Here is a 56,386-nt window from a genome sequence, read left to right on the forward strand (position 1 = left end):
GATCGGATCAAGCGCGAGAAGGGCGTTTGGTGGATGCCTTGGCAGTAAGAGGCGATGAAGGACGTGATACTCTGCGATAAGTCCTGGGGAGCTGAGAATAAGCTTTGATCCAGGAATTTCCGAATGGGGCAACCCACCTGAAAGTTCGTTATAATTACCTTCGGTAATTTATAACGTGCTTAAACAGGTACTTTTAACCTGAACACATAGGGTTTTAAGAGCAAACCCGGGGAACTGAAACATCTAAGTACCCGGAGGAAAGGACATCAATAGAGACTCCCCTAGTAGCGGCGAGCGAACGGGGACCAGCCGAGTCCTGAGAGTGAACAGAATGGTCTGGAAAGGCCAACCACAGCGGGTGACAGTCCCGTATGTGAAGCTCGATGGAACGTATTAAGTAGGGCGGGACACGTGAAATCCTGTCTGAAGATCGGGGGACCACCCCCGAAGGCTAAGTACTCCTTACTGACCGATAGCGAACCAGTACCGTGAGGGAAAGGTGAAAAGCACCCCGACGAGGGGAGTGAAACAGTACCTGAAACCGAACGCCTACAATCAGTCGGAGGCTCCTCGAGAGCTGACGGCGTACCTTTTGTATAATGGGTCATCGACTTGGTCTATCTAGCAAGCTTAAGCCGTTAGGTGTAGGCGCAGCGAAAGCGAGTCTTAATAGGGCGTCGAGTTAGATGGATCAGACCCGAAACCGAGTGATCTAGGCATGACCAGGATGAAGGTTAGGTAACACTAACTGGAGGTCCGAACCCACACCTGTTGAAAAAGGTCGGGATGAGTTGTGCCTAGGGGTGAAAGGCCAATCAAACTCGGAGATAGCTGGTTCTCCGCGAAATCTATTTAGGTAGAGCGTCATCCGAATACCCCTGGGGGTAGAGCACTGGATGGGTAATGGGGCCCCACAGGCTTACTGATCCTAACCAAACTCCGAATACCAGGGAGTACTAGATGGCAGACACACTGCGGGTGCTAACGCCCGTAGTGGAGAGGGAAACAACCCTGACCTCCGGCTAAGGCCCCCAATTCATGGCTAAGTGGGAAAGCAGGTGGGACGACCAAAACAACCAGGAGGTTGGCTTAGAAGCAGCCATCCTTTAAAGATAGCGTAACAGCTCACTGGTCTAATTAAGTTGTCCTGCGGCGAAGATGTAACGGGGCTCAAGCCATGAGCCGAAGCCGAGGATGCGCATAGCGCATGGTAGCGGAGCGTAGTGTGACATAGGACTACTCCTCTTCTGCATCCTTCGGGATGTAATGGAGGAGCAAGTCCTTTCTGTGAAGCCGGGCTGTAAGGCATCCGGTGGAGAGATCACTAGCGAGAATGATGACATGAGTAGCGACAAAGAGTGTGAGAGACACTCTCGCCGAAAGTCCAAGGGTTCCTGCTTAAAGCTAATCTGAGCAGGGTAAGCCGGCCCCTAAGGCGAGGCCGAAAGGCGTAGTCGATGGGAACCAGGTCAATATTCCTGGGCCATGTGGTGGTGACGGATTGCAGAGGTCGTTCTTCCTTATCGGATTGGAAGGGCGGCTGAGCGGTTCCTGGAAATAGCCCCACTTTAAGACCGTACCCTAAACCGACACAGGTGGACTGGTAGAGAATACCAAGGCGCTTGAGAGAACGATGTTGAAGGAACTCGGCAAAATACCTCCGTAAGTTCGCGAGAAGGAGGCCCAGTTTCAACGCAAGTTTTGGCTGGGGGCACAAACCAGGGGGTGGCGACTGTTTACTAAAAACACAGGGCTCTGCGAAGTCGCAAGACGACGTATAGGGTCTGACGCCTGCCCGGTGCCTGAAGGTTAAAAGGAGGGGTGAGAGCTCTGAATTGAAGCCCAGGTAAACGGCGGCCGTAACTATAACGGTCCTAAGGTAGCGAAATTCCTTGTCGGGTAAGTTCCGACCTGCACGAATGGCGTAACGACTTCCCCGCTGTCTCCAACATCGACTCAGCGAAATTGAATTGCCTGTCAAGATGCAGGCTTCCCGCGGTTAGACGGAAAGACCCCGTGCACCTTTACTACAGCTTCACACTGGCATCAGGCCATGCATGTGCAGGATAGGTGGTAGGCTTCGAAGCGGACACGCCAGTGTCCGTGGAGCCTCCCTTGAGATACCACCCTTGCATTGCTTGATGTCTAACCGCGATCCCTTATCGGGTTCCGGGACCCTGTGTGGCGGGTAGTTTGACTGGGGCGGTCGCCTCCTAAAGCGTAACGGAGGCGCGCGAAGGTTGGCTCAGAGCGGTCGGAAATCGCTCGTTGAGTGCAATGGCAGAAGCCAGCCTGACTGCAAGACTGACAAGTCGAGCAGAGTTGAAAGACGGCCATAGTGATCCGGTGGTCCCAAGTGGGAGGGCCATCGCTCAACGGATAAAAGGTACGCCGGGGATAACAGGCTGATACTGCCCAAGAGTCCATATCGACGGCAGTGTTTGGCACCTCGATGTCGGCTCATCTCATCCTGGGGCTGGAGCAGGTCCCAAGGGTATGGCTGTTCGCCATTTAAAGAGGTACGTGAGCTGGGTTTAGAACGTCGTGAGACAGTTCGGTCCCTATCTGCCGTGGGTGTAGGATACTTGAGAGGAGTTGCCCCTAGTACGAGAGGACCGGGGTGAACGATCCACTGGTGGACCAGTTGTCGTGCCAACGGCAGTGCTGGGTAGCTATGATCGGACAGGATAACCGCTGAAGGCATCTAAGCGGGAAGCCCCCCTCAAAACAAGGTATCCCTGAGGGCCGTGGAAGACCACCACGTCGATAGGCCGGAGGTGTAAGTGCAGCAATGCATTCAGCTGACCGGTACTAATGGCCCGATAGGCTTGATCCGATCCAGGAACAGCAAGGCTGTTCCAAGATCAATCGAAGCATACAACCCCTACACAATACTTGACTTGGTATCTGTCGCTCCCAGCATTCCGGGGGTGTCGGCCCGCAACCTGCTACCGCAGGTCGCTTCCGCCGACCCGCCGCGCTGCGCGCGACGTTGTGGGTTTTTCTTGGTTTGGTGGTCATAGCGCAAGCAAAACACCCGGCTCCATTCCGAACCCGGCCGTTAAGTGCTGCCGCGCCAATGGTACTGCGTCTCAAGACGTGGGAGAGTAGGTCACCGCCAAACCTAGTAAAACCCACAAACACCAAACAAAACGTATCTCTCAAAACGATCCTCAGCCACACATTCCTATCCTGCAGCGCCAAGTGCCCGCCACGCGACCCACCTAGGTCGCGCTATGCGTGTTTGTGCGGGCGATATCCACTGCCCGCGAACGCCCATGCACAGAGGCTGCGCCGTGGCAAACAGCGCCGCCGCTTGCGGGGGTTGGGGTGGAATGACTAGCTATGCTCCAAGCGGGATCGACGCCGGGGTCATCGCCCCGGGCTCGCAGCCCGAGGAGTATCGCTATGAAAAACATCGGCTTTTTGTCTTTCGGCCATTGGTCGCCGCAGCGCGGGTCGGCCACGCGCACAGCCTCTGACGCTTTGCTGCAGGCCATCGAGCTTGCGGTGGCGGCAGAAGAGCTTGGGCTCGATGGGGCCTACTATCGGGTGCATCACTTCGCGCGCCAGCACGCCAGCCCCTTTCCGCTGCTCGCGGCGGTCGGGGCGCGGACCTCGAAGATCGAGATTGGCACCGGCGTCATCGACATGCGCTATGAGAACCCGCTTTATATGGCCGAGGATGCCGGCGCTGCCGATCTGATCAGCCAGGGCCGCCTGCAGCTGGGGATCAGCCGCGGCAGCCCCGAGCAGGTGATCGACGGCTGGCGCTACTTTGGCTATGCCCCCGCTGAGGATGAGACCGACGCGGACATGGGGCGCCGTCACGCGCAGGTCTTCCTGCAGATGCTCGAGGGGCAGGGCTTTGCCGAGCCGAACCCGCGCCCGATGTTCCCCAACCCGCCGGGAAAGCTGCGGATCGAGCCCTTCTCGGAGGGGCTGAAGGACCGCATCTGGTGGGGCGCCGGGTCGAACAAGACCGCCGAATGGGCCGCCATGCTGGGCATGAACCTGCAAAGCTCGACGCTCAAGGACGATGAGACCGGCGAGCCCTTCCACATCCAGCAGGCCAGGCAGATCCGCGCCTATCGTGAGGCTTGGAAAGCGGCGGGGCACAGCCGGAAACCCCGGGTGTCGGTAAGCCGCTCGATCTTTGCTCTGATGAACGATCAGGACCGGATGTATTTCGGCAATGGCGGCAAGGGGGACAACTCCGTGGGCTTCATCGAACAGCAGCGCTCGATCTTCGGGCGTTCCTATGCCGACGAGCCCGACCGGCTGATCGAGCAACTGAAAGGCGACGAGGCGATTGCCGAGGCCGATACGCTGCTGCTGACGGTGCCGAACTCGCTGGGGGTCGATTACAACACCCATGTGATCGAGAGCATCCTCAGCCATGTGGCACCCTCTCTTGGCTGGCGCTGAGCGATAAGGACCATGCCCGGCCTTGTGGCCGGGCATTTTTTTGCCCCTCAGGGGTGTCTCAGGAAACGATGGTCAGCTCGCCGCTGCGGTCCTTGAGGCCAATGCCGGTGGTGGACAGCCGCCGCGCCTCGGTGATCAGCCAGGCCAGGCGTTCGGCGGCGCGCGGCGGCGTCAGGCCGCCGGAGGTATGGATGTTCGACACGCAGTTTCGCGCGCTGTCGCGGGTGCCGCTGCGCGGTGCCCAAGTGAGATAGGCGCCAAGGCTGTGCGAGACCGTGAGCCCAGGACGCTCGCCGATCAGCACAAGCACCATTTGCGCGCCAAGCCGCTCGGCGATCTGGTCGCCAAGCGCCACCCGCGCCTGCTCGGCAAAGCAGACGGGAGCCTCGGTGAGATCGGGCAAAAGCGCGCGCAGGTGCCGGACGACCGCTGCGGCATGGGCGGTGACGGCAGGCGGCGACAGGCCATCGGCAATCACGATCGCCAGATCCGGCTCGATGAGCGGAAGCTCGGTGCCCGGCGCGAGTTGGCGCCCGAGGTCCGGGCGCTTGAGGTAGTCCGCGCGGCTCCGGGCCCGGCTGGAGACCTGCGCCAGCGGGCGCAACTCGCGGCGCAGGCCGTCCCAATCGGGCGTCTCAAAGATGGCGTCCTTGGCGGCGGCATGGTCCTCTTGAAAGGCCAGCAGCCGCGACAGCGGCAGCGGGCTCGCGCTGGCGTCGAGCCGCACGCGAGAGGGGGTCATGCGGCCAAGCTGGGCCAGTTTGCTGCTGATATCGCTCATGCCACCAGTCCCATGTTGCGCAGGATCATGTCGGGGTCCGGCAGCGCGCCGCGCTGACCGCCAAGTCCCGCTGTCTTGAGCCACGCGTCAAACTCGGGCGCGGGTGTCAGGCCGGATATTTCGCGCAGATAGGCGATGTCTTCGAAGCCAAGGCTCTGGTATCCGAGCATTGCGTCATCGGCGCCCGGCACGGTGATCAGGAAGGTGACGCCCGCCGCGACGAGCAGCGTGGCCAGCACGTCCATGTCATCCTGATCGGCCTGCACATGGTTGGTGTAGCACGCGTCGACGCCCATCGGCAGGCCGAGCAGCTTGCCGCAGAAGTGATCCTCCAGCCCGGCGCGGATGATCTGCTTGCCGTCATAGAGATATTCCGGCCCGATGAAGCCGACCACCGTGTTGACAATCATCGGCTCGAAGGCGCGGGCGACGCCATAGGCGCGGGCCTCGAGCGTCTGCTGATCGACGCCGTGGTGGCCATCGGCCGACAGCGCGGCACCCTGTCCGGTTTCGAAATACATGGTGTTCTGACCCACCGTGCCGCGCCCGGCGGCGCGTCCGGCGTCATTGGCCTCGCGCAGCACATCGAGCGTAACCCCAAAGCCGTCGTTCGCCGCCTGCGTGCCCGCGATCGACTGGAAGATCAGATCGACCGGCGCCCCGGCGTCGAGCAGGTCGAGCGCATTGGTCACATGGGTCAGCACGCAGGACTGCGCGGGCATGTCAAAGCGGGTGCGGATGTCGTCGAGCGCGACCAGAAGGTCGTGGCAGTTGCCGATATTGTCGGAGGCGGGGTTGATCCCGATCACCGCGTCGCCCGCGCCGAAGAACAGACCGTCGAGCATGGCCACGGCAATGCCGCGCGGGTCATCGGCGGGGTGGTTGGGCTGCAGCCGGGTCGACAGGGTGCCGCGTTTGCCCAGCGTGGTGCGAAAGGCGGTGATCACCTCGGTCTTGCGCGCAACGCGGATCAGGTCCTGATTGCGCATCAGCTTGCTGACAGCGGCGATCATCTCGGGGGTGAACCCCGGCGCGGCGGCGCTGAGCGCGGCGGTATGCGCCGCTGGTGAGAGCAGCCAATCGCGCAGATCGCCGACGGTCATCGACGCGAAAGGCGCAAAGGCCGCTGCGTCATGGCTGTCGATGATCAGCCGCGTCACCTCGTCGGCCTCATAGGGCACAACCGCTTCGGTGAGGAAGGTCTTCAGCGGCAGGTCGAGCAGGGCGCGGCGCGCGGCCACGCGCTCAAGCGCCGAGCTTGCGGCGATGCCCGCCAGTTGGTCGCCGGATTTCTCGGGCGTGGCGGCGCTCAGAAGATGCGCAAGCGAGCGGAACACGAACTGTTCGCCGCGCGCGGTGGCACGATAGGTCGGCATTACAATCTCCGCAGGTGAGTAGCCCAGTCGGGCGCTTCCATGATCGAACGGGCGCGCATCTTCTTCCACATGCCGTATTTGTGGAAATCGAAGTCGAGCCGCGACACCTCGAGTTGCACCATCGACCACAGCGACCATTTCACATCGGCCAGAGCCTTGTGCACGGTGACGCGGCTGACGATCTCGGGGCGGACCTCGCCGAAATAGGCCTCGATAAGTTCCAGCTCGCGCTCGGGGGTAAAGAACATCTCGCCGAACCAGATCCCCAGATCATAGCAGCGGTCGTTCATCGAGGCGTATTCATAGTCGATCAACATGATCGAGCCATCCTCGCCGATCATGAAATTGCCCGGCATCGGATCGTTGAACGAGGCGACGAGGTCGACGCCCGAGGCATCGATCGCCTCGCGCGCCAATTGGGTGTTGAGCCGCAGCCAGGCGTCCTCGCGATACTTGCGCCCGCCAAGCTCGGCGACCTGCTGGGCGTGTTCTTCGATCATGTCAAAGACGGTCTTGGTCAGCCCGAGCGCCGGAAGCCCATGCATCGTGCGATAGGCGGCGATGGCGGCGCGGCATTTTTCGATGTCGGCGAAATCGCTGTGGGTCGAGGCGCGGCGGTCGGGCAGGAAGTCGTTGATCTCGACGCCCCGGTGCGCGAGGTCATCATGCACCCGCGGCCCCAGTCCCGCCGCAGCGGCCTTGCGCGAGGCGTCCATGGCGGCGTCGCGATCGATGAACATCTCGGTGCCATTGCCGGGCACTTTGACGAACCAATCGCCGCTGCCGTCCTTGCGCTTCACCCGCCAGTTCTCGTTCGAGATGCCGCCCGAAACCGGGCCATAGACCATATCGCGCCCGCCTTCGAACAGCGGCGCATCGCGGATCACTGTCTCGATGGTCTCTTCCATGGCATGCGCGGCGCTGCCGAGAGGTTTCATCATCATGCGGCCTCTCCCGTGATGCGGATCTTCTCTTCGAAAGAGGGATGGCGCAGCATCATGCGCAGCCGCAGCAGCCGCCATTCCCCGTATTTCAGCCATTCCACCGCGCCGCGCTCCGACAGGTGCGACATCAGCCGCGCCCAAAGCGCATGCAGCAGATCGTCCACATGCGACCACAGCCGTGCGCGCGCAAAGCCAGCGGCGTCGAAACTGCCGGCATAGGCGGTGTAGGCGGCTTCCATGTCGGTCTCGATGTCGGTCATCTCGGCCAGCAGACAGCCGACGTCATAGAGCGGGTCGTTCATCCCGGCGCGGTCGTAGTCCACCAGCAGCGCCTCGCCGTCGGGGCCGATCAGGATATTGGACGACGCGCCGTCATTGCGGCAGGGCGCGAGCGCGCCATCAAGCAGCGACTCGGCCTGCGCCACGAGACGGCGCAGCCACAGGATGTCATCGGGCAAGGCGATGCCCTGCGCGCCATGGGCCTCAATCACCCGGTCAATCTCGGCAAAGGGATCGAAGCGGCACGGCAGCGCGGGACCGGCGTGCAGCTTGCGCAGCGCGGCCATGATGGTGCCCACGGTCTGCGCATCCTGCAGGTGGTGCTGGCGCGCGGTGACCCAGCCTTCGGCGCAGGCGGTCATGGCAATGGCGCCAGTGGCCTCGTCGGACCAGAGCACCTTTGGCCCGGCCCCGGTGTCACCCGCGGCGCGGGCCCCGGCGATGGCAGCGGGCAGGTCGAACCAATGCATCATCTCGGGGTGCATACGTTTGACGAAGGTCCCGCCCGCCAGAGCCGACCGGCTCTCCAGCGCCTTGTAGCTGGGCGAGGCCAGTGCCGCCGGGCCGGGCGTCGCCGCAGCGGGATCGAGCCCCGCCGCCGCCAGCGTCTCGGCCATCATGTCATCGGTGACGAGCTGGCTCATGCGCTGGCTCCTGCGGCCTTGTCGAGGTTGCCGCCCGCGCGGTCGATGCGGCGGATCATCTCGACCAGCACATCGCCGCCCGCGTTGAGGTCCTCGGGCGAGGTGTATTCGTCATTGCGGTGAATGACGCCATTGACCGAGGGCACCGCGACCACGATCGACGGCAGGATCGCGTTCACCGCCACCGCGTCATGGCCGCCGATGGTGTCGATGGCGATGCGCGGATAGCCGAAGTCATCCGCCGCGCTTTCGGCCAGTGCCACCAGCCGTGCATCGAAGCGGCCCGCAGGGCGGCGGTCGACCGAGACGATCTGTGCCGAAACGGCGGCCTTTTCGGCCAGAGCCGGCAGTGCGGCGCGCAGTTCGGCTTCGGACCATTCCAGCATCGCAGGCTCGGGCGCGCGCAATTCGGCAAAGAGAATGGCCTTGCCCGGCACGATATTGGGCGAGTTGGGCGAGATATCGACCCGCGCCACCGAGGTGAACAGCGTGTCGCTGGCGGTGTCGGCCAGCTCGCGCACCTTGGCGATGATGTAAGCGGCGCCAAGCACCGCGTCGTGACGGTCTTCCATCGGGGTCGGGCCGGTGTGGTTTTGCTCGCCGGTGACCTCGATCCGCACCTTGAGGGCGCCCCAGTGACGGACGAAGGGCGCGATCCGCGCGCCAGCCTTCTCCATCTTGTCGTCCCCTTCGATGTGGATCTCGAGGTAGATGTCGGGCTGCGGGGCGGGATCGCTGCCCATGTAGCCGGTGCGGTTCAGTTCCGCCTCGACGCTGAGCCCATCGCGGTCGGTGCGGGCGAGGGCGAACTCGCGGGTCAGCCCACCCGCAAACACCGAAGAGCCCAGCAGCGAGGGCTGGAAGCGCGCCCCTTCCTCGTTCATCCAGTCGGCGATCACATAGTTGCAGCTGGGGGTCTCGCCCCGTGCCTTCGCCTCGTTGCGCCATGTCTCGATCGCGGCCAATGCGGCGACAACGCCATACGCGCCATCGAAGCGGCCCCCGCGCGGCTGGCTGTCGAGATGCGAGCCGATCATCACCAGCGGCGCATCGGGGCCCGCCAGATCGATCCGGCCAAAGAGGTTGCCGATGTTGTCGACCAGCACGTCATAGCCCCGCTCCGCAAGCTCCGCCCGGAACCAGTCGCGGGCGGCCTTGTGGTTGTCGGTGAGAACGGGGCGGTCGATGCCGCCGTCCCCGGTGCTGCCGAACTCGGCCTGTTTCTCCATCAACGCTTGCAGCAGCGCCGCGTCGATCCGGGCAAGATCCAGCGTTTCGGTCATTGGGGCTCTCCTTGGGGGTGGTCTTCATTCAGGAAGCAGGCGGCGAGCGCCTGATTGCCGCGTGAGGTGAGGCGCGGGTTCTCGACCCGGCAGCGGTCAAAGGCATGCGGGCAGCGACCGGCAAAGGCGCAGCCCTGAGGCAGGTTGATGGGCGAGGGCGGCTCGCCCTCCATGAGGCAATCCTCGGGCCGATAGCGCCGCTCTTCGAGCGTCGGCGCCGCCGACAGAAGCGCGCGGCTGTAGGGGTGGCCGGGATCGAAGAACAGCCGTTCGTTGGGCGCGACTTCCACGGTTTCGCCCAGATACATCACCGCGATCCGCGAGCAGACCTGCCGCACCATGGTCAGATCGTGCGAGATGAAGATATAGGTGAACCCGTGCTGCGCCTGCAGCCGCTCGAAGAGGTTGAGCAGTTTGCCCTGCTCGGTCTGGTCGAGCGCCGAAAGCGTCTCGTCCATGATCAGAAGGCGCGGCTCCAGAACCATGGCGCGGGCGACGTTGAGCCGTTGACGCTGACCGGCCGAGAGGCCCGTGGGCAGGCTGTCGTAAAGGCTTTCGTGCAGGCCGACCTCACTCATGGCGGCGCGCGCGCGGTCGCGGCGCTCGGCGCGATTGCCAAGCTTGTGGATCTTCAGCGGCTCTTCGAGGATGGCGCCAATGGAGCTTTGCGGCGGCAGCGAGCCATAGGGATCCTGCAGCACCAGCTGGAACTTGCGGCGCAACTCGCGCAGGCGCTTGGGACTGGCCTGACCGACGTTCTCGTCTTCGAAGAAGATCGAGCCTGCGTCGGGACGTTCAAGCCCGGTCAGCAGCCGCATCAGAGAGGATTTGCCGCAGCCGGACTTGCCAACGATGCCGAAGTTGTCGCCGGGAAAGACGTCGAACTCGACGTTGCGCACCGCCTGCACCAGCGCCTTGCCGCTTTTGCTGCGGGTCTCATAGTGCTTGGCGACGCCGCGCACCGACATGATCGCCTGCTGGTCGCGGTCCTGCGGGCGCGAAACCTCTTTGCGCCCCTCGGCCCAGAGCGTCGGCAGCTCTTCGATCAGCCCGCGGGTGTAATTGTGCTCGGGCCCGCTGACCAGCGCCTGCGGCGCCTGCCGTTCGACAACCCGGCCCGCGTGCAGCACCATCACCTCGTCCGCCGCGTCGCAGGCGACGGGCAGCGAGGAGCAGATGAACAAAACCGCGGTCGAGAAATCCTCGTTCAGCTCGCGCATCAGCTTGAGGATCTGCGCCGCCACCGTCACGTCGAGCGGCTGGGTGATGTTGTCGGCGATCAGCAGCGCCGGGTCCGAGATCAGCGCATCGACGATCATCGCGCGCTGCATCATGCCGCCCGAGTACTGGAAGGGATACTCGTGAAAGCGCCGTTCGGCGGCGGGGATTTTCACCGCCTCCAGCAGGCGGATGGCTTTTTCCTGCGCGTCGCGCGACGAGATGTCGGGCCGCACCGCGCGCAGCTTTTCGACCAGCTGCGCGCCCACGGTCATCGTCGGGTCGAGCGCGCCAGCGGGGTTGCCGCCGACATAGGCGATCTCGCGCCCCGCAAGGCTGCGGGCATGGGACGGGTCGCGGATCAGATCGCGGCCCTCGAAAAGGATCTCGCCCGAGGTGATCTTGAGCGGGGCCGAGAGCCAGCTTGCCAGCGCGCGGGCCAGCACGGTCTTGCCCGAGCCGCTTTCGCCGATGACCGACAGGATGCGGCGCGGTGCAAGATCGAAGCTGACGCCATCCAGAACGGTGCGGTCTGCGCCTTGCCCTTCGACCACGACGCTCAGGTTGCGCACCGAAAGAAGAGATTGGGTCTGTGCCATGTCGAGCGACATCTCAGGCGCCTCCGTAGATCTTGTTGCGTGCCCGTTCCAGAGCGGCGCCCATCAGGTTGACCGAGGTCAGCGTCAGCACGAGGAAGACACCGGGCATGGTGGCGATCCACCACGCGTTCATCAGGTATTTGCGCCCGTCGGCGATGATGTTGCCGAAGGTGGGGGTGGGCGGCTGCACGCCGAGGCCGAGAAAGCCCAGCACCGATTCAAAGATCATCATGCGCGCGATATCCAGCACCGCGACGAAGGCCACGGGCGGCAGCACCAGAGGCAGCAGCAGGGTGAACATGATGCGCCAGTCCGTCGCCCCCAGCACCATGGCGCCGCGCACGAATTCCTTCTTGCGCTCTGACATCACGGTCGAGCGCATGACCCGGGCGTAGACCGGCCAGCCCGCCAGCCCCAGCACGAGGATGATCGACGGGATCGTGGGGCGCGAGACGCCGAGGATGGTGATCGCGAGGATGATCATCGGGATCGACAGCTGCGCGTCGGTGAGGCGCATGAGCACGGTGTCGGTCTTGCCGCCGAAGTAGCCCGAGAAAAGCCCCACCAGCGCGCCCACGGCCAGCATCAGAACGGTGGTCGAGATGCCGATCAGCAGCGAATAGCGCAGCCCGACCAGCGAGCGGGCCAGCATGTCGCGGCCCAGCTGGTCGGTGCCCAGTGGGTTTGCCCAGCTCCAGCCTTCGCCCATGAAAACGGGCGGGCTGAGCTTGGCGCGGATGTTCATCTTGGTCGGGTCGATGCCCGACAGCCACGGGTAAAGGATCGCCGCCGCAAGCAGCACGAGGAAGACGGCCAGCCCGATGCGGAACTCGATGGAGGAGAAGGCCTCTGACCAGATGCGGGCAGAGATTCTGCGGCCCTTGGGGGCGGGCAGCGCCTCGGGGGAGATGTCGATGGAGCTCATCAGTATTCCAGTCTCGGGTCGATGGCCGTCGCGCAGAGATCGACGACGATGTTGATCAGGACGAATGCGGCGGCGGTGACGATGGCGATGCCTTGGATCAGCGGGAAGTCACGCTGCATCACCGCGTTGATCGTCAGCAGGCCGAGCCCCGGGTAGTCGAAGATGAATTCGATCACGAGAACCCCGCCGAGCAACATCGAGAACTGCACGCCAAGTAGGTTCAGCAGCGGCACCGAGGAGTTTTTCAGCGCGTGGCGAAAGATGATCTGGTTTCGCGTCAGTCCGCGCACCGCCGCGATGTCGATGAACGACTGCCCCATGACGCCCGCCACGGAAACGGTCAGCGTGCGGATGATGAAGGGCGCGATCTCGATCGCCAGAACGAAGGCGGGCAGGATGGTATAGGCAAAGCCGTTGTAGCCGATGGCGGGAACCAGTTGCAGCTTTACCGACAGCAGCAGCGCCAGCACGATGCCAAGCCAGAAGTTCGGCAGGCTGACGAAGAGGGATGAGGTGTAGAGCGCCAGCCGGTCGGGGAAGCGCCCCGGCCTGAGCCCGCCCCAGACCCCGATGGGAATGGCGATGATCAGCGCAAAGACCATGGCCAGAAGCGCAAGCTGCAGCGTCATCGGGGCGGTCTCGGCGATCAGCGACCAGACCTCGGCCCGCTCGCTGCGGGTGCTGTCGTTGAAGCTGGCCCCGCCGACCGCCGCGCCATTGGCCGGGCGCACGAAGCTTTGACCAAGGTCGCCGTGAAGGATGCCGCCGACATAGCGGCCGAACTGCACGTAGATGGGATCGCGCAGACCCATGTTCGTGGCGATCTCCTCGATCAGCGCCTCGGGGGCCATGCCGCCAGCCATCAGGCGCACGGGATCGCCCGGCACCACGCGCAGCAGGGTGAAGATCAGGGCGGAGACGAGGAAGACGATCAGCGCCCCCTGTGCGAGCCGTCGGGCGAGGAATCTTGCGATGAACATCGGCAGCTCCTGTCGGGTGTCTTGTTGGGAGGAGGGGCCGGAGCCCGAAGGCTCCGGCCGTCACGTGCCTGACAGGATCAGGAGAGGGTGGTTTCCGACGCGTCCGACATGCCGTCGGGATAGATGAAAAGGTCTTCCACATCCGCGCGCATGCCGTGGATCAGCACCGAGGTGAACAGGCTCAGCGCGGGCACCTTCTCGGCCAGCATCGGCATCAGGTTGGTCTGCAGGCTCTCGCGGCGCTCATCCAGCGAGGAGGCGTTGCGCTCGGCGTCGAGCGCGGCGTCGATCTCGGGGTCTTCGATGCCGCAGATCCGCTTCGAGGTGGAGTGGAAATGCGTGCGCAGCACCAGATCGGGTTCGGGCGAGCCGGTGGACCAGCCGCAGTCGACCATATGGCCGGGGCCGCCGCCCGGACGGTCGTAGAGGCGCTCGTTCCATGCCGCCACTTCCATCACGTTCAGCGTCACCGGGAAGCCCTGCTCCTGCAGCAGCGCGGTGATCACCTCGCCGTATTCCTTGGTCTTGGGGTAGAAACCGGTGGAGGTGATATACTCCAGCTCCGGCAGCCCCTCGCCGCCCGGATAGCCCGCTTCGGCCAGCAGGCGCTGACATTCGTCGGGATCGTATTCGGGGTAGTTCTCCAGATCGGTGTAGCCGAACTTGATGGGCGAGACGAAGTTGCTCGAGGCCTCACCGGCGGTGCCCATGATCTCGAGGATGATCGAGCGGTCGATGGCATGTGCGGCGGCCTTGCGCAGCAGCGGGTTGTCGAACGGCGGCTTGGAGCAGCGGAACCACAGGTATTTATTCTCGACCGAGACGAGGCGCGAAAGCTTGATGTCCTCGTTGCCTTCCAGCGTCTGCACCTGCTCGGGCTCGAGCCGTTCGATGACATCGGCTTGACCGTTCATCAGCGACAGCATGCGGGTGGTGGCGTCGCCGACGAAGGAGAAGGTCACTCCGGGGATCTTGGGCGCGCCGCGGAAATAGTCGGCATAGGCTTCCATCACCGTGTCGTTCCCGCGCTGCTCGACGAATTTGAACGGGCCGGTGCCGTTGAGGCGCTGGCTGAGCGGGCCGTTGGGTCCAGCGGCGACATCCTTGGCCGAGAGCATCGGCAGGTAGGAGGCAAGGAAGATGAACAGCGAGGCGCCATAGCCGCCCTTGGTGGTGTCGACCACGACGGTGTAATCGTCGGGTGTGGTGACTTCGAACGTGTCGGTCGGGCCGGGATAAACCTGCTTGGGGCGGTCAAGCTGCGCGCCGTATTCGAAGGTGGCTTTCACGTCCTTGGCGGTGAAGGGCTCGCCGTCGTGGAATGTCACGCCTTCGCGCAGTTTGATCTCGAGGCGGTGGGCGTCGAGTTCGTTGATCTCAGTCGCCAGCTCGTAGATCACCTCGTCGGGGTTGTCCGGGCGCATCGGGGCACGGGTCAGGAAGCCCATGACAAAGCCCTCAATGTTGGTTTGCGAGAGGGTGGTGTGCGCGGTCGGGTCCCAGTTGCCGGTGATGTTCTCTGCCGACAGGAACACAAGCGGCTTGGACTCTTGCGCATGTGCCGAGCTGAAGAGGAAGTCAGGGTTCAGGCGAAGGGCGCCCGCGGCGGCCCCGGCCATCGCGCCGTAGCGCAGGAAGTTGCGTCTGTCCATGTCGTTCTCCTGTTGGATTATCTTTGGTTATTCGGTCTTTATGCCGCTTCGGTCGCACGCAGGCGGGCCAGTTCGTCCAGCATTTGCGCGTGAAGTTCAGGGGTGGCGCTGGCCAGCACCTCGCCGCTCGATCCGGTGCCGAGCGGGTTGCCGTTCCAGTCGGTGATGACGCCGCCAGCGCCGCGGATCACCTGCACCACCGGAAGGTAGTCATAGGGCTCCAGCCCGCATTCCAGCACCAGATCGCAGTGACCCGAGGCGAGCAGGGCGTAGTTGTAACAATCGCCGCCGAAGCGCAGCAGGCGGCAGCCCTCGCGCAGCATCTCGAAGGCCGGGGCGCGGCTGCCGGTGAACAGCATCGGGTCGGTGGTATAGGCGAAGGCCTGCGACAGCTCGCGGCAATCGCTGGTCTGCACAGGGGCACCGTTCAGCGTGGTCTGCTGGCCTTCGATGCCGCACCAGCGCTCGCCAATGGCCGGCATGTCGATCTGACCCAGCTTCGGGGCGCCGTCCTCTAGCAGCGCCATCAGGCCGCCAAACAGCGGATGGCCGGTGACAAAGCTCTTGGTGCCGTCGATCGGATCCACCACCCACACGTGCTTGCGGTCTAGGTTCTCAACCCCATGCTCTTCGCCGAAGATGCCGTGATCGGGATAGGCCTCGGCAATCCGCGCGCGCAGCATGGTCTCGATGGAGCGGTCGGCGATGGTGACCGGGCTGTCGTCGACCTTGTGCTCGACGCTGAGCGCCTTGCGGAAATGCTTGCGCGCGAGTTGGCCTGCTTCGTCGGCGGATGCGTTGGCGAAGGCGAGGGCCTGAGGAAGGTCGAACATGCAGTCTCTTTCAATCTGGTCGGCGGGCTGACTGGCTGGCGGGTCATCTGCCCGGTGCTGTTGCCTCACGCTCACATTCAAACGGGCAAAGGTGCACATTCTTTTTGTGGATTCAGCAGGTAAAAACACAAAATGCCGCATAAATGGGCGGCAATTGCGCCTAATTTTGTGATTTATGGACTGTGGATTTACGAATCGGCCATAAATCCACATTACGTGAGGATACTTGTGGATTTGCTGGGCCGTCTTGCTAAGGTCCTGTCAAACTTAGGGAAGCCAGCCGGGGGCAGATGCGCCCATGGAAAGGAAACGCCATGTGGTCGCACGAGCGGCAGTCGAAGATTCTCGAGTATCTCTCGCAGGAGGGGAAGGTCGAGACCAACCGCCTCGCCGAGGTCTTTGACGTCTCGCGGGAAACCATCCGCCGCGATCTTCTCGACCTCGACCAGCGCGGCACGCTTGTGCGGGTGCACGGCGGCGCGGTGACCTCGGACAAGGTGATCCTGCCCGAGCCCGCATTTTCGGACCGTCTGGTCGAAAACGCCGAAGCCAAGCGCGCCATCGGCCGTCGGGCCGCCGCGCTGATCGAGCCGGGCTCGACGATCTTCATCGACGCCGGGACGACAACCTTGGCCTTCGCCCATGAGCTTGAGCAGGACCGCGACCTGCGGGTGATCACCAACTCCATCGAGATCGCGCAGGTGCTTGCGGCGCGCAGCGGCATCGACATGCTGCTGCTGGGCGGCAAGCCGCATGGCGATGTGCCCGCGACCTTCGGCGAGCTGACCCTGTCGGAGATTGACCGCTTCCTTGCGGATTACGCGGTGATCTCGCCCGTCGGAATCGATCCGTCCCGCGGTGCCACCGACTACGAGCTTCACGAGGCGGAAGTGGCGCGCAAGATGATCCGCTGCGCCCGCCGCTGCATGATGCTCTGCGTCTCGTCGAAGATCGGAACCGAAAGCCGGGTGGCCATCTGCCGCACCGGCGAGATCGACCAGCTGATCACCGATACGGGGGCAGACCCCGCGTTTGAACTGCCGTCGGGCGAGGTCGTGCGCGTGCCCGTGGGTGAGGCCGAGGCACAGCGATTGGCGCGCCGCCGGAGTTCGGCGGAGACGTAAGAATACCGCCGGGCCGGGCGATTTCCGGGCCAATATGGGTTTGAAATTCATACCCGCTGCGCGCATAGCTTGCGCATGTTGCAGGAGAACGACATCCGCTCTGCCGTGCGCGCGGTGATCCGCAAGGGGCCGCTGGTGCTGGTGCAGGTCAAACGCGCCGCGTCGGGGCAGGCCTATCTCACGCTTCCGGGGGGGCGGCAGGAGCCGGGCGAGAGCCTCGTGGAATGCCTGCGCCGGGAGTGTCTTGAAGAGATCGGCGTGGTCCCCGAGGTCGGCGCGTTGCTGCATGTGGCGGATGTGGTTCGCGTCGGGCACGGCAAGACCCGGCTGCTTTTGGAGACCCTTTTCGAGTGCTCAGTGCCCGATGACTACGCGCCGCAGCTCGGCGCGCATCCCGACAAGCGGCAGGAGGGGACGATCTGGACCGACCCGGCAGCGCCGGATGCGCTGTTTCTGCCGCGCTACGATCTGACCCTCTTGCAGCCGGATGCGCCGGTCTACCTTGGGAGGCTGCGCTGTGAAGCTCCCTGACGCGGTTGATGAGAACTTTGCGTTCCTGCTGGCCGAGATCGACGGCCAGCTTGCCCGTTTGATTGGCTATTTCGAAGCGCCCGGTCCCGACACGGCGCGGCAGCTTGTCAGCCGCGCCGGCTATGCGCACAACCTCTCGTCGCGGCTGCGCAAGGCCTGTCTTGCGGCGATGAGCCGGGGCAAGCGGAGCCGCACGCGGCAACTGCAGCTTGAGGGCATCGACACCATCGCTCGCAATCTCGATCTGATCTCGCGGCTTGCGCGGCGCGGCGTTCAGCACGCGGAACATGTGCAGCGCCGCAAGACCCTCTGCGCCGACGCCTATCTCAAACCGCTGCGCATGCTGCGCGCCTCGGTGGCCGGAATATCCGAAGCGCTGCAAAGCCGCGACAGCCGTCTGGCGGTGGAGATCGGGGAGGGCAGCGCTGCGCTTGAACGCCTGCGGGCGCGGCTCTTTGCTGACTACACCGCCGAAATGCCCGGTGCCAAACATCCCGAGGACCTGGCGCATGCGCTATTGGCGCTGAACGAGATCTGCCGGGCCGGAGAGGCGCTGCAGGCGATCAGCGAGGCGATCCTGTCGAACAACCTTGGCCAAAACGTCCAGTTCGAGCGCTATTTCACCCTGCGCAGCGTGCTCGCGGGGATTGGCCCCGAGAAGGACGTCGAGCTTCGGCCCCTCGCCGAGACGCGCTCTGGAAGCGCGATCTCCAGCGTGCGGATGCGTGACGGGCAGGGCAAGACGGTCGATGCGGTGTTCAAGGATGGCGACCGCCGGAAGGTCAAGGAAGAGCGGGTCGGGGTGAAAAGCTGGAACTCGGTCTACCCCGGTGTCGCGCCAGAGATCCTCTCTTACGAAAAACGCGGCGGCTCTGCGGCGCTGCTGATCGAGCACCTTGAGGGCGAAACTTTCGAGGATATCGTGCTGGGCGGTTCGGAGGCACGGCTTGCCGAGGCGCAGAAAGCGCTGCATCGGACGGTGCGCGACATTTGGCGGCAGACCCGCAGCGACGAGCCCGCACAGATGAAAGCGATGGAGCAACTGGCCAAGCGGATGCCGGATGTCTACCGCCTGCACCCGCGGTTTGCGCAGCCGGCACATTTTGTGCAGGGCCAGAAGGTCGACAGCCTTGACGGGCTGATCGCCGCCGCGGCGCGGCGGGAGCGCGGCCTGCCAGCGCCCTTCTCGGTCTATATCCACGGCGATTTCAACCTCGACAACATCATCTACGATGCAGACGAGGGGAAGATCCGCCTGATTGACCTGCATCGCTCGCGCTACATGGATTACGTGCAGGACGTGTCGGTCTTCATGGTGTCGAACTACCGGCTGCAGGTGCTCGATCCGGTCGCCCGTGCCCGCATCGCATCGGTCGCCGTGGGGATGCATGAGATGGCCGCCAAATTCGCCAAGCGGCAGAAAGACCCCAGCTTTGAATATCGCCTTGCGCTGGGGCTGGCGCGCTCTTTCGCCAGTTCCACCCGCTTCGTCATGGACCGCGATCACGCCAAGCGCATGATCCTGCGGTCCCGCTACATTCTGGAAGCCGCGCTGGGCGTGCCCGAGGGCAAGGAGCCGCGGTTCAAACTTCCCATGAGGATGCTGTTCAGTGACTAAGAAGATCGCCGTCATCGGCACCCCCGGCAAATGGTCGACCGAGGCACTGGCCGATGCGCTAGAAGCGCGCACCGGCTATCGTCAGGTGATCGACATGGCGCGGGTGACGCTGGACCTCGACGCCGGGACGCTGATCTCGGAGGGCATCGATCTTGCCTCGCTCGACGGGCTGATCCTCAAGAAGGTGGCCGAGACCTACAGCCCCGACGCGCTCGACCGGCTCGAGATGCTGCGCGTGGCCGAGGCGCGCGGCGTGCGCATCTTCAGCCCCGCCGAACGGGTGCTGCGGCTGATGGACCGGCTGGCCTGCACGGTGACGCTTTCGAACGCCGGGGTGCCGATGCCGCCGACCACGATCACCGAAGACCCCGCCGCGGCCCGCGACGCGCTGGAGCGCTACGGTGCCGCGGTGTTCAAGCCGCTCTTCTCGACCAAGGCGCGCGGCATGCTGCTGCTGGAGCACGGGGCACCCGATACCGAGGCGCAGATCGCCGCCTTCAAGTCCGAGAACCCGGTGATGTATATCCAGAAGAAGGCGGATCTGTCGGGGCATGATCTTGGCATGGTGTTCCTCAACGGCGCGTACATCTGCACCTATGCCCGGGTCAGCCAGACCGGCAGCTGGAACACCACGATCCATTCGGGCGGCAAATACGCGCCGTTTGAGCCGGATCCCGAACTGATCGAACTTGGACGCAAGGCGCAGGCGCCCTTTGGGCTCACCTTCACCACGGTCGACATTGCGCTGACCCCGGACGGTCCGATCGTCTTCGAAGTCTCGGCCTTCGGCGGCTATAGCGGCGCGCAAAAAGGCTGTGGCATCGACGCGGCGGCGCTGGTGGCAGAGCATGTGATCGAGGAGGTCTCGGCATGAAGTCCGCGCGCGACGTATTGGACCAGTTCGACCTGACCCCCGCCACCTCGGCACCGCCGTTTCACCTCGCCGTGGGGCCCGTCCGGATCAGCGTGTTCTGCCCGCAAGGGCCCCTGCGCGAGGCCCTCGTCGGCTATTTCGCCCCCGCCCTGAGTGGCCAGCCCGGAGACATCGCGGTGCATCTGCTTGAAGGGCAAGCGCTGGGTGACGAGCCCGCGTGGTCCGATTGGGCGCGCGAGGGGGGCAAGTCCGGGCGCAAGGATGCGATTTTCGATCTGCAGGGAGCGCGGCTGATCCGCAAGGTCCGCAGCGGGGTGACCTTCCTGCAATCCCCGGATCATGCCGTCGCCTTCGGCCCTCTGGCGCAAAACGAAAGCACGGTCATCAATTTCATCAACACGCAGGTGCTGAACGCCTGCCTGCGTGAGGGCTGGCAGCTGTGCCATGCGGCGGCGGTCGCAGGGGGGCGGCGGTCGCTGGCAATCGCGGGGCTGTCGGGGGGCGGCAAATCCACGTCGATCCTGCGGATGATGGATATTGCGGGCACGCGCTTTGTGTCGAACGACCGGGTGCTGGTGCGCGGCGGCGCACCGGCGCGGGCTCTGGGGATTCCCAAGCACCCGCGCATCAACCCCGGCACGATCCTCGGCAACCCGCGCCTGCAGGGCCTGCTCAGCGCCGAACGGCGGGCAGAACTGGCGACGATGCCGATCGCCGAGCTTTGGGACCTTGAAGAGAAATACGATCTCATCATCCCCGAGGTCTATGGACCCGGACGGGTGTGCTATGAGGCGCCGCTCACCGATTTCTGGGTGCTCAACTGGAGCCGGGAGAGCGACGCACCGACGGCGCTGACGCCCGTCGGTCTGGCAGACCGCCCGGACCTTCTGGGCGCGATCATGAAAAGCCCGGGGCCGTTCTATCAGCATTCGGATGGCAGCTTCGAGCCCAATGGCGCCGCGCCGGTGTCCGCGCCCTATTTTGAGGCGCTGCGCGATGTGCGGGTCTTCGAGGTGTCGGGCAGGGTCGATTTCGATGCGCTCGCGGCAGAGGGGCGCGCCTTGCTCGATGCCTGAAGCCAATGCAGAGCCCGCCTATGTCGCGATCTTGCGGCACGGGGCCTATCACCAGCAGCCGGGCGCGCCCTCGGCTCGCCAGCCGCATCCGCTGACCGAGGAGGGGCGTTCGCAAGCGCGCGCTGCGGGTGCCGCGCTGGCCGGGATCATCGCCGAGCGGGGGCTGACGCTCTCGCCGGTGCTCTATGCCTCGCGGCAGCTGCGCGCGTGGCAGACCGCCGAGGAAATTCGCAAGGTGCTGACCGCGCAGGGTCATCAGGCGCTGCGCGTCGCCGAGACCTCCGATCTTGCCGAACGCGGCCTTGGCAGTGCCGCCAATATGACGGTGCCGCAAATCGAGGCGGCGCTGGCCGCCGATCCCCGCTATGCCGCGCCGCCGCCGGGCTGGAAGTCCGACAGCATGTATCGCCTGCCGCTGGAAGGGGCGGAAAGCCTGATGGAGGCCGGGCAGCGCGTCGCGGATCATCTGCGCCGCAGCGCCATGCCGGGCAGGCTGACGATCCACGCCGGTCACGGGGCCTCGTTCCGCCATGCCTGCCACCACCTCGGCCTGCTGGCACAAAAAGAGATCGCCCAACTCTCGATGTTTCACGCAAGGCCGTTACTTCTGTGTCATGATGCCGATGGTAGATGGCGTCATTTGGCTGGCGCGTGGAAGGTCAGGGCTCCGAAAGAGGACCCGATCGACTGAGCCGGCACCGCAGCGAGAGGCCGGACCATGTACAGCAGCCGTCAGACCAGTACCCGTCAGACCAGTATCCATGAGATCAGCGCGTCCTCGCGTCTTTTGCCGCAGGTCTTCGACCCCGAGCGCTGCCTGTCCGACCTGCCGCGCGAGATCGAGCCATGGCCCGGCGCAGGGGCGCAGCCCCAGATCTCTGCCTGCCTCGCCCGCGCGCGGCAACACGGCGGCTGGCGCTGGCCCGAGCGCCCGGTGATCTTCGTGTCCGACCCGCATGCGGATGCCGAGGGGCTGCTGCGCTCGCTGATCGCGGGCGGGGTGATCCGCCGCGAGGGCGGACGGATCGGGCTCACCCGCTTTGGTCAGAGCGCGCGGATCATTCTTGGCGGTGACAGTTTCGACAAGGGCCCGAGCAATCTTGCGCTGCTCGACGCGTTAGGCGCGCTGCGGGGCATCGGGGCGGACCTGCATATCCTTGCCGGGAACCACGATCTGCGCATGCGCATGGCGGTGGATGCGCTGCGCGGGCCGCGCCACGCGCTCAACGAGCATCTTTTCGTGCGGATGGGGCGCAAGATCCTGCCCGCGCTGCGCGAGGTGCTTGAGCGTTTCGTCACCGCCGCCGATCTGGCCGCGATGCCGGATGAGGCGGCCTGCCGCGCCCGGCTCTTGCCCGGCGAGGACTGGGCCGCGCGCTTTGCCAAGGCTGCCCGACCGGAGCTGCGCGCCAAGGTCATCGCCAAGGAGGTCGACAAGCTCACGGAGAAGCTGCGCAAGTTCGACCGCGAACTGGCGCGGGCCGGGCTCAGCCATCGCGAGACGCTGGCGGCGGTGCTGAAGTGCCATGAGGTTTTCTTCAAGCCGGGCGGTGCCTATGCGTGGTTCTACGAGGCGATGGATGTGGTGACCCGTAGCGGCTCGCTGCTGTTCGTGCATGCGGGGCTGTGCGACGATATGTGCGCGCTGCTCGCCAGCGAGGGCGTCGAGGCGGTGAACACGCGCTATCAGGCGGGGGCCGAACGGGCCTCGCTGGGGTTCTACTTTGGCCCGCTGGCGAACCTCGTGCGCACGAAATACCGCGTCACCGACTGCCAGCTGACCGAGCGGGGCGTCACCGCTTTGCACGAGGCGGGCATCCATATGGTGGTGCAGGGCCATGTGAACAGCCACGAAGGCCAGCGCCTGCTGGCCAAGCGCGGGCTGCTGCATCTGGAGGGCGACGTCACGCTGGATCGCGCCTCGCGCCGTCTCGAGGGGCTCGACGGGATCGGCGCCGGGGCGACCTTGATTTTTCCGTCCGGGGATGTGATCGGTCTGAGCAGGGACTATCCGCGCGCCAAACATTTTGCGCCGGACCGGATGATCTGACACGCGGCAGCACGGGGAAAGCTGATGGGCGGCTCGACGAAGCGTTTCACGCATAAATCCTTGCAGGATTCCAAGACGATCAAGACGCTTTTGTCTTCGCTGGCCAAGGGGTTTTCTAAGGGCGAGATGACGCTGGGCGACGAGGAGGACGAGCTTGTCCTGAAGCCCGGCGGGCTGATGAATGTGCGGATCAAGGCGGATCGAGAGGATGGCACATCCACGGTCAGCCTGCGCGTGACATGGTCCGACCCCGCCGAGCCCAACCTCAAAAAGGGCGCGCCCCGCGTCGAAAGCTGAGCTAGGTCATACTTTGGCAGGGCTGCGCGCGCGGCTGTGATGAGGCCGCGCCCGGCGAGGTGGCCTGTGCTTGCCTCCCGGGTTACTCTGCTGCGTTGGCCAGCCCGGCCAGCTTGTCGATCAGCCGGTCGAGGTCGAAGGGCTTTTGCACCACATCCACGTCCGAGGCGGGCAGCTGGTCCCCCAGCGCCACGCCCTCGTCGTAGCCGGTGACGAAGACGACCTTCAGCGTCGGGCGCGCCTGTCTCGCGGCCTGCGCCAGTTGCCGCCCGTTCATTCCCTTGGGCAGGCCGACATCGGTCAGCAGCAGGTCGATCGCCGCCTCAGTGGCCAGCACGTCCAGCGCCTCGGTGCCGGTGCCTGCCTCGAGCACGGTAAACCCGCGGTCGCGCAGGGCGTCGACCACCACCATACGCACGAGGATTTCATCCTCGACCACGAGGATGGTCTTGCCCGAGGCATCAGGCACCGCGCGGCCTTCGGGCGCGGGAGGCTGCGCGTCTTCGGCGGGTGCGAGGCTGCGCGGCAGCAGCAGTGACACGGTGGTGCCCGTGCCTTTCTCTGACCGGATCACCGCCGCGCCGCCGGTCTGCTGCGCAAAGCCATAGACCATCGACAGACCCAGCCCGGTGCCTTCGCCCATGGGTTTGGTAGTGAAGAACGGATCGAAGGCGCGGGCGATCTGGCTTGGGTCCATGCCGGTGCCCGTATCCGTCACCGAAACCTCGACATAGTCGCCCGGCGCGAGGTCGCCTTCCTGCGCCTGATCCGCCTCGCGGGTGCAATTGTCGATGCGGATCGTCAGCTGCCCGCCCTCGGGCATCGCATCGCGGGCATTGATGCAGAGGTTCAGCAGGGCGTTCTCCAACTGGTTCGGATCCACATGGGTGGGCCAGACATCATCAGACGCAACGGTGGAAACCTCGATGTGCGGGCCCATGGTGCGCTGCACCAGTTCCTCCATGCCGCGCGTGAGCTGCACGAGGTCCGTCGGCTTCGGGGCGAGCGATTGCTGCCGCGAGAAGGCCAGAAGGCGCTGCGTGACATGGGCGGCGCGGTCGGTCGCGCTTTTGGCAGCGTCGAGATATTTGGCGAGATCGTCGCTGCGGCCCTCGTCCAGACGCTTGCGCATCATCTCCAGCGACCCCGAGCAGGCCGCCAGCAGGTTGTTGAAATCATGCGCGAGCCCGCCGGTAAGCTGTCCCACCGCTTCCATCTTATGCGCCTGCCGCAGCGCTTCTTCCTTGGCCATCAATTCGTTGGTCTGCTCGGTGACGCGCTGTTCCAGCGTCTCGTTGAGGCGCGAAAGCTCGGCAATGGCACGGTCGCGCTCGGCCTCGACCGCGCGGCGCGCGTCGATGTTCATCAGGACGCCAGAGAAGGTCTTGGGCTTGCCGTCGCGGTCATGTTCGACGCTGCCGTTGGCCTCGATCCAGTGATAGGCGCCGTCGGCCTGCAGCACCCGGAACTGCTGGGCATAGGGGCCACCGGCGGCCAGCGTCTCGTTGATCCGCTGCAGCAGCGTGTCTTTGTCCTCTGGGTGGACATTGGTGACCAGAATATCAAGCGAGAGCGCCGCGCGATCCTGCTCGGGGGCAAGCCCCATGGCCTCTGCAAGTGCTTCATCGACGATGAACGCATTCGCGGGCACGTCCCACACCCAAGTGCCGACGATGGCGCCCGCGGCAAGCGCCAGATTGACCCGCGCTTCGTTTTCCCGCGCCCGCGTCTCGCTCTCGCGGATTTCCGCCTCGGCGCGCTTGCGGTCGGTGACATCGCGAAACAGCACCGCGACTTGGCCAAGGCTTTCCGGCTCCACCCGCCGGGCGGACACTTCGATGAAGCGGCCAATTTCCGAGAACTGGCGCTCGAAGCGGATCGCCTTTCCCGTCGCAAGCACCTCGCCGTAAATCTTCACCCACTCGCGCCCGTCGTTGGGGGCCACATCAAAGACCGTCTTGCCGACGATCCCCTGAATGCCGGTGTGCCGCTCGTAGCCCGAGTTGGCCTCAATGTGCATGTAGTCCGAAAGCGGACCGTCAGGGCCATCGATGAATTGGATGATGCAAAACCCGTCGTCGATGATTTCGAAGAGCGCGCGATAGCCGGCCTCGCGGCGCTCCCTCTCGTTCTGCGCCCTTTGATCATCGGATGCAGGGTCGGAGTTTTCTGCCGGTGAAGGCCGTCTTGCTTTGAAGAGCGAAAAACGCATCACGGCCTCGGGCGATTGCAAAGTGTCACAACTCAGCATGTAGATGCGCGCGCGCCATAGCAAAGCCCTTTCGGGCGAGTGTCACTGTCTTGCACCACTTATGTTGTGGCAGCGCGGTCGGGTGGCTGAGCTACCCCTGTCCCAGCCGTGCCGCCGCCGCGCGTCCGGCCCAAAGGCCGGTGGCAAGGCAGCCGGTCAGCAGATAGCCCCCGGTCGGGGCCTCCCAGTCGAGCATCTCTCCGGCAACGAATGTGCCGGGGCGGTGCTTCAGCATCAGCCCTTCGTCGAGCGCCGTGAAGGGCACGCCGCCCGCCACAGAGATCGCCTCGTCCAGCGGGCGCAGCCCTTCATGCGGCACCGGCAGCGCCTTGAGCAGCGCCGCCAGCGCGGCGGGATCGTCGGGCAGCGGGCGCGCGCATTCCATCAGCAGGGCGCGGGCGGCGGGCGAGAGTTTCACCACCTTGCGCAGATGGTTCGACAGGCTCTGCTTGCCGCGCGGGCGGGCGAGGCGCTTGGCCAGCGTGTCGCGCTCGATGTCGGGGCAGAGATCAACCTCCAACGGCGCGCCTGCGCGCAGCGCCGGCGACAGCGGGTAGAGCCCGCCACCCTCGAGCCCGCGTGCCGAGATCACCGCCTCGCCGCGTGACCGCTGCGTGCCCGCTCGGAAGGCGAGCCCTTTCAGCGGGGCGCCAAACTGGGCCTTCATATGCTGCGACCATGCCACCACCAACCCGGCGTTGGCCGGCGCAAAGGGCGTGACGGACAGGCCCTCGGTGGCGAAGATCTTGGCCCAGCTGCCGTCCGAGCCGAGCCGGGCCCAGCTTGCGCCGCCAAGCGCCAGCACGGCCACCTCGGGCGTCAGCCGCTGCGGCCCCTCGGGCGTGTCCATCAGCACCGCATCGCCGTCCCAGCCGGTCCAGCGCCAGCGGGTGTGCCGCTCCAGCCCCATGCCATCGAGCCGCGCCAGCCACGCGCGCAGCAGCGGCGAGGCCTTCATGCCATGCGGAAACACCCGCCCGGTGGATCCGGTGAACAGCGTTTGTCCCAGCCCCTCGGCCCAATGCATCACCTCCTCGGGCGGGAAGGCCGAGAGCATCGGCCGCAGATCCGTCGCGGCCTCGCCATAGGCAGAGAGGAAAGCGGCGAAAGGCTCGGCCTTGGTGATGTTCAGCCCGGATTTTCCGGCCATCAGCAGCTTGCGCCCGATCGAAGGTTTCGCCTCGGCCAGCGTCACGCCATGGCCCGCCGACAGAAGCGCCTCGGCGGCCATCAGCCCGGCGGGTCCGCCGCCGATCACCAGCGCGCGGCTCATGTGCGGCGCGCCTTGCGGCTGTGGCCGCTGCGGGCTCTATATGCTGTCATCGTTTGCATGGCTCTGTCTTGCCTCGCCTGCGCGGCGGGCACAAGTTCCCGGCGCTGCGGTGGCGGCTCAGAATTTCGTCGCCCATGTGGGATGCGCGTCGTCGATCACCAGCGCATGGCGGTGGCGGGGACCGTTTTTGAGGTGCGGATGATCGCGCGGCAGGTTCTCATGAGTGTGCTCGACCTCGGTCGGATCGCCCGCGGGCCAGAGCCGCAGCGCAAGCAGCATGCCGACACCGGAAAGCGCGGCGAGAACGATCAGCGCGGGCACCGTGCCGAAGCGTGTCATCAGCCAGCCCGAGAGCGGGTAGGTAAGGAGCCAGCACGCGTGGCTCAGGGCGAATTGCGCGGCAAAGAGCGCCGGGCGGTCTTCGGGATGGGCAGAGCGGCGCAGCAGCCGTCCCGAAGGCGTCAGCACCGCCGAATATCCCAGCCCGATCAGCATCCACGACAGCAGCAGCGCGCCCCAGCTGAGGCCGATGCGCGCGGTCAGCGCGGCCAGAGCCAGCAGCACCGCGACCATCAGCGCGGCACCGCAGAGCATCACCGGGCGGTCCGGCAGGCGATCCAGCAGCCGCGGCAGCAGCAGCGCCGCAAGCATCGAGCCCGCGCCGAAGGCAAACATCGTCCAGCCAAGCGCGCTGGCGGGCAGGCCAAGCTGGCCGCGTACCAGCACCACGGAATTGACCAGCACCATCGCCCCGGCGGCGGAGACAGCGAGGTTCAGCGCCAAGAGACCGCGCAGCCGCGGCGTGGCGAGATAGATGCGGATGCCGCGGGTGGTGCGCGCATAGATGCCGCGTGGGGCGGCGGGCTGCGGGCTCGGCAGCAGCACCGAGACGACCAGAAGCGCCGAACCGAGGAAGCCCGCGACCGTGCCGAAAAACAGCGCGTTGTAGCTCATCACCGACAGCAGCAGCGCGGCGAGGGTGGGGCTGACGATATTCTCCAGATCATAGGCGAGGCGCGAGAGCGACAGCGCGCGGGTGTAGCGCGCCTCGTCGGGCAGCACGTCGGGGATGGTCGCCTGAAAGGTCGGGGTGAAACCCGCCGAGGCCGCTTGCAGCACGAAAATCAGCAGATACACCTGCCAGACCTCGGTGACGAAGGGCAGCGCCAGAGCCACCGCCGCGCGCAGCAGGTCGAGCCCGACCAGAAGCGCCCGCCGGTTGACCCGATCGGCGAAGGCTCCGGCGATAGGGGCGATGCCCACATAGGCCACCATCTTGATGGTAAACACCGCGCCCAGCACCATCGCCGCGTTCTCGCCCGCAAGGTCGAAGGCGAGCAGCCCCAGCGCCACGGTGGCCAGACCGGTGCCGAGCAGGGCGACGATCTGCGCTAGGAAAAGGTGCCGGTAGGCGCGGTCGGAAAGGATCTCGAGCATGGGGCCTCGGGGGCAGGCTGGGCTTATATGGCCCGAGCCTAACCGCGCCATGCGCGTTGGCCAAACCCGAAGGCTTGGGCACCCCTCGAAATTCTGTCCCTGCAGATCAGTCCTGCGCCTCAATCCTGAGCGACATCGATCCGTGCCTCTTCCGACGCGGTGGCGGCGGGCGCAGGGGTCGGGGCTGCCGCGTTCTGATGCACCCGGATTCGCCACAGGTGATAGCAGGTCCGGTGCAGCCAGCGCAGCGCATCAAGCTGGTGCAGCGCGTCTTCATCGGTGATCCGCCCGGTCACCGCCGCATCGACGATCCGGTCGCGCGGGCGCTTGCGCTGATCGCGTGCCAGTTGCCGCAGCCGGTCCAGCGCGGCTTCGGCGGCGATCGGATCCTCGGGCCGCGCCTGACAGGCGGCGCCGCGCGCGACGAGGCCGCTTAGACGCCGCAGCCGGTGCGTGCTGGCCAGCGCCGCGACACGCTCGGCCTGCTCGCAGCGGTGCAGCAGCCGGAACAGGTGGTCGATGGCGTGAAAGGCGCTGCCGATGATCGCCGCTTGCGCGCGATCCGCCTCGGTCAGACGGATGCGGTCGAGATAGGCGCGCAGTTCGGTCAACCCGGCGCGCAACTCGCCCGGCTCATAGGTCGGCGCATCCTGTGGCGGTGTGCCCCCAAGCCGCTGGCCCAGCAGATCGCAGGTGGCGGTGTTCAGCCTGCCCAAACACTCCCGCGCCAACACCGTGGCGACCCGCGGCTCGCTCACCAGCGCCGGGTCGAGCTCTGCGGTGAGCGGGGTGCCGCGCTCGGGAATCAGCCATTCGATCAGCCGTGCAAAGGGCCGGGCGAGGGGCAGCACGAGGATCACGCCCAAACCGTTGAACAGCGTGTGGAAGCCGACAAGCGCGATCTGCCCACTGCCCTCGGCGATCCACGGCGCGACAAGAGAGGCGAAAGGGCCGAGCAGCACAAGGGCCATGATCCCGGTCAGCAGGTTGTAGATCACATGCGCTGATCCGGTGCGCCGGGTCATCGTGCCGCCGCCGACGGTGGCCAGCAGCGCGGTGAAGGTCGTGCCGACGTCCATGCCGATCACCAGCGCGGCGGCCTGCGGGAAGTTGATCGCCCCGGCGCCAAGCGCCGCAAGCGCGGTGGCCACACCGGCGCTGGAGGATTGCGTGACCAGCGTGATCAGCAGCCCGATGCCCACAAGCTGTAACCGGCCCCAGAAGCTGTCATCGGGGAAATCCGACGGGGTGACGACGCCCTCGAAGGCTTCGAGCCCGTCCTTGAGATGATCGATGCCGATGAACAGCAGCCCAAAGCCCGCCAGCGCCTGTCCGAGCGCCGCAAGCCGCGGACGGCCCGACAAATGCAGCACCGCACCAAGGAAGATCACCGGCAACACCGCTTCGCCGAGGTCGAGCTTGAAGCCGAGCGTGGCGACCATCCAGCCGGTGAGCGTGGTGCCGATATTGGCGCCGAAGATGATACCCAGCGCTTGCGGGAAGGTCAGGATCCCGGCGGCGACAAAGCCGACGGCGGTCACCGTCGTGGCGCTGGAGGATTGTACCACCGCTGTGGTCAGCGCGCCGGTCACCGCGCCGCTGAGTGGGGTGCGGGTGAACCGGGCGAGAATCTCGCGCATCTGCCGTCCGGCAAGGCCCTTGAGCCCACCGGTGAGCATCAGCATCCCCACGAGGAAAATGCCGACGCCGCCCAGAGCAGAGAGAATGTTCCACACCATGGATCAGCCATAGCACCAAGGCGGCAATCGCGCGACGGCGCTCGGCGTCGCAGCCGCGCGTCGGCGCGGCGGGCTGGCGGATATGTCTTCGGGGAGAGCGGCGCCTATCCCACCGGCTAGGTCGCTATCCGCCGGGTGCCGCCGCCCATCCCTGCGCGGATCCTGCGCCGGGTGGGGTGGGCTGATAGAACAGTTTCACCGGCCCGCGACACCTACGGACCGGCCCGAGATTTCACGAAGGAGAGTGAAAATGGTCAAAGGTCTTCTGAAGCTGGCTGGTTACCGGGTCGAGTATGTCTGTGACTGGGGCGTCTACGAGCGCCGCTACGGCGATCTGGAATACCACATGAACTACCCGGTCCACCCCGAGATGCGGATCGCCCCGCCTTGGGCTGAAAAGCGGATCGTGCGCAAAGGCTGAAATCCGGCCTTTCAAATCCGTCCTGTCAGATGTCTGGGCCCTGCCGTGGTCGTCCCTTTGCGGATGCGCCGGGCAGGGCCCTTCTTTTTGCGGGATGCCGCGCCGCTGTCAGGGCTGGCTCTGCGCCAGATCGAGCATGGCCGCGCGGAAGGCGGCGCTGATCTCGTCGCGGCGTAAGTGGCGGCCCTGCGCCACGCGCTTCTCGCCGCGGGCCCAGACGCAATCCACCGTGATGCCATCGGCAAAGACCCAGTGATCCAGCAGTTGCTCGCGCGGCACATGCGGCGCGGCGCTGGTGTCGAGCGAGACCAGATCGCCGGGCGCGCCAGTGCCGATGCCAGCCGGACAGCCAAGCGCCGCGGCGCCGCCGTTCAGCGCGCCCTCGAAAAGCTGCCGCCCGGTGGAGCCGCCGGGGCGGGCCACAACGTTGCGCGCGCGCAGCCCGAGGCGCTGGGAATATTCGAGGCTGCGCAGTTCCTCGGTGAGCGAGATGCGGATGTTGGAATCGGAGCCCACACCAAAGCGGCCACCGGCCCCGAGATAACCGGGGGCGTCGAAGATGCCGTCGCCCAGATTGGCCTCGGTGATCGGGCAAAGACCGGCGATGGCGCCGCGCGTAGCTGCGCCGCGTGTCTCGTCGGCGGTCATATGCGTGGCGTGGATCAGGCACCAGCGCGCGTCTACGGGGGCATTCTCGAGCAGCCATTCCACCGGGCGCGCGCCGGACCATGCGAGGCAATCCTCCACTTCCTTGACCTGTTCGGCCACATGGATGTGGATCGGCCCGCCCTGCGCAAGCGGCAGCAGCTCGGCGAGATCCTCCGGCGTCGCGGCGCGCAGGCTGTGCGGCGCGATCCCGAGAACGCTGCCGGGAAGATCGCCGAGGATGCCTCGGCAGGCCTCATGCAGACGGGCGAAACGGTCGGGCTCGTTGATGAAGCGGCGCTGGCCTTCATTGGGCGCGGTGCCGCCAAAGCCCGAGCGGGCATAGAACACCGGCAACAGGGTCAGCCCCAGCCCGGTCGCGCGGCTGGCTTCGGAGATGCGCGCGGCCATCTCGCCGATCTCGGCATAGGGCGCGCCATTCTTGTCGTGGTGCAGATAGTGGAACTCGCCGACGCGGGTGAACCCCGCCTCCAGCATTTCCATGTAAAGCTGCGCCGCCACCGCCTGAACGTGCTCGGGCGTCATCGACAGGGCAAAGCGGTACATGGTCTCGCGCCAGCTCCAAAAGCTGTCGTCGCCGGGGCCGCGCAGCTCTGCAAGGCCCGCCATAGCACGTTGGAAGGCGTGGCTGTGCAGGTTCCCGGTGCCCGGCAGAAGGTACGCGTGACGCTCGTCTCCGGCGCTCGGCGGCGTGGCGGTCTCCACGGCGGTGATCTCGCCATCCTGCAGGGTGAGCCGGACATCCTTTGCCCAGCCATCGGGAAGAAGTGCGTGGTCCGCGTGGAGCGTCGTTTTTGCCATGGTTGCCTGCCTCACCTGTCAGAGCCCGGGCGCCGCGTGCCCGCGATGGGGACACGGCTTGTCCGTCTGTTTTTTATGTATATACAATATGGGGGCAGGGGAAGCGGAAAGATCGAGCCGCAGGGGCTCAACGCCGCTTCTTCGCCGGGCGAGGTCAGATGATGAGCGACGCGATCCACAGGCGGGCAGAGCGGCACTTTGCGCCGTGGAAGAACGGCGGCGGCGAGACCGCAGAGATCATCTGCGTCCCGCAGGGCGCGGGGTTCGATGATTTCGCGTGGCGCATCAGCACCGCGAAGGTCGAAGGCTCCGGGCCATTTTCGGCCTTTGCGGGCGTGTCGCGCAATCTGACGGTGCTGGAGGGCGGCGCGATGAGCCTCACAGTCGGGTCCGGCGCGCCGGTGCGTCTCGATACGGCGAGTGGCCCCTTTGCCTTCAGCGGCGAAACGCCCTGCACGGCAGAGCTTCACGGGGCCGGGCTACTTGATCTCAATGTGATGGTGCGGGCGCCTTATCGCTGTGCGGTCCTTCGCGAGGGAGAGGCGCTGCCCGATGCGGCTGCGCCGTGCGCCAGTTATCTCTTTGCGCTTCGGGACCTGCCGGAGATGGGGCTGCAGAAGCACGACCTGCGCGATCTGGGAGAAGGCGTGCCGACCGGGATGGCTGAGGTTCCCGCAGGCGCGCTGCTGATCGTGATCGGCGAGGACTCGGACGGGTAAAAGCGCGCGTTCGAGCGGCGATCCAAGGTGGGTCGCGGCGGGATGAGGGAGCTGCGGAGGCCTGATTTCCGCGGCGAGCTTTATTCTTGCAATGCACGTTTTCCGCGCAAGCGCGGCATTCATGGCGTGTGGTTTGCGCATCTTTGCGCCTCATCGAAGTAATTTTCTGAAAATTTGGAACCGCCTCTCAAATTAATATTGCCGGGTGCATCGGGCCCGGTCTAAGCAGAGAGCCATCCGATCGGGGACGACCCCGATCCACGGCCGCAACGGCGCGGCATTTCCGTCAAGAGCCCTTCGAGGGCAGGCAGCAAAGGCGCTGCATCTTCGCTCCGACACATGTCGGTTCGTGGGTTAACGCAAGCTGCCAACCTTCCGTTTTCCCTGACAGAAATCGCCGCGGCCCGGGGTCTCCCGTTCCGCTTCCTGCTGAAACCGGAGTCCCCTCATGTCCAAACAGCGCCTCGTCATCATCGGCAACGGCATGGCCCCCGGCCGCCTTCTGGAGCACCTCTTCGAGGCCGCCCCCGATGCCTATGACGTCACCATCTTCAACGCCGAGCCGCGGGTGAACTACGACCGCATCATGCTCTCGCCGGTGCTCTCGGGCGAGAAGACCTTTGAAGACATCATCATCCACGGCGACGCTTGGTACGAAGGCCATGGCATCACGTTGCACCGCGGCGAGAAGGTCACCGGCATCGACCGCGAGGCGCGCATCGTGACCGGCGCGAGCGGCATCACCGCCGCCTACGACAAGCTGGTGATCGCCACGGGCTCGTCGCCCTTCATCATCCCGGTGCCCGGCCACACGCTGCCCGGCGTGCTGGCGTACCGCGATCTCGACGACGTGGATGGAATGCTGCGGGCGGCCGATAGGGGCGGCCGGGCCGTGGTGATCGGCGGCGGCCTTCTTGGTCTCGAGGCCGCCGCCGGTCTGAAATCGCGCGGCATGGAGGTGACCGTGCTGCACCTCATGCCGACCCTGATGGAGCGCCAGCTCGATCCCGCCGCGGGCTACCTGCTGCAGAAAGAACTGGAGAGCCGCGGCATCGAAGTGCGCTGCGGCGCCAACACCAAGGCGATCCTCGGCGAGCGCGAGGTCGAAGGTGTCGAGCTGGAAGACGGCACGATCATCGACGCCTCGCTGGTGGTTATGGCCGTGGGCATCCGGCCTTCGGTGGATCTGGCCCGCGAGGCGGGGCTTGAGGTGGGGCGCGGCATCCAGACGGATTCCGCCATGCGCACCTCGGACCCGGACATCTTCAGCGTCGGCGAATGCGCCGAGGTGGATGGCCGCGTCTACGGTCTGGTCGCGCCGCTCTACCAGATGGCGAAGGTCGCCGCCGAGCACCTTTCCGGCGTCTCCGAGGCCGCGTTCACCCATGCCGAGACACCCACCAAGCTCAAGGTCACCGGCATCAACCTCTATTCGGTCGGGGATTTCGGCGACGGGCCGGACCGCGAGGATGTGGTGCTGCGTGACGCCGCCCGCGGCAGCTACCGCCGGGTGATCTTGCAGGACAATCGCGTGATCGGAGCCGTGCTCTACGGCGATGTGGCCGATGGCATGTGGTACAACGAGCTGCTGAAGTCCGGCGAGGATGTGTCAAAGATGCGCGACACGCTGATCTTCGGACAGGCGCATCAGGGTGGCGGCGTCGCGGCCGACCCGCTGGCCGCCGTCGCCAATCTTTCGGACGACGCGGAAATCTGCGGCTGCAACGGCATTTGCAAAGGCAAGATCGTACAGGCAATCAATGAAAAGGGGCTGACGTCGCTCGCAGAAGTGCGCGCCCACACCAAGGCCAGCGCTTCCTGCGGCACCTGCACGGGGCTGGTGGAGTCGGTCATGGCGCTGACCCTTGGCGACGGGTTCGCCAAGAAGGCCGAGGGCATGTGCGGGTGCACCGATCTTGGCCATGGCGAGGTGCGCCGCCTGATCAAGGCGCAGGGGCTCAAGAGCATCCCTGCCGTGATGCAGGAACTGGAGTGGAAGAGCTCGCACGGCTGCGCCAAATGCCGCCCCGCGCTGAACTACTACCTGCTCAGCGACTGGCCGGGTGAGTATACAGACGATCAGCAGAGCCGCTTCATCAACGAGCGCGTGCACGCGAATATCCAGAAAGACGGCACCTATTCCGTCGTGCCGCGCATGTGGGGCGGGATGACCTCCTCGGATGAGCTGCGCGCCATCGCAGATGTGGTCGACAAGTTTGCCATCCCCGACGTGAAGGTGACCGGCGGCCAGCGCATCGACCTGCTGGGGGTGAAGAAGGAAGACCTTCCCGCGGTCTGGGCCGATCTCAACGCCGCCGGGCTGGTCTCGGGCCACGCCTATGCCAAGGGGCTGCGCACGGTAAAGACCTGCGTCGGCAGCACGTGGTGCCGCTTTGGCACGCAGGACAGCACCGGGCTCGGCATCAAGCTCGAAAAGTTCCTCTGGGGCTCGTGGACGCCCGCCAAGGTGAAGCTGGCCGTGACTGGCTGTCCGCGCAACTGCGCCGAGGCAACCTGCAAGGACATCGGCGTGATCTGTGTCGAGAGCGGCTACGAGATCGTCTACGGCGGCGCCGCGGGCCTGCACATCCAAGGCACGACCAAGCTTGGCACCGTGGCCACCGAGGAGGAGGTGATCGAGATCGCCGCCGCCATGACCCAGATGTACCGCGAGCAGGGTTTTTACCTCGAGCGGATTTACAAATGGGCGGATCGCGTCGGCTACGACACTGTGAAGGCCGCGATCCTCGACGATCTGGAGAGCCGCCGCGCCTATTACGAGCGCTTCGTGCTGAGCCAGAAATTCTCGCAGTCCGATCCGTGGTCCGAGCGCGTCTCGGGCGTCGACAAGCACGAGTTCAAACCGCTCGCCGTCTTCGCTGAGGACCTCGCCCCCGCAACCGCCAAAGTGGAGCCTGCAGAATGAACGCCCTCACGCGCGACACCAACGCATGGCGCCTGATCGGCTCCATCGACGACATCCCCAGCCAAGGCGCGCGCTGCGTCAAAAGCGGGGAGACCACGATTGCCGTCTTCCGCACCGCGGATGACCGCGTCTTCGCTCTCGAAGACAAATGCCCGCACAAGAACGGGCCGCTCAGTCAGGGGATCGTGCATGACGGCTGCGTCACATGCCCCCTGCACAACTGGGTGATCTCGCTGGAGACCGGTGCCGCCACAGGCGCCGACGAAGGCCGCACCGCCTCCTTCCCCGTCCGTCTGGATGGGCGGGACATCTACCTGAACCTCGAACCGAACCTCCAACTGGGCGCCTGACTTCCGGCCCCGAACCCTTCTCAGCAAAGGACACAGAAAATGTCGTATATCGCTCCCAAGGAATTCGCGGCCAAGATGGTCGACGCCGGCGAATCCAAAATCTTCATGTCCACCAAGGACACACTCATCCGCGCCTATATGGCCGGTGCCATCCTTGCGCTTGCCGCCGCCTTTGCGGTGACCATCGCGGTCAACACCGGCAACTTCCTCGTTGCCTCGCTGCTCTTCCCGGTCGGCTTCTGCATGCTCTACCTGATGGGCTTCGACCTGCTGACCGGCGTTTTCACCCTCGCGCCGCTGGCGGTGATCGCCAAGCGTCCAGGCTGCACCTGGAAAGGTGTTTTCCGCAACTGGGGTCTGGTGTTCTGCGGCAACTTCGCGGGCGCCATGACCACCGCGATCCTGATGGCCATCGTCTTCACCACCGGCTTCTCGACCGAGCCCAACGCCGTGGGCCAGAAGATCGGCTCGATCGGTGAGGCCCGGACGCTTGGCTATGCCGCAGCTGGCGGCGCAGGCCTGCTGACCGTCTTTACCCGCGCCGTGCTGTGCAACTGGATGGTCTCGACCGGCGTGGTCGCGGCGATGATGTCCTCCTCCACGGGCGGCAAGATCATGGCCATGTGGATGCCGATCCTCGTGTTCTTCTACCTCGGCTTCGAGCATTCGATCGTCAACATGTTCCTTTTCCCCTCGGGCATCATGCTGGGCGGTGAGTTCACCTGGTTCGACTACCTCGCCTACAACGAGATTCCGGTGGTTCTGGGCAACCTTGTCGGCGGTCTGACCTTTGTTGGCGGCATGATCTACGCCACCCACTTCCGTGAATCGCCGAAGCGCAACGCGGGCCGCAACGACGACACCGCAGGCGTTCCCGCCGAATAAGATTGACCTCCCCCTTGGGCCCCGCCTGCGTGCGGGGCCTCTTTTTCATTTGTCCCTTTGACCGGACATCCACCATGCCCCGAGACACAGCCGACGCCATGACCGCCGCCACCGGATTGCGCCTCTCGCTTGGCCAGCACGCCGCACAAGGCGCAAAGCCGCAGATGCAGGACTTTCACGGCGCACTGCTGCCCGAAGGGATGCAACTGGCGCTCAAAGGCGCGGTGGTGGCGCTGGCCGACGGCATTTCCACCAGTCGCTTTTCCCGCGCGGCCGCCGAGATGGCGGTGGGCGCGATGCTGACCGATTATTACGACACGCCCGAAAGCTGGACGGTGCAGACCTCTGCCAGCCGGGTGATCTCTGCCACGAACGCATGGCTGCACGGCCAGTCGCGCGCCGTGGCGCCGGGCGATCCCGACCGCGGCTATGTGTGCACCTTCTCGGCTATGGTGCTGAAGGGCCGTAGCGCGCATCTGTTTCACATCGGCGACAGCCGCATTGCGCGCCTCTCGGGCGATAGCCTCGAGCCGCTCACCGAAGACCACCGCAGCGGCGAGATGCTGGCGCGGGCCATGGGCGTCGGCCCAGAGCTGCGCATCGACCACCGCCGAGTGCCGCTGCAGGTGGGGGATGTCTTCGTGCTGACCACCGACGGTGTGCATGAGCATGTCACCGGACGCGACCTGCGCGCGCTGCTGGACCGGAGCGAGGATCTCGACGCGGTGGCCGAGGAACTGGTGGCGCATGCGCTACGCCGGGGCAGCTCTGACAATCTCACCGCGCAGATCCTGCGCGTCGACGCGCTGCCCGAGCCCGGCAGCGCCGCGCTGGGCGACGAGGCCGCGCGCCTGCCGGTGCCGCCGCTGCCGAAGCCGGGCCAAGAGATCGACGGGTTTCGCATCCTGCGCGCGCTCCACCACTCTGCGCGCAGCCATGTGTTCCTCGCCGCCGCGCCAGACGGTGCGCGGGTGGCGCTGAAAATTCCCGCCGCCGAGATCGCTGAAGACCCAGAGGCGCGGCGGCGCTTCCTGCTGGAGGACTGGGTGGCGCGCCGCATCCACAGCCCTCATGTGCTGCGCGCCGCGCCCTTGCCGGGGCCGCGCAGCGCGCTTTACGGGGTCACCGACTATGTCGAGGGTGTCACCCTGCGCCAATGGATGACCGACCACCCGAAGCCATCGCTCGACGAGGTGCGCGGCATCTTGCAGCAGGTGGCGGACGGGCTGCGCGCCATGCACCGCCGCGAGATGATCCATCAGGATATCCGGCCCGAGAACCTGCTGATCGACGCTGACGGCACGCTGCGGATCATCGATTTCGGCTCGGTCGCCGTGGCCGGTGTGGAAGAGGCGACGCCGGGCCTCATGGGCGAGATGCCCGGAACCTACCAATACACCGCGCCCGAGTATCTTTCGGGGGATGTGGTGAGCTGGCGGTCCGACATGTATGCGCTGGCGGTGATCGGCTATGAGATGCTGACCGGGCTTTTTCCCTACGGCTCTCAGGTGGCACGCATCGCCTCGCGCCGGGACCAGATGCGTCTCGCCTACCGCTCGGCCTGCGACGAGACGAGCGGCGTGCCCGGCTGGGTGGATGCCGCGCTGGAGCGCGCTTTGCATCCCGATCCGCTGCGCCGTCCCGATGCGCTTTCGGAATTCCTTGCCGATCTGCGCCGTCCCGCGCCGGGCTGGCAGGCCGCGCATCGTCGCCCGCTTGCGGCGCGCAATCCCGTCCGTTTCTGGCAGGCCGTCTCCGCGATCCTTGCGGCGCTCTGCCTTATCCTCGCCGCACAATTGGGCGGCTGACCCTCACCCTCGAAAGGAGCAATGCCATGAAAGACGCACTCATCCCGCAGGATCTGACCAAGGACGATGTCGCCGCGCTGATCCTCGCCGCCAAGAAACGCGCCGGTCTGAGCTGGGAGGGGATCGCCAAGGAAATCGGCATGTCGCCGGTCTGGACCCATTCCGCCTGTGTCGGCATGAACGCGATGCCGCCCGCGAAGGCCAAGGCCTTGGTGGCGCTGCTGGACCTGCCCGCCGACGCCGAAGAGGTGCTGATCGAAAGCCCGACCAAGGTCTGGAGCCAGACCGTGCCGACCGATCCTTGCATCTACCGGCTCTATGAGATCGTCGGCGTCTATGGCCCGACCATCAAGGCGCTGATCCACGAAGAGTTTGGCGACGGCATCATGTCGGCCATCGACTTTGACATGGAGGTGACGCGCGTGCCGCATGAAAAGGGCGACCGGGTGAAGATCGAGATGTCCGGCAAATACCTCGGCTACAACGCTTGGTAAGCGCGGGCATCCGCCCCCCTACCTGCAATGACGGCGACCGGGGCGCGGCGCGCTGCCGGTCCCTTTCCAATCGCGCGTCCTTTCGGACTGCCTGAAAATCGCAAAGGCATGCGCCCTATCTTTCGATTTTCGTGAAGAGTTCCTTCGAGCGCCGACGGATTGTGCGGCTTTCCCCTGCGGCATATTGCTGCATTGCGCCGCGCCTCCACCGGGCCGGACGGGGATCTTCTTTGTTTCCCAGAGGTTTCTCTGATGCTGCCCGGTGTGCGCCCGCATTCCAGTAAGGGAGTATCACCATGCCGAACCTGTTTCCCCCGCGCAGTCCGAGCGGAGGGCGCACCCCCCATCGCGGAAGCGCCCCCAGCGTGCCGAGTGGACACAGACTTCGCAGGCGTGAGTTCCTCCTGACATCGGCGCTGGCCGGTCTGGCAGCGGCCTCGGGCGCGACCTTCGGTGCGGGGCGCGTGCTGGCCGCAAGCAGCGGCGTCGAGGGCTTCGGCGCGATCAGTGCCTTCGTCACCCGTCAGGACAGCCTGAACCCCGCCCTGGTCGAACGGGCCTATGCGCAGCTGACAGAGCTTGACCCCGACTTCGGCGCGAAGCTCGAGGCGCTGGACACCGCGCTGACCGAAAGCGGCAGCGAGACGGTGGACGCATTCCTCGCCACCGGGCCCGCGCAGGACCTGCGTGATACGATGACCACGATCACCGCGGTCTGGTATCTTGGCTACACCGGCACACCGGACCCGTCGCAGGAAAGCGACGACGCGCGCTTCGTCACCTATCGCGATGCGCTGATGTGGGGTCCGACCTCCGACGCGACACCGATCCCCACCTATTCGCAGCACAAGATGAACTATTGGGCCGAGCCTCCGGCGAGTGTCGCCGACGACTGACGCGGGCGGTTCGCCCGGTCTCCTCCGCCCCTTTTTCACCGAACTGGATTCCCAGATATGGCACAAGACTACGACGCCGATGTCATCGTCATCGGCTCCGGCACCGTCGGCAGCAACGCCGCCTACGAGCTGGCAAAGCAAGGCAAATCCGTCATCATCCTCGAGGCCGGCGTGCGTATCCCGCGCTGGAAGCTGATCGAGAGCTTTCGCAAATCGCCGCGCCGTCAGGACTATAACGGCCCGTACCCCGATCAGCCTTGGGCGCATACGTCCTCGTCGCATGGCTACGTCGAGAACGACGGCGACTACGAGATGGTCGCCAACTTCCTCAAACTGGTGGGCGGTTCGACATGGCACTGGGGCGGGGCGACATGGCGCTTCATTCCCAGCGATTTCAAGATGAAGTCGCTCTACGGCGTCTCGCGCGACTGGCCGATCGAATACGAAGACCTCGAGCCGTGGTACGACAAGGCCGAATATGAGATCGGCGTCGCGGGCAATCTGCAGGAAGATCAGTCTGGCATCCGCTCCGGAGAGACATGGCCGCCGCGCTCGCGCGAGTTCCCGATGCCGGCGCAAAAGAACAGCTACATGCTCGACACATTTGCCGCGGCCATCGCGCCCAAGGGCTATGAGATCGTCGCCGAGCCTTCGGCGATGATGAGCGGCAACTACCGGGGCCGTCCGGGCTGTGTGGGCAACAACAATTGCGCGCCGGTCTGCCCGATCGGGGCCAACTATAGCGGCGTCTTCCACGCCGACCTTGCGGTCGAGGCAGGCTGCAAGCTGATCACCGACGCCACGGTCGACAAGATCGAGAAGGGGCCGGACGGCAAGATCGCCTCGGTGCACTACAAATCCTCGGACGGCTCGGAAGCGCGGCTGTCGGCCAAGGCCTTCGTTCTGGCGGCGCATGGCTATGAAAGCCCCAAGCTGATGATCATGTCGGATGTCGGCAATTCCAACGACATGGTCGGGCGTTACCTGATGCCGCACCTCGGGCTTGGCGTGGACTTCTTTTCGAAAGATGCGGTCTGGCCGGGGCGTGGGCCGATCCAGCAGGGCGCCATCTTCAGCCACCGCGATGGCGAGAGCCGCTCGCGCCACTCGGGGATGAAACATGCGGTGAACAACTTCGTGCCGAATGAGAACATCACCAAGCGGCTTCTGGGGCAGGGGGTTCTGGGCTCGGAGCTTGACGAGCGCATCCGCCACGACAGCGCGCGCTACATGAGCCTCTACTCGATGTTCGAGACGCTGCCCGACCCGGCCAACCGGGTGCAGCCGGGGGACAAGACGGACGCGTTTGGCAATCCCAACATCCGCCTGACTTTCAACGTCGACGACTACTGCCGCGGCGCGATCGATCCCTGCATCGCCGATTTCACCAACTTCGTCGAGGCGATGGATGGCGAGACGCTGAACATGTCGCGCGATCTGGCCAACCACGACCACATCATGGGCACGACGATCATGGGCGACGATCCCTCGGACTCGGTGGTCGACAAGGACTGCCGCAGCTGGGAGCACGAGAACCTCTTCGTCGTGGGCACCGGCAACCTGCCGTCCTCTTCGGTGGTGAACCCGACGCTGACCGCGGTGGCCTTGGGCATCCGCGCCGCAGATACCATCGCGCGGGAGGTGTGATCATGGGATATGTCAGAACCGCCGCTCTTGCCGCGCTCGCGCTGCCCGGTCTCTTTGCTTCCGGCGCCATGGCGGCGCAGGATGACACCGGCCAGCTCTCGCGCGGGGCCTATTTGGCAACGGCAGCCGACTGCGCCGCCTGCCACACCAACCCCAACGGCGGCGCGCCCTTCGCGGGGGGCTATGCAATCGCCTCGCCCATGGGCAACATCGTCGCGACCAACATCACGCCTTCCAAGGAATTTGGAATCGGCAGTTGGAGCGAGGGGGAATTCGCCCGCGCGATCCGCGAGGGGGTGACCCCGAACGGCACGCATCTCTACCCGGCGATGCCCTATCCCTCGTATGCCAAGCTGACCGATGAAGACGTCTCGGCGATCTACGACTACCTGATGACCGAGGTGGACCCGGTGGATGCAGGTCTGACCGAGAAGACCGAGTTGCCTTTCCCCTTCAATGTGCGGGCGCTGATGGCGGGCTGGAACCTGCTGTTCACCGACGCGCCCGGCTGGACGCCGCCCGAAGGGCTTGATGCCAGTGAAGAGCGCGGCGCCTATTTGGTGCAGGCGTTGGAGCATTGCAGCACCTGCCACACGCCGCGCGGGCCGCTGATGAACTCGCAGCAGAGCGCCTTCCTTGGCGGTGCCTCGCTGGGCAGCTGGCGGGCACCGAACATCACGCCCGATGCGCAGACAGGCATCGGCGATTGGTCCAAGGACGAGATCGTCACCTATCTGCGCAACGGTCATGCGCCGGGGCGCGCATCGGCGGCCGGGCCGATGGCCGAAGCGGTGGAATACTCGCTGAGCCATCTCGAGGAAGACGACCTTGGAGCCATTGCCGCCTATCTGAAAACGGTGCCTGCGGTCAGCACGCCCGAGGATGGTGTGGCCCCGGATGCGCAGGTCCAGAAGATCGCGCTCACCAGCTACGAGACCACCGATTGGACCGGCAAGCCCGACGATCTTGCTCGTCATGACACGACCGAGGGTGCGGCGCTCTACAACGGCGCCTGCGCGGCCTGTCACGGGGTGGATGGCAAGGGTGCCGGCGACGGCCATTTCCCCGATCTGACCACGGCGGCTTCGGTCACCGGGCAGGACCCGTCGAACCTGGTGATGACCATCGCCGAAGGTATCAGCCGCCATGACGCGAACGGCTACACGGTGATGCCGGCCTTTGCAGACGACCTCGACAATGCGCAGATCGCGGGGCTGACGAACTATGTCGCAGCCAATTTCGGCAGGCGCGAGCCGGGGCTCGACGCGGATGGCGTGGCGCAAATTCGGGCCGGGGGCAGCGCGCCTTGGCTCATTCAGAATGCGGCGTGGCTGACATGGGTGGGCATCGCTGCGGCGCTGATCATCCTGCTTGCCATCATCGCATTGATCTGGCGCCGCAAGGCCCAGCCCGCAGGCTGAGCGGGTCCTCGCGAGGGGAGGTACGGGCCGGCGTCCATCGACGTCGGCCCGTTGCGTTTGTCGGGGCTTTGCCTCGGGTCAGGCCGCTTCATGCGCGGCAGGCGCGGCCTCCAGCGCGGCGTAAGAGGGCAGGGCAACGTCCAGCAGCTTTCCGTCGCGCAGCAGCAGGCGGTCGGACTGCGGGCGGGCGATGACCTGATCCATGCTCCACGCCTCCAGCACCATCAGATCGGCACGCTGCCCGACGCCGAGGCTGCCGCCCTCAAGGCCAGTGATGCCTGCGGGGGCGGGCCCGGCCAGCGCAGCGGCGGCGCCGAGCGGATGGTCGAGATGGCAGATCCGCACCGCCTCGCGCCATGTGTCGAGCATGTCGTGATCGCCATAGGCGTAGAACGGATCGCGGCAGTTGTCCCCGGCCACGGCCACCGGCACACCGGCCTCGCGCAGCTCGTGCAGCGGCATCACCCCGCGCCAGCGCGGCGTGCGGCCCGGCACCCGGTCCTGCAGGTACATGTTCACCGTCGGCAGGGTGATCAGCGACAGACCGGCCTCTTTCACCAGCGCTATTGCCGCATGCATTTCGTCCTCGGGCAGCCGCGCGAGCGAGCAGCAGTGGCCGCAGGTCACGCGCCCCTCGTAGCCATGACGGATCGCGGCGCGGGCGACATGCGACAGCGCCCCGCCCTCGGCGGCTTCATCCACATGCAGGTCGATGTCCAGATCACGCTCGCGCGCCAGCGTGAACAGCCGGTCGAGCAGCGCGTCGATATCGCTCAGCGAGCCATGAGTGCCGCCCGAGGCGCGGGTCACCCCGCCGATGAGCCCACCATGCCGCGCGACGAGATCGGCCAGATGCGGCGCATAATCTGTCCCCCATGCGTCCAGCGGCACCAGCGCCACCGCCTGCAGCGCGATGCGGTCCTTCCACGCCTCGCGGGTCTCGGCAAAAGCGCCCCATGTGGTCTCGCCCTGTCCCTCGTGGCTGTCGAGATGGGTGCGGATCGCGGCGACGCCATGGGCCTCGGCGCAGGAGAGGCCGAAGTCCATACGGCGCATCAGATCGTCATGACGCCAATGGGCGATCCGGTCCTGCGTGGTGGCCTCGCGGGCACCGGCATGGGTGCCGCCCGAGTCCGGCGCGCGGCCCAGAACGTGGCCCTTGTCGAGATGGGTGTGCGCGTCGATCAGCATCGGCCAGACGTGGCGCCCGCCAAGATCGACCGTGCGGGTGCTTGCCTCCAGCCGTCCGGGCGCTTCGAGAGCGGCGATCCGTCCGCCCTTGATCAGCATATCCACGCTGGCGGTTCCGCTCGCGTCCACGGGCGCGCCAGCGGGCGCACCGCCCATGAGCAAAGCCTCGGGGCAGCGCAGGCTCCGCAGCAGCAGGTCGCCGCCGGACGCCAGCGCCTCGGTCAGCGGGCGGGGGGTGGTCTGGGTCATCTTGTCGGTTCCGTATGTCTGGGACGGCTCAGGCGTCGCCTTTGCCGAAATGGTCGTGGATCGCCTGCATGAAGCCATCGGCGGCGGGCGACAGCGCGCCGCGGCTGCGGTGCACGAGGCTGAGCCGCTGCCGCCCAGCGGCGGCCAGAAGCGGCAGAAAGGCGAGATCGCCGTCGCGCAGTTCCTGATCCACATCGACCCGGTTGAGGAAGGTCACATTGGGCGGCTGGCGCACCAGCCGTTTCATCATCTCGGTGGAGTTGGTCTCGACCGCCGGGCGCAGATCGGCGGTGGCCGGGGCGAGGTTCTCGATCAGCGGGCGCAGCGACAGCCGGTGCGAGGCGAGGATCAGCGGGTAGATCAGGCAATCGGCGACGCGCACGTTGGGCTTGGCGGTGAGCGGATGGCCGGGGGCGACCACCGCGCCGAGCCGGTGCTGGAACACCGCGACAAGCTGCATGCGGTTGTCCTGCGGCAGGTTGTAGCCAAGGCCGATCTCGGCCTCGCCCGAGGCCACCATCTCCATCAGCCCCGCGCGGTCGCAGACCGTCACCTTCAGATCCACGCGCGGATGCCGCTCGCGGTAGTCGGCCACCACATCGGCGAGCCGCCCGGCGGCGAGCGTGGCCATTGTCGCCACCGTCACCGTGCCATGGCTCTGCCCCTTCAGCGCGTGGATCCGCGCCTGCAGGCGGTCATGGTCGCGCAGCGTCTCGCGGATATGAGCGATCAAAAGCTCGCCCGGTGCGGTCAGCTTCAGCCCCTTGGGCAGCCGCTCGAAGATCGGCACGCCAAAGTCGGCCTCAACCTCGAGCACCTGACGGTTCACCGCAGAGGCGGCGACGTTGAGCTCGCGCGCTGCCTTGCGGATAGAGCCCTGACGGGCGACCTCGTCGATGTAGCGCAATGCGCGGCCGTGCAGCATGGACCTTCCGAAGCTGGGTCTCGCAGGGATCGAGACCCCGCCCTTTTTCGTGATGTTGTCACCCGGAAGGCCCATGCTCAACGCCTTACTTCTTGGCGGCCTTGGCGGCGGCGAAGTTGGCATTGATGCGCATGGTCAGATAGTCACCCGCGGTGATCGGCTCGTATTTGCCCAGCGGCCCCTGCATGACCGCGTCGCGGTTGGCCTGACAGAAGAACGGCAGCGACAGGCGGCGTCCCTTGTATTCGCCCTCGGTGGGCATGCGCACGCGGTGCAGGGTCGACTGCAGCTGATCGTCCGACCAGCGCATCAGCATGTCGCCGATGTTGCAGGTGATGTAGCCGCGGCGCGGCGGCACGTCGGTCCATGCGTTGGTGCCTGCGTCCTTGCCGGGGCAGACCTGCAGCCCGCCTTCGCCTTCCTTCTGGTGCAGGATGGTGAGGCAGTCGAAATCGCTGTGCGCCCCGGCGCGCCATGCCTTGAAGTCCTCGGGCTTGGCGTCTTCCATCGACATGTAGTGAATGAGGCGCAGGGTCGACTGGTACTGGTCGGACTTGGGGTCATGGGCGTGGGTGAAGAAATCCTCGGGGAAGCCCATCTTCAGCGCAAAGCACGACAGGATCCGCATGCCCAGTTCCCAGTTCTGGCGCTCGAACTTCAGCGCACGCTCCTTGAAGCGGGGCAGTTCTTCCTCGGTCGGCCATTTGCCCTCCATCAGCGGACGGGTGACCTGATAGCTTTCCTTGTTGTCCGGCGTGCCGGTGGAGGGGCGCACCTGCGCCTTGAATTCCCAGCCTGCGTTGGTGCCCTTGGGCATCGGGTATTGCGCTTTCACCTCGGTCGGCAGTTCGAAGAACTCCCATGCGGTGTCGAAGGCGGCGTCGATGTCTTCCTCGGGGATGCCGTGGTTGTAGACCTGAAAGAAGCCGATACCGGTCGAGGCCTCCCAGAGCGCGTCGGCGATCTCGTGCTTGCGGTTTTCGAAGTCCGAGAGGTCGATGGCGGGCACGTCACGCTCGATGGTGCTGCCCATGCCGCCGATGGTGGTTTCCTTGTTCAGCTCGGCAAGGTCGTAGTTGGTGCTCATTGCAGTCTCCAAAGTAGGTCGCCGGAGAGTCCGGCAGGGTGGGGAGCAATGTCCGGGCCGGGGCCTGACTGCTTCTACTCCGGGGGATGCACCGGGCGGCGGGCCGCCCGGCACGGATAGGGTTAGCGCTTGCGCGGCAGGCTCCACGGGACGAGCAGCTTCTGCGCCCAGCTCACCGCTTGGAACAGCGCCAGCGACATGGCGGCGAGGACAAAGAGCCCGGCCCAGGCCTGCGGCAGTTTGAACATCGAGGTCGAGAACTGGATGAAGTAGCCGACGCCCGCATCCGAGGCGCAGAACTCGGCCACCACCGCACCGATCACCGCCAGCGTCACCGAGATTTTCAGCGCCGAGAAGATGTAGGGCACGGCGAAGGGCAGCCGGATCTGGGTGATCTCGCGGAACGCCGGGGCGCGCAGGCTGCGCGACAGCTCGATGAGTTCCGGCGGTGTGGCGGCAAGGCCGGTGGCGGTGGAGACCACCAGCGGGAAGAAGCAGATCAGCGTGGTGATGACGATGCGCGGCGCGTCGCCCGCGCCCAGCACCACGATGATGATCGGCGCGATGGCCACGACCGGCGTCGACTGCACGATGACCAAGAGCGGATAGAGCGTGCGGTTGAGCGCCGGCGAGCGCACCAGCGCGATGGCCAGCGGAATGGCGATACCGATCGCCAGCGCAAAGCCCAGCAGTGCCACCCGCAGCGTTGCCCAAAGGTGACCGACCCAACGCTCTGCCCCGATGCTGGGGAAGGTCGAGAAGATCGCGCTCGGCGCGGGCAGCAGGTAGCTCGGGATATCGAGCGTGCGGGCGGCAAGCTCCCAGAGCGCCACGGTGCCAAGGATGGTGAGCACCGCGGCGACGCCGGGCGCGGCGAGCAGGCGGCGCAGGTCGGGGCGTTTGCTCTCGGGCTTGGTGTAATCTGGCATGGAGAGGGTCATCAGGCGGCGTCCCTTTGCAGCAGCAGGTCCCGCAGGTGGGCGGCAAGCTCGGTCACGGCGGGATCCTTGATCGTCTCGCGGCCGCGCGGACGGGCGACGGGCACCGGCAGTTCGGTCAGCACCGAGCCGGGGCGGCCGGTCATCACCAGCACGCGGTCGGCGAGCAGCGCTGCCTCGCTGACGGAATGGGTGATGAAGACCACGGTCTTGGGCCGCTCGCCGAAGATGCGCAGCAGATCGAACCCCATTTCCTCGCGGGTCAGCGCGTCGAGCGCCGAGAAGGGCTCGTCCATCAACAGAATGTCGGGGTCCATGTGCAGCGCGCGGGCGATGCCGACGCGTTGCTGCATGCCGCCCGAAAGCTCATCCGGCAGGCGCTTGCCGAAGCCCTCGAGCCCGACCATGCGCAAAAGCTCCTGCGCGCGGTCGCGGTCGTGGCTGCCCACCCGTCCGCGCTTGTGGCGGACGGGGAACATGACGTTGTCTTCGATATTGGCCCAAGGCAGCAGCGTCGGCTTCTGGAAGACGATGCCGATGTCCTCGCGCGGGGCGGTGACCCGCCGCCCGAACACCTCGACCGCGCCCGATGTGGGCTCCAGCAGTCCGGCGATCATGCGCAGCAAGGTGGACTTGCCGCAGCCCGAGGGGCCGAGCACGGCGAGAAACTCGTGCCGGGCGACCTCGAAGCTGACATTGCGCAGGGCCTCCACCCGGCCCGAGCCGGTCTCAAAGACCTGACCCAGCCGGTCGAAGCGAATGGCGGCGGGCGTTTCCATCAGCCTTCCCCGCCGGGCTGGAAGCTGCGGGTGACGAAATCGTCGGCGCTATGCGCGCTTTCATCCAGTCCCTGCGCCGCGGCGACGCGGGTCCATGTGGCGGCAAGGCGGCCCGGCTCGAAGACCCCGAGGCCGTCCTCTTCGGTGACATCGTTGAACACCAGCCCCAGCATGTCGTTCAGCGAGCCGAGCACGTCGCCATGCTCCAGTTCGGGCACCATGTTGACCACCGATTGCGCGGCCTCTTCTGGGTTGGTCTGGCAGAACTCGATGGATTTCTTGAAGGCGGCGACGAAGCGCGCGGCCACTTCGGGACGCTCGGCAAGGAAGGCGTCATTGGCGTTCAGCGCGGCGGAGTAAAGCTCGAGCCCGGCGGCAGACCACGGCAGCGCGATGATCTCTTTGCCCGCGTCCTTGCCCTGTCCGGTGTAGCGCGACAGATCGGTCATCCATGCCACGATCCCGTCGACCTGACCGGTCATCAGCATCGGCCCGAGCGCGCCCGCGTCGGCCTTGGTCAGCTCAAGATCGGCCTCGGTCAGCCCCACATCCTGCAGCACCAGCGGCAGGTAGACATTGGACGAGGTGAAGGGCGAGGTGGCGATTTTCTTGCCTTTCACGTCCGCCACGCTGTCAAAGCCGCTGTCTTTCACGGTGTAGAAGGCATGCGGGCCTTTGTTGAACACCGACAGCACCGAGGTGACGCCGACGCCTTCCTGCGCCTTGGCGGCCATCAGCGCGCCGATGTCGGCCATGCCGATGTCGGACGATCCGGCGGCGAGGCGCGAGATCGCATCCGACGAGCCGCGGCCCGAGGCGATGGTCACGTCGAGGCCTGCATCTGCGCAGAAGCCCTGATCGACGCAGACATAGATCGGTGCCTTGTCGCCGCCGGGCAGCCAGTCGAGCTGATAGGTGACGGGATCACCGGCGAGCGCGGTGGTGGCGCTGAGCGCGAAAGCCAATGCCGCGAGCGGGGTGGATTTGGACATCATGATGGGGGCCTCTCCCTAGTGTGCGATTTTGTTGGACAGTTGCAGTCGGTCGATCTCGGCGCGGCGGATACCGTCAGACAGCATCCGGTCGCGGGCACAGCGCCGCCGTTCCGGATCTGCGCACATCAGGCAGGTCCGGCACTTATGCGCCGCAAGATCGGGGTTTTGTATTTTGTCGTTAATAAGCAGATGCTTGTTGGACATATTGGCCTCGTCAGTGTCGGAACGACTGGCGAGCAATGTCCAGGACCGGGTCCAGACCGCTTCTACTCGTGCCCTGATTTATGGAACGGCAATTGCAGTGCGATCAACGGGAAAACGTGAGTTTTCACGCTGCGTATATTTCGGGCAATATCGGCGAGGCGGAGCGCAATTCGAGCAGGATCGAGAATTGCTGCGGTGAAAATACAGGAATAATCGCCAATAAAACGGGGGAGAGGCGGCGCCATCGGCGCGCGAAATGATTGAAATTTAGGCGTACTCATTTTGCGAACGGCTGACGTGCAAAAATTCTTCCACGGCGCAGCAGGGTTTCGGAGGTGCGTGCGGATCGGAGGGGCTGGCTTTGCGTCACGAGAGGTACCCTCCGGCGCTCAGGCTGGCTATGGGTGGCAGGAGATTCTCGGTGACCCAGCGTTGCCTTGCAGTTGCCCATTCCGCCCAAGGACCGCCGATGCCCGCCTCAGACACCGCCCCCCACCGCGCCGGATCACCGGGCGCCCCGCATCCGCTGGAGATCGCAGCGGCGCTTTGCGCGGGCAGCCTGCTGACGCTCATGCTGCTGAGCAACGGCATGATGGCCGCGCATACGACGCCGGTCTTCGCCTCGCTTACCGCGCATGGCGTGGGCTCGGTGGTGGCGGCGCTGCTGCTTGGGCTGTTTTGGATGCGCCGCCCCTCGGCGCAGCGCGGCCAGCCCCGGCGGCGGGCACCGCTCTGGGCCTATCTCGGCGGTGTCTCGGGGGCGCTGACGGTGGTGTTGTCGACGGTGGTGGTGAACTCCTCGCTGGCGCTGACCGGCACGCTGGCACTGGGATTGGCGGGGCAGGTGGTTCTGGCGCTGATCTTCGACATCACCGGCGCGCTGGGGCTGGAGAAGCGCATGCCGCGCCGCAATGACCTCTTGGCGCTGGCGGCGATCGTGGCGGGTACGCTGCTGATCATCTTCGCGCGGGGGAGCGGGCAATGATCTTTCTCATCTGTCTGGGTGTCGCGTCGGGGATGCTCGTCACGCTCTCGCGGCAACTCAACGGGCGGCTGGCGCTGACCACTTCGGCGATGCAGTCGTCTTTCTGGAACCACCTTGTCGGATTTGCGGTGCTGGTGCCCTGCGCGCTGATCGCCGGAAGCCTCTGGCCCGAGACGGCGGCGAGCGCGCCGATCTTCGCTTGGGCAGGCGGCGCGATCGGGGTGATCTTTGTGGCCAGCGGCAGCTGGCTGATCCCGCGGCTCGGCGCGGCGCTGACCGGCGGGCTGCTGGTGGCGGGGCAGATGCTGTCGAGCGTGTCGCTCGATCTGCTGCGCGGCGAGGGGGGCGTTTTGTGGATGCAGATCGCCGGTGTGGCGCTGATCCTGCTGGGGGTCTGGCTGAGCCGCCGCCGCTGAGCGCCGACGGCTGAGGCCGCCCCAGCCGCGCGGCGCTCTCAGCTCCGTCGAATGTGGCACAGCCTTTTCTGCCCGACTGCGCTTGCGGCTTCACGCTGCCACCTTAGGGGGTGCGCAACGCGGGCGTGCCGCGCTTGGCGTGGATCTCCGCCTCGGTGCGCGACCAGTTCTCGATCATCCGCCGCCCCGAGCGGTAGGTGTGCTCGGCCTGAATGCGGTAGGCGCGGTCGGGCTGGCGGTTGCGCAGGGCGTCGAAAAGCTCCAGATGCTCGTCCTGCGACTGGCGCAGCAGATCGGCGTCGAACCAGCGCCAGCGGATGAGATCGAAGAGTGGCACCTCGTTGGTCTTGCGGATCATCTCGGCAAGGAAAGGGTTCTGCGCCGTCTCACGCACCAGCATGTGCAGGCGGCGGTTGAGGGGCAGGAAAGTCTCGCGGATCTCGTCGTCCCAGCGGGCGGCCTCGACCAGCCGCGCGGTCTGGTCGAGCAGGTCGCGCATCTCGGCCTCGCCGGTGGGGGAAAGCCCTTGCTCCGCGGCGAGCCGCGCCGCCAGACCTTCAAGCTCGGTGCGGACCCGGAAGATGCGCGAGATGTCGTCGACGGTGAAGCGGCGCACGGTGTATCCGGCGTTTGGCGTGTAGTCGAGCAGCCCCTCTGCCGCGAGCGCGCTGAGCGCGTTGCGCACGGGTGTGCGCGAAACGCCAAAGCGCTCGGCGATCTCCACCTCGTTCATCCGGCTGCCGCCGGGAAAGCGCCCGTCGGCGATCCCGTCCCGGATATGGCGCACCACCTGCTGTCCGCGTGTCGACATGGCCTGCCCCGATCCCCGTACTCTGATCCTCGTGTCCCGTGACGCGATCCTGCCCGGGAAAGAGCCGCCTGTCACCGCGCGGCATGTCAAATCGCATAATTGTATCCAACCTGACTTGCGAGTTTAAAATTCCGGGCGTAGGACTACCTCGACAGGGCGGAAAATTGGGAAATGAGGGGCAATAGATGCCGGTTGTGAAGTTGGTTGTATGCAATGCCCCCATCCATCGCCGCCCCCGCCCAAGCCGTGACAGCGCCACGCACACCCCGAGTATCCGGATTTGAGCGCGCTTGAGGGTCTGGCCAGCGGGCTGCGCGGGCGGATTGCGGGGCTGCCGGGAAACCTGCAGGGCGCGATCTGGGTGGCGATGGCGGGGCTGGTGATGACCATCATGACCGCGCTGATCAAAACCGTGGGCGAGGGGATCCCGGTGGTTCAGGTGCTCTTTATCCGCCAGCTTGTGATGACCGCCGCAATGAGCCCGCGCATCCTGCGCGATCCGCGCGGCGCCTTCCGCACCGATGCGCCGCGGCTGCATGGCGCCCGCGTTGCGCTCTCTGCCTTGGCCATGGTCGCAGGCTTCACCGCCATGGTGCATCTGCCGCTTGCCGATGCGGTGTCGATCAGTTTCTCGCGCTCCTTCTTTGTCGCGATCTTCGCCATTCTGATCCTGCATGAGACCGTCTGGGCGCACCGCTGGGTAGCGATCGGGGCGGGTTTTGCCGGGGTGGTGGTGATCACCGACCCGCGCGGCGGCCAGATCGATCACTACACGCTTTTGGCGCTGCTTTCGGCCGGGGCGGTGGCGCTGGTCATGGTCATCGTGCGCAAGCTGGCGCAGCAGGAGAAACTGGGCACCGTCGTCACCTATCAGGCGGTGGGCGTGGGGGCGATCCTCGTCGTGCCCGCAGCCCTGTCGTGGGTGGCGCCGAGCCCGGCGCAATGGGCCATGCTGCTGTGCATCGGGCTTTTGTCGACCGTGGGGCAGAGCCTCAACTTCCTTGCCTTCCGCGTCGGAGAGGCCACGGCGCTGGCGCCCTTCGACTACCTGCGGCTGGTTTATGCGGCGCTGATCGGGGCGGTGTTCTTTCTGGAAGCCCCCACGCTCAGCACGCTTGCGGGGGCCGGGCTGATCGTCAGCGGCTCGCTCTGGGGCCTCTGGTGGGAGCGGCGGCCACGCCATGCCTGACGCGGCCCGGAGCGCATCACCTTGTCGGCATCTCTCTCGCACGTGCGAGGGGGATCGCGTATCGCAGGCTCTGAGCCAGACACATTGCACGCAGCACAGGACCCAATAATGACCCAAGACGTCGCCCGGATCATCGCCTCGGAGCCGTTCAAACGCGCGCAGGAGGACCTGCGCCTCGGCCACGACCGCTTTGTCGAGGAGATCATCGAGCTCACCGAGATCCCCGCGCCGCCCTTCAAGGAAGACAGGCGGGCCGAGGCCTATGCGGCCAAGTTCCGCGATCTGGGGCTCGAAGATGTGGAGCGCGACGAGATCGGCAACGTGCTGGGGATCCGCCGTGGCCGGGGCAACGGGCAGATGATCGTGGTGGCGGCGCATCTCGACACGGTGTTTCCCGAAGGCACCGATGTGACCGTGCGGCGCGAGGGCACAAAGCTCTTTGCGCCGGGGGTGGGGGATGACACCCGCGGGCTGGCGGCGCTGCTGGCGTTCATCCGAGCGCTCGACGCTTCGGGCATCGAGACCGAGCAGGACCTGCTGTTCGTCGGCGACGTGGGCGAGGAGGGCAAGGGCGACCTGCGCGGCGTGCGCCATCTCTTCGAAGCGGGGCGCTATCGCGAAAAGATCGCCGGGTTCTTCACCATCGACGGGCTGGAAGTGGGGGAGTTCACCACCGGCGCGGTCGGCTCGCTGCGCTATCGCGTGACCTTCCGTGGCCCCGGCGGGCACTCGCTGAACGCCTTTGGCACGGTGAACCCCTCTTATGCGCTGGGACATCTGATGGCGGGCATGGCCCGCATCGAAGTGCCCAAGACGCCGCGCACCACCTTCTGCGCCTCGATCATGGGGGGCGGCAGCTCGATCAACGCGATCCCCGAGGCGGTCTGGCTCGAAGTCGATCTGCGCTCTGTGGATGCGGGCGAACTGGCCAAGCTCGACAAAGCGTTCAAGGCGCTGGTCGACGCGGCGGTGCAGGGCGAGAACGCGCGCGGCGACACGGCCAATGGCGCGATCCGCGCCGAACTGACCCGTATCGGCAACCGTCCGGCGGGCAGCACGGCGCATGACAGCACCATCGTGCGCGCCGCGCTGAGCGCGCTGCCGGCCTTCGGCTTCGAGCCGCGTACCGGCCAGAGCTCGACCGACGCGAACATCCCCATGAGCCTTGGCGTTCCGGCGATCTGCCTCGGCTCGGGCGGCACTGGCGGGCGGGCGCATTCGCTGGAGGAATGGATCGACGTCGCGCCGGAGCTGTCGCTGCGCGGGCTTTACGCGGGGCTGGCGACCATCCTCGGAACCGCGGGCATGGCCGAAACCGACTGAGGCGGAACCGGCTGAGGCGGCAAGGACCGGCTGAAAGGGGCGGCGACACGTCTGCGCGCCGGGCCGGGAAAACCTCGTGCAAGGGGCATGGCGGCGCCGGAAAGGCGCTGCTATACCGGCGGTCCGTCAACCTGTTGCCCGTAGCTCATGAACGCCTGCACCGATCAGTTCGAGGTCTTCCCGTCGCGCCTGCGCCTGCTGCGCGTCGCGCCCAACCGGACCACGCGCTATTTTTACCGCCTGCATGTGGAGCGCGATCTCTTTGGCGGGGCCAGCCTCGTTCAGGAATGGGGACGGGTCGGGACACGTGGCCGCAGCCGGGCCGAGCGTTTTCCCGACGAGGGCCATGCGGTGACCGCGCTGATGCAGGTCGCGGCAACCCTCAAGCAGCGCGGATACGGGCCGGATTTCTCGCGCTGAGAGAGGTGGTTGCGCGACGGGAGCCGTTTGAAAGGCTAATCATTCGCATTGCTGAACCCGGTTTCGCGCGGGCCGATCCATGGCGGGCCTAGGGCGCGCAGGCCAAATCCTTTGCCCAATACGCCGCGACGTGCCGCTTGCTCTTGCGCGTCTCTGGTACGATACCGGCCACGGACGGACGCGGGTCGCGCCGCCCGCCAGACCGAGACCGACAGGAGCCGAGACGTGACAGACTGCAGCCTTGCCCCCGCCATCGCCCCGACCGCCGCGTGGATGGGCGAGACCAATGAGGTCACGCGCACCTTCCTTGGCGCGGCGAGCATTCCGGGCATGATCAACTTGGGCGGCGGCCTGCCGGACCCGGCGACCTTCCCGACCGAGGAGCTTGCGGAACTGGCGCGCGCCGCCGTTGCCGATCACCCCGCCGAAAGCCTTGGCTATGCGCCCATCGAGGGTTTGCCCGACCTGCGCGCGGCGCTGGCGCGGCGCTATTCCACCGGGGCGCTGAAGCTGGGGCCGGAAAATGTGCTGATCACCACCGGCGGCATGCAGGCGCTCGATCTGGTCGGCAAGCTTTACGCCGACAAGGGCGATGTGATCGCCGCGCAGTCGCCGACCTATCTTGGCGCGCTCGATGCGTGGCGGCCGCGCTACCCGCGCTATCGCCCGATGCACCTTGAGACGCTCGCCAGCGGTGCCGCAGACGCGCTCAGCGGCGCATGCTTTGCCTATACGGTGCCGAATTTCTCCAACCCGACCGGCGCGCTGGTGGACCTTGCCGCGCGCCGCGCGCTGGTCGCCGCCGCCCGTGCCAGTGGCACGCCGCTGGTCGAAGATGACCCTTACGGCGCGCTTTACTACGACGACACGCCGCTGCCGCGGATGATCGAGATCGACGCCGAGGCGCATCCCGCCGCGCGCTATGACGGGCCGGTGATCTATCTTGGCACGGTCTCGAAGGAACTGGCGCCGGGGCTGCGGGTCGGCTGGGTGATCGCCGCGCCCGAGGTGATCGAGCAGCTGACGGTGGTCAAGCAAGGGTCGGATCTGGCCACCAGCAGCCTGTGCCAGCGCATGGTCTGCAGCGCGCTGGAAAACGGGCTGATGGACCGGGTGCGCGGCGCCACGCTGGACACCTATCGGCCGCGCCGCGACGTGCTCTGCGCCGCCGTTGAGGCGCATCTGTCCGAGCATTTCACCTTCACCCGGCCGGTGGGCGGGATGTTTGTCTGGATCACCGCAAAGGATGCGGCGCTCGACACCGATGCGCTGATGCGGGTCGGGTTGGAGCATGGGGTGTGCATCTCGCCCAGCTCGGTCTTTGATCCCGAGGGGCGCGACCGCAGCAGCGCGCGGCTGAACTTCACCGCCAATCCGGCGGAGACACTGGAAGAGGGCGTGCGGCGTCTGGGGCGCGCGGTGGCCGCGCTGCGCTGACGGGCAAGACAATCAGAGCGCTTTGACGCCCGGCGCCCGCGCCGGGCGTTTTCTTTTGCTCGGCCGCTGCAACGGCGCCTTCGCAGGATCGCAGCGGCCCGAGGCGGCGCGAGGGCGGAACCGCCGGCGCATTGGGGACGTTCTGATCACGGGTGAGGGCTCGGCCCCTCGGCCTCCTTGATTGCGCGCGC

Annotated in this window: 48 protein-coding genes and 2 rRNA genes; 27 read left to right on the top strand and 23 right to left on the bottom strand. The window is 65.9% G+C overall.

Features of this window, described 5'->3' with window-relative positions:
• Positions 1-5: 5 nt before the first annotated feature.
• From ACXAD2_RS24945 to ACXAD2_RS24955, 3 genes are all read left to right on the top strand, one after another.
• A 23S ribosomal RNA gene (locus ACXAD2_RS24945) occupies positions 6-2,836 on the top strand.
• Between the two features lie 173 nt (positions 2,837-3,009).
• Positions 3,010-3,124: ribosomal RNA gene (gene rrf / locus ACXAD2_RS24950) — 5S ribosomal RNA — on the top strand.
• A 284-nt stretch (positions 3,125-3,408) separates the two neighbouring features.
• Entirely contained in the window at positions 3,409-4,428 is a 1,020-nt protein-coding gene (locus tag ACXAD2_RS24955; RefSeq protein WP_475176571.1) for an LLM class flavin-dependent oxidoreductase, read from the top strand.
• A 58-nt stretch (positions 4,429-4,486) separates the two neighbouring features.
• Here ACXAD2_RS24955 and eutC read toward each other — a convergent pair whose 3' ends face one another.
• The 10 genes from eutC to hisN form a co-directional block, all read right to left on the bottom strand.
• Entirely contained in the window at positions 4,487-5,209 is a 723-nt protein-coding gene (gene eutC / locus ACXAD2_RS24960) for an ethanolamine ammonia-lyase subunit EutC (protein WP_475176574.1), read from the bottom strand.
• Positions 5,206-6,585, bottom strand: a complete 1,380-nt coding sequence (locus ACXAD2_RS24965) for an ethanolamine ammonia-lyase subunit EutB (protein WP_475176577.1) — start codon at positions 6,583-6,585, stop codon at positions 5,206-5,208. The genes eutC and ACXAD2_RS24965 overlap by 4 nt, the downstream gene beginning before the upstream one ends.
• Complete coding sequence (locus ACXAD2_RS24970; RefSeq protein ID WP_475176581.1) at positions 6,585-7,529, bottom strand: phosphotransferase; 945 nt, start codon at positions 7,527-7,529, stop codon at positions 6,585-6,587. Before ACXAD2_RS24970 ends, ACXAD2_RS24965 begins: the two co-directional genes overlap by 1 nt.
• Complete coding sequence (locus tag ACXAD2_RS24975) at positions 7,526-8,452, bottom strand: phosphotransferase family protein (protein WP_475176584.1); 927 nt, start codon at positions 8,450-8,452, stop codon at positions 7,526-7,528. The genes ACXAD2_RS24970 and ACXAD2_RS24975 overlap by 4 nt, the downstream gene beginning before the upstream one ends.
• The gene (locus ACXAD2_RS24980; protein ID WP_475176587.1) at positions 8,449-9,735 is read right to left on the bottom strand and encodes an allantoate amidohydrolase; all 1,287 of its coding nucleotides are present in this window, start codon (positions 9,733-9,735) and stop codon (positions 8,449-8,451) included. The genes ACXAD2_RS24975 and ACXAD2_RS24980 overlap by 4 nt, the downstream gene beginning before the upstream one ends.
• Complete coding sequence (locus ACXAD2_RS24985; RefSeq protein WP_475176590.1) at positions 9,732-11,564, bottom strand: ABC transporter ATP-binding protein; 1,833 nt, start codon at positions 11,562-11,564, stop codon at positions 9,732-9,734. Before ACXAD2_RS24985 ends, ACXAD2_RS24980 begins: the two co-directional genes overlap by 4 nt.
• Before the next feature lies 1 nt (position 11,565).
• Positions 11,566-12,477 (bottom strand): ABC transporter permease, encoded by a 912-nt coding sequence (locus ACXAD2_RS24990; RefSeq protein ID WP_475176592.1) that lies wholly within the window; start codon positions 12,475-12,477, stop codon positions 11,566-11,568.
• Positions 12,477-13,457 (bottom strand): ABC transporter permease, encoded by a 981-nt coding sequence (locus ACXAD2_RS24995; RefSeq protein WP_066109659.1) that lies wholly within the window; start codon positions 13,455-13,457, stop codon positions 12,477-12,479. The genes ACXAD2_RS24990 and ACXAD2_RS24995 overlap by 1 nt, the downstream gene beginning before the upstream one ends.
• Positions 13,458-13,534: 77 nt before the next feature.
• Entirely contained in the window at positions 13,535-15,109 is a 1,575-nt protein-coding gene (locus ACXAD2_RS25000) for an ABC transporter substrate-binding protein (RefSeq protein WP_475176595.1), read from the bottom strand.
• Between the two features lie 38 nt (positions 15,110-15,147).
• A complete protein-coding gene (gene hisN, locus ACXAD2_RS25005) occupies positions 15,148-15,942 on the bottom strand; it encodes a histidinol-phosphatase (RefSeq protein WP_475176598.1) in 795 nt (264 codons plus the stop codon).
• 314 nt (positions 15,943-16,256) lie between these two features.
• Between hisN and ACXAD2_RS25010 the strand changes: the two genes are divergently transcribed.
• The 8 genes from ACXAD2_RS25010 to ACXAD2_RS25045 all read left to right on the top strand — a co-directional run bounded on the left by ACXAD2_RS25010 (position 16,257) and on the right by ACXAD2_RS25045 (position 23,512).
• Complete coding sequence (locus ACXAD2_RS25010) at positions 16,257-17,066, top strand: DeoR/GlpR family DNA-binding transcription regulator (RefSeq protein WP_475176603.1); 810 nt, start codon at positions 16,257-16,259, stop codon at positions 17,064-17,066.
• A gap of 75 nt (positions 17,067-17,141) precedes the next feature.
• Positions 17,142-17,597, top strand: a complete 456-nt coding sequence (locus ACXAD2_RS25015) for an NUDIX domain-containing protein (RefSeq protein ID WP_475176607.1) — start codon at positions 17,142-17,144, stop codon at positions 17,595-17,597.
• Positions 17,584-19,215 (top strand): aminoglycoside phosphotransferase family protein, encoded by a 1,632-nt coding sequence (locus tag ACXAD2_RS25020; protein ID WP_475176612.1) that lies wholly within the window; start codon positions 17,584-17,586, stop codon positions 19,213-19,215. Before ACXAD2_RS25015 ends, ACXAD2_RS25020 begins: the two co-directional genes overlap by 14 nt.
• Positions 19,208-20,089: a GAK system ATP-grasp enzyme gene (locus ACXAD2_RS25025; protein WP_475176615.1), complete on the top strand. Its 882-nt coding sequence runs from the start codon at positions 19,208-19,210 to the stop codon at positions 20,087-20,089. The genes ACXAD2_RS25020 and ACXAD2_RS25025 overlap by 8 nt, the downstream gene beginning before the upstream one ends.
• Entirely contained in the window at positions 20,086-21,165 is a 1,080-nt protein-coding gene (locus ACXAD2_RS25030; protein WP_475176617.1) for an HprK-related kinase B, read from the top strand. The genes ACXAD2_RS25025 and ACXAD2_RS25030 overlap by 4 nt, the downstream gene beginning before the upstream one ends.
• Complete coding sequence (locus tag ACXAD2_RS25035) at positions 21,158-21,856, top strand: histidine phosphatase family protein (RefSeq protein WP_475176619.1); 699 nt, start codon at positions 21,158-21,160, stop codon at positions 21,854-21,856. Before ACXAD2_RS25030 ends, ACXAD2_RS25035 begins: the two co-directional genes overlap by 8 nt.
• Before the next feature lie 27 nt (positions 21,857-21,883).
• Positions 21,884-23,215, top strand: a complete 1,332-nt coding sequence (locus ACXAD2_RS25040; protein WP_475176622.1) for a metallophosphoesterase — start codon at positions 21,884-21,886, stop codon at positions 23,213-23,215.
• Positions 23,216-23,239: 24 nt separating this feature from the next.
• A complete protein-coding gene (locus tag ACXAD2_RS25045) occupies positions 23,240-23,512 on the top strand; it encodes an amphi-Trp domain-containing protein (RefSeq protein ID WP_475176625.1) in 273 nt (90 codons plus the stop codon).
• Positions 23,513-23,594: 82 nt separating this feature from the next.
• Here the strand turns inward: ACXAD2_RS25045 and ACXAD2_RS25050 are convergent, their stop codons facing one another.
• The 4 genes from ACXAD2_RS25050 to ACXAD2_RS25065 all read right to left on the bottom strand — a co-directional run bounded on the left by ACXAD2_RS25050 (position 23,595) and on the right by ACXAD2_RS25065 (position 30,212).
• Positions 23,595-25,724, bottom strand: coding sequence for an ATP-binding protein (locus tag ACXAD2_RS25050; RefSeq protein ID WP_475176630.1), 2,130 nt, complete (start codon positions 25,722-25,724; stop codon positions 23,595-23,597).
• Between the two features lie 130 nt (positions 25,725-25,854).
• A complete protein-coding gene (locus ACXAD2_RS25055) occupies positions 25,855-27,036 on the bottom strand; it encodes a TIGR03862 family flavoprotein (protein ID WP_475176634.1) in 1,182 nt (393 codons plus the stop codon).
• Between the two features lie 117 nt (positions 27,037-27,153).
• Positions 27,154-28,473 (bottom strand): MFS transporter, encoded by a 1,320-nt coding sequence (locus ACXAD2_RS25060; protein ID WP_475176637.1) that lies wholly within the window; start codon positions 28,471-28,473, stop codon positions 27,154-27,156.
• 119 nt (positions 28,474-28,592) lie between these two features.
• Positions 28,593-30,212 (bottom strand): Na/Pi cotransporter family protein, encoded by a 1,620-nt coding sequence (locus ACXAD2_RS25065; protein ID WP_475176639.1) that lies wholly within the window; start codon positions 30,210-30,212, stop codon positions 28,593-28,595.
• Positions 30,213-30,462: 250 nt separating this feature from the next.
• Here ACXAD2_RS25065 and ACXAD2_RS25070 point away from each other — a divergent pair, with 250 nt between their 5' ends.
• Positions 30,463-30,633 (top strand): hypothetical protein, encoded by a 171-nt coding sequence (locus ACXAD2_RS25070; RefSeq protein ID WP_157374271.1) that lies wholly within the window; start codon positions 30,463-30,465, stop codon positions 30,631-30,633.
• A 108-nt stretch (positions 30,634-30,741) separates the two neighbouring features.
• Here the strand turns inward: ACXAD2_RS25070 and ACXAD2_RS25075 are convergent, their stop codons facing one another.
• On the bottom strand, positions 30,742-32,100 hold the full coding sequence (locus ACXAD2_RS25075) for a formimidoylglutamate deiminase (RefSeq protein ID WP_475176645.1): 1,359 nt from the start codon (positions 32,098-32,100) through the stop codon (positions 30,742-30,744).
• Positions 32,101-32,258: 158 nt separating this feature from the next.
• Here ACXAD2_RS25075 and ACXAD2_RS25080 point away from each other — a divergent pair, with 158 nt between their 5' ends.
• The 9 genes from ACXAD2_RS25080 (at position 32,259) to ACXAD2_RS25120 (ending at position 43,246) form a co-directional block, all read left to right on the top strand.
• The gene (locus tag ACXAD2_RS25080; protein WP_475176649.1) at positions 32,259-32,819 is read left to right on the top strand and encodes a HutD/Ves family protein; all 561 of its coding nucleotides are present in this window, start codon (positions 32,259-32,261) and stop codon (positions 32,817-32,819) included.
• A gap of 448 nt (positions 32,820-33,267) precedes the next feature.
• Complete coding sequence (nirB, locus tag ACXAD2_RS25085; RefSeq protein ID WP_475176651.1) at positions 33,268-35,745, top strand: nitrite reductase large subunit NirB; 2,478 nt, start codon at positions 33,268-33,270, stop codon at positions 35,743-35,745.
• Entirely contained in the window at positions 35,742-36,095 is a 354-nt protein-coding gene (gene nirD, locus ACXAD2_RS25090) for a nitrite reductase small subunit NirD (RefSeq protein WP_475176654.1), read from the top strand. Before nirB ends, nirD begins: the two co-directional genes overlap by 4 nt.
• Before the next feature lie 39 nt (positions 36,096-36,134).
• A complete protein-coding gene (locus ACXAD2_RS25095) occupies positions 36,135-36,980 on the top strand; it encodes a formate/nitrite transporter family protein (RefSeq protein ID WP_475176659.1) in 846 nt (281 codons plus the stop codon).
• Positions 36,981-37,054: 74 nt separating this feature from the next.
• A complete protein-coding gene (locus ACXAD2_RS25100) occupies positions 37,055-38,788 on the top strand; it encodes a bifunctional protein-serine/threonine kinase/phosphatase (RefSeq protein ID WP_475176663.1) in 1,734 nt (577 codons plus the stop codon).
• Between the two features lie 26 nt (positions 38,789-38,814).
• A complete protein-coding gene (cynS, locus tag ACXAD2_RS25105) occupies positions 38,815-39,282 on the top strand; it encodes a cyanase (protein WP_475176666.1) in 468 nt (155 codons plus the stop codon).
• Positions 39,283-39,647: 365 nt separating this feature from the next.
• The gene (locus ACXAD2_RS25110; RefSeq protein WP_475176669.1) at positions 39,648-40,178 is read left to right on the top strand and encodes a sugar dehydrogenase complex small subunit; all 531 of its coding nucleotides are present in this window, start codon (positions 39,648-39,650) and stop codon (positions 40,176-40,178) included.
• Positions 40,179-40,235: 57 nt separating this feature from the next.
• Positions 40,236-41,825, top strand: coding sequence for a GMC family oxidoreductase (locus ACXAD2_RS25115; protein ID WP_475176670.1), 1,590 nt, complete (start codon positions 40,236-40,238; stop codon positions 41,823-41,825).
• A 2-nt stretch (positions 41,826-41,827) separates the two neighbouring features.
• Positions 41,828-43,246 (top strand): c-type cytochrome, encoded by a 1,419-nt coding sequence (locus ACXAD2_RS25120; RefSeq protein WP_475176672.1) that lies wholly within the window; start codon positions 41,828-41,830, stop codon positions 43,244-43,246.
• Between the two features lie 78 nt (positions 43,247-43,324).
• Here the strand turns inward: ACXAD2_RS25120 and ACXAD2_RS25125 are convergent, their stop codons facing one another.
• From ACXAD2_RS25125 to ACXAD2_RS25155, 7 genes are all read right to left on the bottom strand, one after another.
• Positions 43,325-44,686: a cytosine deaminase gene (locus tag ACXAD2_RS25125; RefSeq protein WP_475176675.1), complete on the bottom strand. Its 1,362-nt coding sequence runs from the start codon at positions 44,684-44,686 to the stop codon at positions 43,325-43,327.
• Between the two features lie 28 nt (positions 44,687-44,714).
• Positions 44,715-45,611, bottom strand: coding sequence for a LysR family transcriptional regulator (locus ACXAD2_RS25130; protein WP_083191409.1), 897 nt, complete (start codon positions 45,609-45,611; stop codon positions 44,715-44,717).
• An 85-nt stretch (positions 45,612-45,696) separates the two neighbouring features.
• Positions 45,697-46,698 carry an isopenicillin N synthase family dioxygenase gene (locus tag ACXAD2_RS25135; RefSeq protein ID WP_475176681.1) on the bottom strand — a complete coding sequence of 334 codons (1,002 nt, stop codon included), beginning with the start codon at positions 46,696-46,698 and terminating at the stop codon, positions 45,697-45,699.
• 122 nt (positions 46,699-46,820) lie between these two features.
• Positions 46,821-47,639, bottom strand: a complete 819-nt coding sequence (locus ACXAD2_RS25140) for an ABC transporter permease (RefSeq protein ID WP_475176684.1) — start codon at positions 47,637-47,639, stop codon at positions 46,821-46,823.
• A complete protein-coding gene (locus tag ACXAD2_RS25145; protein WP_475176687.1) occupies positions 47,639-48,415 on the bottom strand; it encodes an ABC transporter ATP-binding protein in 777 nt (258 codons plus the stop codon). Before ACXAD2_RS25145 ends, ACXAD2_RS25140 begins: the two co-directional genes overlap by 1 nt.
• Positions 48,415-49,410 carry an ABC transporter substrate-binding protein gene (locus ACXAD2_RS25150; RefSeq protein ID WP_475176690.1) on the bottom strand — a complete coding sequence of 332 codons (996 nt, stop codon included), beginning with the start codon at positions 49,408-49,410 and terminating at the stop codon, positions 48,415-48,417. Before ACXAD2_RS25150 ends, ACXAD2_RS25145 begins: the two co-directional genes overlap by 1 nt.
• A gap of 15 nt (positions 49,411-49,425) precedes the next feature.
• Positions 49,426-49,614: a hypothetical protein gene (locus ACXAD2_RS25155; RefSeq protein WP_157374273.1), complete on the bottom strand. Its 189-nt coding sequence runs from the start codon at positions 49,612-49,614 to the stop codon at positions 49,426-49,428.
• A 469-nt stretch (positions 49,615-50,083) separates the two neighbouring features.
• On the opposite strand from ACXAD2_RS25155, the gene ACXAD2_RS25160 reads away from it, so the two are divergent.
• Complete coding sequence (locus tag ACXAD2_RS25160) at positions 50,084-50,599, top strand: DMT family transporter (RefSeq protein ID WP_475176692.1); 516 nt, start codon at positions 50,084-50,086, stop codon at positions 50,597-50,599.
• The gene (locus ACXAD2_RS25165; protein ID WP_475176695.1) at positions 50,596-51,015 is read left to right on the top strand and encodes a DMT family transporter; all 420 of its coding nucleotides are present in this window, start codon (positions 50,596-50,598) and stop codon (positions 51,013-51,015) included. Before ACXAD2_RS25160 ends, ACXAD2_RS25165 begins: the two co-directional genes overlap by 4 nt.
• 103 nt (positions 51,016-51,118) lie before the next feature.
• Here the strand turns inward: ACXAD2_RS25165 and ACXAD2_RS25170 are convergent, their stop codons facing one another.
• Positions 51,119-51,826 (bottom strand): GntR family transcriptional regulator, encoded by a 708-nt coding sequence (locus ACXAD2_RS25170; protein WP_475176698.1) that lies wholly within the window; start codon positions 51,824-51,826, stop codon positions 51,119-51,121.
• 280 nt (positions 51,827-52,106) lie between these two features.
• Here ACXAD2_RS25170 and ACXAD2_RS25175 point away from each other — a divergent pair, with 280 nt between their 5' ends.
• The 4 genes from ACXAD2_RS25175 (at position 52,107) to ACXAD2_RS25190 (ending at position 56,195) form a co-directional block, all read left to right on the top strand.
• Positions 52,107-53,015, top strand: a complete 909-nt coding sequence (locus tag ACXAD2_RS25175) for a DMT family transporter (protein WP_475176700.1) — start codon at positions 52,107-52,109, stop codon at positions 53,013-53,015.
• A 108-nt stretch (positions 53,016-53,123) separates the two neighbouring features.
• Complete coding sequence (locus ACXAD2_RS25180; RefSeq protein ID WP_475176703.1) at positions 53,124-54,338, top strand: M20/M25/M40 family metallo-hydrolase; 1,215 nt, start codon at positions 53,124-53,126, stop codon at positions 54,336-54,338.
• A 147-nt stretch (positions 54,339-54,485) separates the two neighbouring features.
• Complete coding sequence (locus ACXAD2_RS25185; protein WP_066109770.1) at positions 54,486-54,758, top strand: WGR domain-containing protein; 273 nt, start codon at positions 54,486-54,488, stop codon at positions 54,756-54,758.
• 225 nt (positions 54,759-54,983) lie between these two features.
• Entirely contained in the window at positions 54,984-56,195 is a 1,212-nt protein-coding gene (locus ACXAD2_RS25190; RefSeq protein WP_475176707.1) for an aminotransferase-like domain-containing protein, read from the top strand.
• The last annotated feature ends 191 nt before the right edge of the window (positions 56,196-56,386 follow it).

This window comes from Salipiger sp. ABN3_019 (assembly GCF_056158605.1).

What these genes read in the sequence shown, in the direction of transcription:
- ACXAD2_RS24955 (WP_475176571.1), top strand. Translation starts at nt 3,409, where the DNA reads ATGAAAAACATCGGCTTTTTGTCTTTCGGCCATTGGTCGCCGCAGCGC.
- eutC (WP_475176574.1), bottom strand. Translation starts at nt 5,209, where the DNA reads ATGAGCGATATCAGCAGCAAACTGGCCCAGCTTGGCCGCATGACCCCC.
- ACXAD2_RS24965 (WP_475176577.1), bottom strand. Translation starts at nt 6,585, where the DNA reads ATGCCGACCTATCGTGCCACCGCGCGCGGCGAACAGTTCGTGTTCCGC.
- ACXAD2_RS24970 (WP_475176581.1), bottom strand. Translation starts at nt 7,529, where the DNA reads ATGATGATGAAACCTCTCGGCAGCGCCGCGCATGCCATGGAAGAGACC.
- ACXAD2_RS24975 (WP_475176584.1), bottom strand. Translation starts at nt 8,452, where the DNA reads ATGAGCCAGCTCGTCACCGATGACATGATGGCCGAGACGCTGGCGGCG.
- ACXAD2_RS24980 (WP_475176587.1), bottom strand. Translation starts at nt 9,735, where the DNA reads ATGACCGAAACGCTGGATCTTGCCCGGATCGACGCGGCGCTGCTGCAA.
- ACXAD2_RS24985 (WP_475176590.1), bottom strand. Translation starts at nt 11,564, where the DNA reads ATGTCGCTCGACATGGCACAGACCCAATCTCTTCTTTCGGTGCGCAAC.
- ACXAD2_RS24990 (WP_475176592.1), bottom strand. Translation starts at nt 12,477, where the DNA reads ATGAGCTCCATCGACATCTCCCCCGAGGCGCTGCCCGCCCCCAAGGGC.
- ACXAD2_RS24995 (WP_066109659.1), bottom strand. Translation starts at nt 13,457, where the DNA reads ATGTTCATCGCAAGATTCCTCGCCCGACGGCTCGCACAGGGGGCGCTG.
- ACXAD2_RS25000 (WP_475176595.1), bottom strand. Translation starts at nt 15,109, where the DNA reads ATGGACAGACGCAACTTCCTGCGCTACGGCGCGATGGCCGGGGCCGCC.
- hisN (WP_475176598.1), bottom strand. Translation starts at nt 15,942, where the DNA reads ATGTTCGACCTTCCTCAGGCCCTCGCCTTCGCCAACGCATCCGCCGAC.
- ACXAD2_RS25010 (WP_475176603.1), top strand. Translation starts at nt 16,257, where the DNA reads ATGTGGTCGCACGAGCGGCAGTCGAAGATTCTCGAGTATCTCTCGCAG.
- ACXAD2_RS25015 (WP_475176607.1), top strand. Translation starts at nt 17,142, where the DNA reads ATGTTGCAGGAGAACGACATCCGCTCTGCCGTGCGCGCGGTGATCCGC.
- ACXAD2_RS25030 (WP_475176617.1), top strand. Translation starts at nt 20,086, where the DNA reads ATGAAGTCCGCGCGCGACGTATTGGACCAGTTCGACCTGACCCCCGCC.
- ACXAD2_RS25035 (WP_475176619.1), top strand. Translation starts at nt 21,158, where the DNA reads ATGCCTGAAGCCAATGCAGAGCCCGCCTATGTCGCGATCTTGCGGCAC.
- ACXAD2_RS25040 (WP_475176622.1), top strand. Translation starts at nt 21,884, where the DNA reads ATGTACAGCAGCCGTCAGACCAGTACCCGTCAGACCAGTATCCATGAG.
- ACXAD2_RS25045 (WP_475176625.1), top strand. Translation starts at nt 23,240, where the DNA reads ATGGGCGGCTCGACGAAGCGTTTCACGCATAAATCCTTGCAGGATTCC.
- ACXAD2_RS25050 (WP_475176630.1), bottom strand. Translation starts at nt 25,724, where the DNA reads ATGCGTTTTTCGCTCTTCAAAGCAAGACGGCCTTCACCGGCAGAAAAC.
- ACXAD2_RS25055 (WP_475176634.1), bottom strand. Translation starts at nt 27,036, where the DNA reads ATGAGCCGCGCGCTGGTGATCGGCGGCGGACCCGCCGGGCTGATGGCC.
- ACXAD2_RS25060 (WP_475176637.1), bottom strand. Translation starts at nt 28,473, where the DNA reads ATGCTCGAGATCCTTTCCGACCGCGCCTACCGGCACCTTTTCCTAGCG.
- ACXAD2_RS25065 (WP_475176639.1), bottom strand. Translation starts at nt 30,212, where the DNA reads ATGGTGTGGAACATTCTCTCTGCTCTGGGCGGCGTCGGCATTTTCCTC.
- ACXAD2_RS25070 (WP_157374271.1), top strand. Translation starts at nt 30,463, where the DNA reads ATGGTCAAAGGTCTTCTGAAGCTGGCTGGTTACCGGGTCGAGTATGTC.
- ACXAD2_RS25075 (WP_475176645.1), bottom strand. Translation starts at nt 32,100, where the DNA reads ATGGCAAAAACGACGCTCCACGCGGACCACGCACTTCTTCCCGATGGC.
- ACXAD2_RS25080 (WP_475176649.1), top strand. Translation starts at nt 32,259, where the DNA reads ATGATGAGCGACGCGATCCACAGGCGGGCAGAGCGGCACTTTGCGCCG.
- nirB (WP_475176651.1), top strand. Translation starts at nt 33,268, where the DNA reads ATGTCCAAACAGCGCCTCGTCATCATCGGCAACGGCATGGCCCCCGGC.
- nirD (WP_475176654.1), top strand. Translation starts at nt 35,742, where the DNA reads ATGAACGCCCTCACGCGCGACACCAACGCATGGCGCCTGATCGGCTCC.
- ACXAD2_RS25095 (WP_475176659.1), top strand. Translation starts at nt 36,135, where the DNA reads ATGTCGTATATCGCTCCCAAGGAATTCGCGGCCAAGATGGTCGACGCC.
- ACXAD2_RS25100 (WP_475176663.1), top strand. Translation starts at nt 37,055, where the DNA reads ATGCCCCGAGACACAGCCGACGCCATGACCGCCGCCACCGGATTGCGC.
- cynS (WP_475176666.1), top strand. Translation starts at nt 38,815, where the DNA reads ATGAAAGACGCACTCATCCCGCAGGATCTGACCAAGGACGATGTCGCC.
- ACXAD2_RS25115 (WP_475176670.1), top strand. Translation starts at nt 40,236, where the DNA reads ATGGCACAAGACTACGACGCCGATGTCATCGTCATCGGCTCCGGCACC.
- ACXAD2_RS25120 (WP_475176672.1), top strand. Translation starts at nt 41,828, where the DNA reads ATGGGATATGTCAGAACCGCCGCTCTTGCCGCGCTCGCGCTGCCCGGT.
- ACXAD2_RS25125 (WP_475176675.1), bottom strand. Translation starts at nt 44,686, where the DNA reads ATGACCCAGACCACCCCCCGCCCGCTGACCGAGGCGCTGGCGTCCGGC.
- ACXAD2_RS25130 (WP_083191409.1), bottom strand. Translation starts at nt 45,611, where the DNA reads ATGCTGCACGGCCGCGCATTGCGCTACATCGACGAGGTCGCCCGTCAG.
- ACXAD2_RS25135 (WP_475176681.1), bottom strand. Translation starts at nt 46,698, where the DNA reads ATGAGCACCAACTACGACCTTGCCGAGCTGAACAAGGAAACCACCATC.
- ACXAD2_RS25140 (WP_475176684.1), bottom strand. Translation starts at nt 47,639, where the DNA reads ATGACCCTCTCCATGCCAGATTACACCAAGCCCGAGAGCAAACGCCCC.
- ACXAD2_RS25145 (WP_475176687.1), bottom strand. Translation starts at nt 48,415, where the DNA reads ATGGAAACGCCCGCCGCCATTCGCTTCGACCGGCTGGGTCAGGTCTTT.
- ACXAD2_RS25150 (WP_475176690.1), bottom strand. Translation starts at nt 49,410, where the DNA reads ATGATGTCCAAATCCACCCCGCTCGCGGCATTGGCTTTCGCGCTCAGC.
- ACXAD2_RS25155 (WP_157374273.1), bottom strand. Translation starts at nt 49,614, where the DNA reads ATGTCCAACAAGCATCTGCTTATTAACGACAAAATACAAAACCCCGAT.
- ACXAD2_RS25160 (WP_475176692.1), top strand. Translation starts at nt 50,084, where the DNA reads ATGCCCGCCTCAGACACCGCCCCCCACCGCGCCGGATCACCGGGCGCC.
- ACXAD2_RS25165 (WP_475176695.1), top strand. Translation starts at nt 50,596, where the DNA reads ATGATCTTTCTCATCTGTCTGGGTGTCGCGTCGGGGATGCTCGTCACG.
- ACXAD2_RS25170 (WP_475176698.1), bottom strand. Translation starts at nt 51,826, where the DNA reads ATGTCGACACGCGGACAGCAGGTGGTGCGCCATATCCGGGACGGGATC.
- ACXAD2_RS25180 (WP_475176703.1), top strand. Translation starts at nt 53,124, where the DNA reads ATGACCCAAGACGTCGCCCGGATCATCGCCTCGGAGCCGTTCAAACGC.
- ACXAD2_RS25185 (WP_066109770.1), top strand. Translation starts at nt 54,486, where the DNA reads ATGAACGCCTGCACCGATCAGTTCGAGGTCTTCCCGTCGCGCCTGCGC.